The sequence below is a fragment of the Ruegeria sp. BHSA118 genome (assembly GCF_059613405.1).
This window is the reverse complement of sequence record NZ_JBXWSM010000002.1, coordinates 1-56,521: the sequence shown is the minus strand read 5'-3', so window position 1 is coordinate 56,521 and position 56,521 is coordinate 1. Positions and strand designations below refer to the sequence as shown.

The window sequence follows — 56,521 nt, the reverse complement described above, 5'->3', positions numbered from 1 at the left end:
GTCATGGTCAGATAGCGGATCAGGTCAGCGGGGAACAGCCGCGCCACCAACGGATCCGTGGCGAACCTGTCAATCGCACTCGACCAATCCGGCATCAGCTGAGGCAGGTCCGCGATATCATAGGCGTTCCCCGTGATCGGGGCAGGTGGGATCAAGCCGTCCTCGATGCCGACAAGTGCCGCACCCAGAACCGCCGTTAGCATCAGATACGGGTTTATGTCCCCGCCAGCGACGCGGTGTTCGATGCGCCGTGCGGCCGGGGCCCCGCCCGGGATGCGAATGGCTGCAGTTCGGTTTTCATAAGCCCAGCAGGCGCCCGTGGGCGCATGTGCACCCGGTATGAGCCGAGTGTAGGAGTTGCCGTGGGGTGCAAATATCAGCGAGCTGCCCGGCATGGCTGCGACACAGCCAGCTACGGCAGACCGCAATTTCTCGGTGCCTTCCGGCCCGTTATTGTCGAACACATTGTGCCCGTTCTGGTCCAACACCGAGAAATGCACATGCATTCCGTTGCCTGCGTCATCGGCATAAGGTTTGGACATGAAGGTGGCCGCAAATCCGTGCCTGCGCGCCAATCCACGCGTCAATGCCTTGAAAAACCACGTATCATCGGCACAGCGCATGGCGTCCTGATGGTTCAGGTTGATCTCGAACTGGCCGATGCCGCTTTCTGAAATGGCCGTCTGCGCCGGGATGCCCATTGCGGCGCAGCCATCGTACAGGTCGGTAAAGAACGCCTCGAACGCGTCCATTTCGGCAACCGACAGAACGGCCTCATCCGCAAGGCGCCGCCCTGTGATCGGATTCACCGGTGGTTGCGGTTGCGCGCCAGAAGCGTCAACAAGTGTGAACTCCAACTCTGTCGCGGCAACAACGGACCAGCCGCGTTGCGCATAGCGGTCGAGTATGGCGGACAGGGCATGCCGGGGGTCGCCCGGGAACGGTGCGCCGTCATCATCATACAGACACATTGGCACCAGCGCTGTTTCCGTATCCAGCCAGGGCACGGGTACCGGGCCACGTTCGGTCGGGCGCAGCACCCCATCTGCGTCGCCGGTTTCAAAGACCAGCGGGCTTCCTTCGATGTCAGCGCCCCACAGGTCTACGTTCAGTGCCGAAAACGGCATTCGCACGGCACCTTTTCCCAGTTTGTCAGCATAGCCAGGGGGCACGCGTTTGCCACGCATCTGACCGTTCAGGTCACATGCGGCAACGCGAAAATTGTGCAGGGCTCTCAGATCCATTGGGGGCTCCGTCAGTGAAACTCCCCAGTGATTTACTTCAATGGATGTGCTTTGTCACCAAATTTGATCAAATTCTGGCTTGGGTGTTCAAGGAACGCCCCGCGCCGGTCAGACCGGCGCGGAGAGCTGTCTTCAGGCAAAGCTTACGCCATGTTCTTCCATGGGCAATTGCGCCACATGCAAACCTGACAGGGCCTTGATCGCATTGGCCAAAGCCGGTGCTGACGGTGGCGTGCCGGGTTCTCCGACGCCGGTTGGCGCTTCGGCCGATGGCACGATATGCACGTCGATTGCGGCAATATCCCCGATACGCAGCGGTTCGTAATCCGGGAAGTTGTATTGATCCACAGCCCCGCTTGTCAGGGTGATCTGGTCACGCATCACATGGCCAATGCCATAGCCGATGCCGCCTTCCATCTGGGCCCGCACGATATCGGGGTTCACGGCGATACCGCAATCCACGGCACAGGTGACCTTTTCAATCCTGATGCCACTTTCCGGATCGCCCGAGATTTCGACCACTTCAGCCGCGAAAGACCCAAAGGACTTGTGAACGGCAATTCCTTGCGACCGACCTTCTGGCGCGTTGCCCCAATTTGCCTTTTCGGCCGCCAGCTTCAAAACAGCTGCCTTGCGCTGCTGGTCCGCGTTGCTGCTGTCGGTCAGATGGGCCAGACGGAATTCCACCGGATCGCGACCGGCGGCCTCTGCCACCAGATCCATCATGGTCTCCATCGTATAGGCGGTGTGGGTGTGCCCGACCGAGCGCCACCACAGAACCGTCGTCGCCTTCGGTGTGTCGGTCAGGCCCACCGCCATGCCGGGGATGCTGTAGGGGCTGTCCGAAACGCCTTCGACCGAGCTGTGGTCGATGCCGTCATGAACCAGAACAGCCTCGAACGGGGTGCCCTTGATCACGGATTGACCGGCAATCTGGTGCTGCCACCCGACGATGTTGCCTTCGGCGTCCAGGCCCACGCGGACCTTGTGGCCAAAGGCGGGGCGGTAATACCCGCTGCGAATGTCGTCTTCGCGCGTCCAGACAAGTTTGACCGGGCGCGAGCGGTCGGTGACGGCAAAGGCCAGCGCAGCCTCGACCTGATAATCCGCATCCGGGGTGGCGCGGCGACCGAAAGACCCGCCTGCCAGCATGGTTTTGATGTGGATCTTCTCGGGCGGCAGTTGGAAGATCTGCTGATAGGCCATATGCGGCCCGGTCGGCATCTGCGCGCCGTCATGCAGGACGATGTCACCCTCTGCCGTCTGCTCGATGGTGCAGTTCAGCGGCTCCATCGGGGCATGAGCGAGAAGGGGGAAGTAGAAGGTTTTTTCAACGACCTTATCCGCGCCGTCGATGGCGGTTGCCACAGCGGCAACGTCAGCCTTGTTCACGTTATACGTGGGTGCTGCGTCCAGCGCCGCCATGATCTCAGCCTTGATCTGGTCCGAGTCGCGGGTTTCAGCGCCTGACATATCCCACTCGACCTCAAGTGCATCGCGCGCCTGAATCGCGGACCAGGTGTTCTCGGCGTACACCGCGACGCCTGCCTGATTGGGCAGAACCCCGGCGCTGATATAGCCTTTGATCCCTTTCGATGCGCTGTCATCAAAGCCCAGCGCGATACCGCCCTTCGCTTCGGGGCGTTTGATCATGGCGATCATCTGGTTGGGCAGGTGAACGTCCATGGCAAACATCGCCTGGCCGTTGCTTTTGATTGCTGTATCCTTGCGGCGCACCGTTTCATTTCCGATCAGACGAAATTCGGACGGGTCCTTCAGGCGCGGCTCTGCCGGAGCGTCCAATTGCGACGCAGCGGACACAAATTCAGCGATCGGAGCCGACTTGTCGCCTGCCTTCACGATGCCGTCTTCGATGGTGATGCCGGATGCATCCACGCCCCAGCTCTGCGCGGCGGCGTTGATCAGCATTTCGCGCGCGGCAGCGCCGGCCTGACGGTATTGCAGCCACGAATTCGCCATCGCGGTCGAGCCGCCGGTGCCCTGGAATGGCCCGAACAGCAGGTTGTTGTAGACATTCGGATCCGAGGGGGCGAACTCGTATTCGATCTGGTCCATGGTCAGGCCGATTTCTTCGGCAATCAGCGTCGGCAGTCCGGTTGCAGGGCCCTGACCTTTTTCAAAGTGTTTGACGATGGCGGTCACGGTGCCATCGGCATCAATCTTCACAAACGGATTGAACTGCGCGGTCTCGGACGAGGCCGCGGCCAGCACACCATCAGGGCGGGCGCCGACCAGCAGGACGGCACCGGCAGCGGCGGCGCTTTTCAGAAACCCACGGCGAGAGGTGTTGATGGTCATGGATCAGGCCTCCAGAATTTCAGATGCGCGCTGGATGCCGGCGCGGATGCGTTGATAGGTGGCGCAGCGGCAGGCATTGCCGGACATGTATTCGTCAATCTCCTGGACCGACGGCTTCGGGTTCTCGGACAACAGCCCGACAGCCGACATCACCTGACCCGACTGGCAATAGCCGCACTGGACGACATCCAGTTCGACCCAGGCCTGCTGTACGGCAGCACCGATCTTGTCGTCACCGACTGCTTCGATGGTCGTGACTTCGGCGTCTTCGACGTCTTCAATGAATGTCTGACAGGAACGGACGGGCTCACCGTTCAGGTGCACGGTACAGGCCCCGCAGGATGCCACGCCGCAGCCGAATTTCGTGCCGGTCAGTTTCAGTTCGTCTCGGATCACCCAGAGAAGAGGCGTTCCAGGTTCGGCATCAACCTCGTGGGTCTTGCCGTTCAGGTTCAATTTCAGAGCCATGATGAGGGGGTCTCCTGTTGGTGCTGGTTTCCGTAATTGGTAAACTCGCGGGTTTACTTATGGCATATAATTTCGCCCTTGTAAACTCCAGCGTTTACCTAGTGTTTGACCAGTGCACGTCAATAGGTCTATAGCTCTGACATGAACGAATGCAGCGCACAGAATGCGTCCAAGCGCGCACAGATCATCGAAGCTGCCGTGGCCGAGTTCCAGGAAAAGGGCTTTGCTGCGGCCAGTATGGATCGCATTTCAGCACGGGCCGAAGTGTCCAAGCGTACGTTGTACAAGTACTTTGAAAGTAAAGAAAACCTGTTCCGCTCCATCGTGGTCGAATTGTCCAACCGCTTTGCTGAAGTGCTGGAAATCCGGTATGAAAAAGGTCGTGGCATTCGAACGCAACTGACCGAACTGGCCTGGGCTGAGGGACGTATTCTGATGCGGTCCGATGTTATCGCGATGGCCCGGATGGTGATCAGCGAAACCTTGCGCAACCCGACGCTTGCGGCGGAAGCGCAGGGCAAGCTGGACAAGACGGCGACATTCATTGCCATGCTCAAGGATGCGGCCGAGGATGGGCAGCTTCGGATCGATGATCCGGAACGGGCCGGGCGCGAATTCATTGGCCTGATCAAGGCACGTGCCTTCTGGCCGCTGCTGTTTACGGGTGGTGCGCTCAGCGAAACCGAGATGACGGACACGATCGAAAGCAGTGTCCAGATGGTGATGAGCCGATATGGCGTCTGATCGGAAGCAGCTGAATTCTGACGGTCGCCGTCGGGACGTCGTCAGAGGAATGTGTTAGGACTTTTTCACTTGATTCGGGTGGGCAAGGCCACTGACAGGCCATCGGATTTCGAAGCATAGCAGGACGGAGGCGTTGCTGTGACAGGCAAGGCAACACAGGCTGCGCGTTTAAGCGTGGCACCCATGATGGATTGGACAGATCGCCACTGCCGCTATTTTCATCGGCTGCTCAGCGCGGAAACGTTGCTGTACACCGAGATGGTGACTGCGCCGGCGCTCGTGCGGGGCGGGGCGTTGCATCTGTTGGACCACTCTCCCGAGGAGCATCCGGTTGCCTTGCAACTCGGCGGCTCTGACCCGGAAGAACTGGCGCAGGCCGCGCGTTTGGGGGCTGAGGCCGGGTATGATGAGATCAATCTGAACTGCGGCTGCCCGTCGGATCGGGTGCAATCCGGCACTTTCGGCGCGGTTTTGATGAAAGACCCGGCCCGCGTTGCCGACTGCATGACAGCCATGCGCGAAGCGGTGAACGTGGATGTCACCGTGAAATGCCGCATCGGGGTCGATGATCAGGAGCCCGAAGATGTATTGCCCGCGTTTCTTGAGCACATCAGCGCGGCAGGTTGCCAAAGGGTGACAATCCATGCCCGCAAGGCGTGGCTGCAAGGGCTGAGCCCCAAGGAAAACCGGGATATCCCGCCTTTGGACTATGACCTTGTGCATCGGATGAAGGATGAGTTTTCGGATCTTCACATATCGATCAATGGCGGCATCAACACGCTGGACGAGGCAGCCGCGCATCTAGAAGCCGGCCTGGATGGGGTGATGATCGGCCGGGCCGCGTATCATCAGCCGGGCGATATCCTGTCGGATGCTGACCGACGCATCTTTGGAACCGGAACGACGCGTGATCCGTTCGCGATCGTTCAACATATGGTGCCTTATGTGCAGCGGCATCTTGCCAATGGCGGGCGTTTGCACCAGATCACGCGTCATATGTTGGGCCTTTTCGCAGGTCGTCCCGGGGCCCGCGCATGGCGGCGCGCCTTGTCAGAAGGGGCTGTGCAGGATGGGGCCGGACCCGAGGTGATGCTGCGGGCGCTGGATCAAGTGGCGCCCATGGCAGAAGTTTAAGCGGCAGGGGGAACGATGCCCGAGACGATGTTACTGGCCCAGATGCTGGGCCTTTTGCTTGCGATCGGAGCGCTGGCCGGCGTACTAGCCGGATTGCTGGGGGTCGGCGGTGGAATCGTCTTGGTGCCCGCCTTTTTCTATGCATTTCAAACTCTTGGTTATGGCGGCCCGCAGTTGATGCAACTGTGTCTGGCCACGTCGCTGGCCACGATCATCGTGACATCTGTCCGATCCGTCCTTGCGCACAATAAAAAGGGTGCGGTGGATTGGGATATCCTGCGCGGCTGGGGGCCGGGAATTGTCGTCGGTGCGATCATCGGAGTTCTGGTTGCCTCGGCCCTGCGGACCGAAGCCTTGCAGGCGCTGTTCGGCATATTGGGAATGGTGATCGGGGCCTATCTGGGGCTGGGTCGTTCGGAATGGCGGCTGGGTGATGTCATGCCCGGTGGAATAAAGCGGGCCATCCTGTCCCCTGCGGTCGGGTTTCTTTCGGTTCTGATGGGAATAGGTGGCGGCAGTTTTGGTGTGCCGCTGATGAGCCTCTACAACACGCCGATCCACCGTGCCGTCGCAACCGCCGCCGGGTTTGGCGTGATCATCGCCGTGCCCTCGGTCATCGGGTTTTTGTTTCTGGATATCGCGCCGGAACACCGGCCTCCGCTGACCATTGGGGCGGTCAATCTGGTGGCCTTCGGAATCGTCGTGGCAATGACGATGATCACCGCGCCCTGGGGGGTGAAGCTGGCCCATGCGATGGATCCGAAACCCTTGAAGCGCGTATTCGCCGTGTTCCTTACGCTGGTGGCGCTCAATATGCTGCGCAAGGCGGTGGGTTTGTGAAGGATTTTGACGTCAGGGGTTGGGTGAAATTCCCGAATGACCCAATGCTTGCGGCCTGGGTGGGCCATGCGCTGCCTGCCGCACGGGCCGCGGTAACGGACCCGGCCCATGCTGACTGGCTGGATTGTGACGGGACGTGGTTCATCGGTGTTGACGCATTGCCCAATGACGCGCAGGGCAGGGTTGGCCAATCAGGGCCTTTGGCCGGAACCGCCATGTCATTCATTGCAGGGCGTTACGGGCAGTTGCCGCTTCACAAAGGCCAAGTCTCGGTCATTCATCCGGGATATCCACGCCCGCGTCGGGGGGAAAACGAGGCCGCCGCGCGGTATCGCAGAAATCGGGACGCGGCCCATGTGGACGGTTTGCGCCCGATGGGGCCGGATCGTCGCCGCCGAGTGGATGAACCGCACGCCTGGATTTTGGGCATACCGCTGACCGAGGCCAGCCCGGATGCGTCGCCCATGGTGTTGTGGGAAGGCAGCCATCATATTCTGGGTGCGGCGTTCAAGCGCGCCCTTGCGGGGACACCACACGAGCACCTGCATGAAGTCGATATTACGGATATCTACCAATCCGCCCGTCGCGAAGTTTTCGAAACCTGCCCGCGAATCGAACTGCCTGCAAAACCGGGTGAGGCTTACGTTCTGCACCGCCACTGCCTGCACGGGGTTGCCCCCTGGGCGGAAACGGCAAGCGCAGGGCCGGATGGACGGATGATCGCCTATTTCCGCCCGGAATGTGCCGGGGGTGTGGCGGAATGGGTCGAATCCACTTAACCTCCTGTCATTGTTTGGCTTTGGAGGTTTTGACCGATGATTACGGTCCATACGAATTCTGATGGTGCGTTGATAGAAGTCGAGTTGTCGGGGCAAGTCACCAGCGCCGACTATGCGAATATTCTGGTTCCCGCGATCGAAGCAGCGCTGACCGAACATGATTCCGTTCGGCTTTTGGCCATCGTGCAGCCAGAGTTCAAGGGGTATGATTTGGGTGCGGCCTGGTCTGACACCAAACTGGGGCTCAGCCACTGGCGGGGGTTTGACCGGATCGCGGTTGTTGCCGATCAGGGTTGGGTGCAAACCAGCATCCGATTGGCCGCTCCGATCCTGCCATGCCCCGTTCAGGTCTTTGAACTGGCCGATCTTGAGGCCGCCCGGCGCTGGATGCGCGAGTCGCTGGGATCCATTCACGTGACCGATCTTGAGGGCCCATGTGTGCAGATCAGCCTTTTGGGAAAACTGGATCCCGAGGAGTACAAGCAAGCCGAACGCGACCTGGACGCTTTGTTGCATGACCGGTCCGGGTTTCGGTTGCTGATCGACCTGCGGGATTTTGACGGCTGGCAGGGATTGTCCGCTCTTGCAGCACATTTTCGTCTGGCCAGCCGCCACATCGGACAACTGGATCGCGCGGCCATCGTCGGGGACAAAAGCTGGCAGCATATGGCACAACGTGTCGCCAGTCATGTATTGGGCACACGGACTCAGTTCTTTCCGTCCGAGGAAATCGAAAACGCCAAAACCTGGCTGGCTGCGGGATAAGGACCTGCTCGGCGCCCCTGCCTGCATCTTGTGATCTTGCTGCCAACAGGCGGCTGGCGTGCTTTGTTCTTTGGTCAGGACAAAGCACGTTTGGGCGCGAATTGACCAAATCTGATTGGCGTATTCCACGGCCCGACACGCACCAGATGTCTTGAAACCGGTCTTGATACCGTGCCGGTCAAGAATTGTGACGTAAGGGAACTGGTGGGTTTTTCCGTGGAATTTCTGACCTTAAGGTCAACACGGACCAAAAACCGCGTGTTTTCCCCCTAAATCTGACCGGAAATGCACTTACCTACGCCGTGTCGCTGCGGGCCTCCACTCACGTTGAACTGATGCGTTCATGAGCCGGCCCCTTGGCAGAGCTCGAATTCGGCCCGTGGCGGCACGGTTATTGGAAGCGGGAAGTTTGCGATGACACTCAGGTTGTTGATGGAAAGATTAGCGGCACGCAAGACGCCAGCATTCAAGGCGGACAAGACCGGCACGAAGCATGTCCAACATGCAGCCGAAAAATGCGGGACTGCCAAAACAAGCAGATCCGAAATCGCAGCTCTGTTCGAGTCAGAACTGCGCGGGCACGAGCCGAACGAACAGGTCCGCGACAAATCTTAAAACCACAGGGATTTGTTCCCGATGCAGACCAGTTGATTTCAGGAACCGTTTATGCGCGCTGCACGCCCACCACGGCGTTTGCCGAGGCGCGGCTTTCTGGTTGGCAGATCTTCCATGATTTCGGCGCGTTCGCTGCTGTCCATCTTGGACCAGCGGGTGATTTCATCAATCGTGCGATAGCAGCCGGTGCAGATACGTTCAGTTGGGTGAACGACGCAGATCTGGACACAAGGGCTTTCGACCTCATTCCTTTTCCAAACCATATTCGTCATCACTGGTCTCCGACCCGTTACAAAAAGCGCAGCCTGTCCAGCGCACCTTGCAAGATATAGCTGGCTGCAACGTGATCAATAACCTGTCCGCGACGTTTTCGTGTCGTATCCGCCTCAAGTAGTGCTTTTTCTGCCGCAACTGTGCTGAGCCGTTCGTCCCAAAATCCGATGGGCAGATCGGTCAGGCGGGACAAATTGCGCGCAAATGCCCGTGTTGACTGGCATCGTGGCCCTTCGCTGCCATCCATGTTCTTGGGCAAACCCAACAGGATGCCCCCGATCTCGCGATCGGTGACAATTTCGATCAGGCGCGCGGAATCGAGCGTGAATTTCTTGCGTCGCACGGTTTCCAGCGGGCTGGCGACTCCGCGCATGCGGTCGGACACCGCGACTCCGATTGTCTTTTCCCCAAGGTCCAGACCCATCAAGGCACTCATCGGTTGCAGCGCTGCTGCAAATTCTTCGATAGCGTCATGAATCATTGGGCGATCCCGGCTTGAAGGGCCGCTGCATCGATGATCTGCAACGCCTCTGAATTGCCAGCAAAGACTTCCATGGCCTCATCGCGAATATCGATGGCACGCTGGCCCTGGCCAAGAACGCCCAAGGCGGCGATCAGGCGGGCCCATTCCTCGGGGGATCCGCCCTCTGTCGCCAGCCGATCAGACAGCTGTTCCACCATGCCCTGAATCATCTGCTGCCGCTCTTCGGGGCTCAGCTCCGCGGCGGCGGCCATGTCTTCCTGACTGGGGCCGGGTGCTGTGCTCAGATCCGGTGCATTGAAAACGCCGGCACGAAAGGCCAGTTCGTCGATCTGAGCCCGAATTGCTTCAGCCCATGGCGCACCTGCGGGGGAATCCTGCAACGTTTCGACCCACATGCGATAGGCTAGGTCCGGCCGCCCGATCTGGGCCAGCATCTGCCCCCAATAATAGCGCGCCGGGCCGTGACGAGGGTCACGGTTCAGCGCTTCGATCAGCGCCTGTTCCGCTTCGGGTGAGACATATCCACCTGCGGCCAGAATCATCATTTCTGCCAGGTCCGCATAGGTATCAGCCGTGGCGCTGTCGCCTGACAGCTCGATCACCTTTTGCTGCGCGGTGTACCCATCCTTGAAGTTGCCCGCATTCGTCTCGTGCTGCGCCAGCAACATCTGACCCTGCAAATCATCCGGCCGGCTTGCAACGGTTTCCCGCAACTGCTTCAGCAGGTTGGCATAGCTTTCTTCCAGCTGCGCAGGTTGAGGCGGGGTCGCCAGTTCTTCCGCGGCGCTTTGGGATGGCCGGTTGGCGCGCACTTCCTTGGCCAGTTCAAGCCGTGCGGTCAGCGGCATGTCAGGCAAACCCACGGCCCCTTTGCGATGATACATCGCCAATGCACCACCGATCAGAAGCAACGAGATTGCCAGGATCGACAACACCGAAACCGCACGAGATGGCCCGGCGCCGGCGCCCTCTTTCTTCATCTGGTCATCTGCGGCCAGAATGCGACGGGAAATTTCCGTGCGCACCCTTTCAGCGTCGGCCTCGCCAATGACCCCGCGCGCCAGATCCCGGTCCACACCGGCCAACTGTTCGCGATAAACCCGCAGATCGTATGCCGCCGCGGGTTCATCCCCACGGCGTTTGCGCAGCAGGGTAAAGCTGAGAAAAGCTGCGATCAGCAGCGCGACAAGAAAAATCAGAACCCAGAACGTCATGGTCCCTCCGAGGATGCTGCCCTGACTTAGACCTGTGAGACGCCCGACAAAAGGGACAAATGGCCGCGAATGAGCGACATGTCGCAATAGTGCGATATTGCGGCGTTGCACGGCAGGGTTAAAATGCCGTCACACGGCATATCTGCGCCCAATCACCGAACCGGATGGATTCGCACATGAAACACTATTCAGCCTTTGCTGTGGCGCGGGAAGCTCTGCGCTATCACACCGGATGGGAGCGCGCCTGGCGCTCACCCGAACCCAAGAAGCGCTATGACGTCATCATCGTTGGCGCTGGCGGTCATGGTCTGGCGACCGCGTATTACCTTGGCAAGAACTATGGCATCCAGAATGTCGCGGTTATCGAAAAAGGCTGGCTGGGCGGCGGCAATACCGGTCGAAACACAACGATCATCCGTTCGAACTATCTGCAAGACCCGTCTGCGGCGATCTACGAGAAAGCACGCGGCCTTTATGAGGACCTGAGCCAGGATCTGAACTACAACATCATGTTCAGCCCGCGCGGTGTCATCATGCTGGCGCAGACCCAGCACGAGATCCGCGGCTATCAGCGCACGGCCCATGCCAACGCGCTGCAAGGTGTGAAGACGGAATGGATCGGCCCCGAGCGCGTCAAGCAACTGGTGCCTATCATCAATCTGGACGGCCCCCGATATCCGGTTCTGGGCGGCCTTTGGCAGGAACGCGGGGGCACTGCGCGCCATGATGCTGTGGCGTGGGGCTATGCGCGAGCTTGTTCGGCGATGGGGATGGATATCATCCAGCAATGCGAGGTCACGGGTGTCCGATCTCAGGATGGCCGTGTCGTCGGCGTAGACACCACCAAGGGTGCCATCGATTGTGACAAGCTGGGCATCGTCGTCGCGGGCCATTCGGGTCAGTTGGCGCAGATGGCGGGCTTCCGCCTGCCGCTGGAAGCCGTCGCGTTGCAGGCGCTGGTGTCCGAGCCCATCAAACCCTGCATGGATGTGGTCGTGATGGCGAACACCGTGCACGGCTACATGTCGCAATCCGACAAGGGCGAAATGGTGATCGGCGGGGGAACCGACGGGTTCAACAACTTCACGCAGCGCGGGTCTTTCCACCATATCGCGGAAACGGTGCGGGCGCTGGTCGAAACCTTCCCGATGATTTCGCGCCTCAAGATGCTGCGCCAGTGGGGCGGGATCGTGGACATGACCGGTGACCGCTCGCCCATCCTGTCGAAAACACCGTTGCAGGGCTGCTTTATCAATGGCGGCTGGGGCACCGGTGGTTTCAAGGCGATTCCGGGCTCGGGCTGGGGGATGGCGCAGCTGATGGCGACGGGCCATTCACCGCTGACCGAAGCCTTCTCGATGGACCGTTTCAAAGAAGGCCGCTTCATCGACGAAAGCGTGGCTGCCGGGGTGGCGCATTAGGGAGATTCCCGAAGGTGCCAGAAAACAGAATTCAGGTCGGCTCCCGCGCCGACCGACCGCCAAAAGGATGACAACATGCTAATCCTGAATTGCCCCTATTGCGGCGTAGACGCCGAAGAATCCGAACTGGCCGCCGGCGGCGAAGCGCATCTGAAGCGTTTCGGCCCGGGCTCGTCCGATGACGAATTCCACGACTATCTGTTCATGCGTGAAAACCCAAAAGGTGTTCATTTCGAACGCTGGCGGCATGCCAATGGCTGCGGCAAGTGGTTTCATGCCGCGCGCTGCACAAGCACGCTTGAAGTGTTTGGCACCTACACGGCTCAGACCTCCGAACCGCCGCAAGACATCAAGGATGCCATCACTGCCAAACGGCCCGGCTGGACGTGGAGAGAGTTTTCCTGATGCTTCATCTTTTCAAAAATACTCCCGCCGGAGGCTTTGACACCTCCACATGCGAAAGGTCCGCGACATGAGCACCCGTCTCGCAAAACAAGGCCGGCTGATTGACCGGTCGAAAAAGGTCACATTCACCTTCAACGGCACGTCGATGCAGGGCTATGAGGGGGATACGCTTGCCTCGGCCCTGCTGGCCAATGACCAGATGATGGTTGGTCGGTCGTTCAAGTACCACCGCCCTCGCGGTATCGTCGCAAGCGGCGCGGAAGAGCCGAACGCTCTGGTCGGGCTGGGGCAGGGCAACCGGTTTGAACCGAACCAGCGCGCGACAACGACCGAGGTGTTCAACGGCCTGACCGCGATTTCACAGAACCATTGGCCAAGCCTTGAATATGATATCGGTGCGGTGAACACGGCCTTTGCCCGGTTTCTGCCGGCCGGCTTCTACTACAAGACCTTCATCCACCCCAAACCCTTTTGGAAACACGTCTACGAACCGTTCATCCGGCAGTCGGCGGGTTTGGGCAAGGCGCCCGATAAAGACAACCGGGATGCCGACACATATGAACATTTCTACGCCTTTACCGATGTTCTGGTGATCGGTGGCGGTGTGGCTGGTTTGCAGGCGGCCAAGGCGGCGGCACAATCCGGCGCCAAGGTCTTGCTGATCGAGCAGACCGCGCATTGGGGCGGTCGCGCTCCGGTTGACGGCGGCACGGTCAATGATGAGCCTGTGGATAAGTTCGTGGAACAATTGGTTTCCGAACTCGAAACAATGGACAACGTCATCATGCGCACGCGCTGCATGGGCGCGGGTGTTTACGACCACGGTTATGTGTTGGGATACGAACGCCTGACAGACCACACGCCGGGCGTGCAGGGCCCGCGCCATCGCCTCTGGCGTATTCGCGCCAAGCAAATTGTAACTGCAACCGGCGCAATTGAACGACCATTGTCCTTTGCTGGCAACGATGTTCCGGGTGTGATGCTGGCTTCGGCCATGCGCGATTATGTCGTGAACTGGGGTGTCACCCCGGGCGAACGTGTCATCGTCGCCACCAACAATGATGACGCCTACCGCACCGCGATTATCCTGAAACAGGCAGGTGTGGATGTTTTGCGCATTGTTGACGCACGCGCAACGGCCGGACCTTTGGCAGAGGAAGCCCGCCAGTTGGGTATTCGCGTTGATCCGGGCAGGGCCATTGCCAAGGTCAAGGGCGGCAAGCGCGTCAAGAAAGTCGCCATCTGCAATCAGGAAGGCGTTGGCGGCGCGCGTGAAGAAGTTGAGTCAGACGCGGTCGCCATGTCTGGCGGCTGGTCTCCGGTCGTGCACATGTGGTCCCATTGCGGGGGCAAGCTGATCTGGGATGAGGCGAACGCGCATTTCCGGCCGGATCCCGAGCGTCCGCCGCTGGGAGCCGACGGCAAAGGGTTTGTTGTTGCCGCTGGCGCGTCCAACGGTCCTCTGGCGTTGCAAGATGTTCTGACAGACGCCCATGCCGCTGGTAAGGCGGCTGCCAAGGCGGCTGGCTTCAAGCCCAAGAACACCAAGGCGCCCGCAGGGGAAACAACCGTCGAAGCGCCGATGGAAGCAGTCTGGCTCATGCCGGCAAATGCAGAAGTTCAATTGCGCATGAAATCCTGGCTGGACTTCCAGAACGATGTCAAAGTGTCTGACGTTCAGCTGGCAGCACGCGAAGGGTATGAAAGCGTCGAACACACCAAGCGTTACACCACGCTGGGCATGGCGACAGATCAGGGTAAATTGAGCAACATCAACGGCTTGGCTATCCTTGCTGATGCGCTTGAGTCAGAGATTCCCAAGGTCGGCACCACGACCTTCCGTCCGCCCTATACGCCCATTTCGATGGGTGCGATCGGGGGCGAGGCGCGCGGTGACGTGTTCCAGCCGATCCGTCGGACACCGATGCACAACTGGCACGACAGGAACGGCGCCGACTGGGAGCCGGTCGGTCACTGGCGCCGGACCTATGCCTATGTCCGCCCCGGTGAATCCGTGCATGACGCCGTGAACCGTGAGGTGAAAAACACCCGCGACAACCTCGGCCTGCTGGATGCCTCGACGCTGGGCAAACTGATCGTCAAAGGCCCCGACGCAGGCAAGTTTCTGGACATGTTGTACACCAACATGATGTCCACGCTGAAGGTCGGCAAATGCCGCTATGGCCTGATGTGTTCGGAAAACGGCTTTCTGATCGACGACGGCGTTGTCGCCCGCATCGACGAGGACACGTGGCTGTGCCACACCACCACCGGCGGGGCCGAGCGTATTCATGGTCACATGGAAGAATGGCTTCAGACCGAATGGTGGGACTGGAAAGTCTATGTCGCCAACGTGACCGAGCAATACGCGCAGGTCGCCGTGGTCGGCCCCAACGCCCGCAAGGTGCTTGAGAAACTGGGCGGCATGGATGTCAGCAAAGAGGCGCTGCCCTTCATGGAATGGCGCGATGGCAAGATCGGGGACTTCGATTGCCGGGCCTACCGCATTTCGTTCTCGGGCGAGCTGTCTTATGAAATCGCTGTTCCCGCATCTCAGGGTCAGGCATTCTGGGATGCCTTGATGGAGGCAGGAAAAGAGTTCGGAGTGATGCCTTACGGCACCGAATGTCTGCACATCCTGCGGGCCGAGAAGGGCTTTATCATGATCGGGGACGAGACCGACGGCACCGTGATCCCGCAGGATCTGGGGCTGCACTGGGCGCTGTCCAAGAAGAAAGAGGACTATCTGGGCAAACGCGCCCATTCCCGCAGCCACATGGCGGATCCCGAACGTTGGAAACTGGTCGGTCTTGAGACTGTGGATGGTTCTGTCATTCCCGACGGTGCTTATGCGGTGGGCGAAGGTGTCAACGCCAACGGTCAGCGCAACATGATCGGCCGTGTGACGTCGACATATTACTCGGCCAATCTGGGCAAGGGCATCGCCATGGGGCTGATCAAACACGGCCCCGATCGGATGGGTGAGATCGTCGAGTTCCCAGGCACCGACGGCAAAACCTACAAAGCCAAGATCGTGGACCCGATCTTCTTCGATAAGGACGGGGAGAAGCAGAATGTCTGAACCCATCAGCGCACTGAACCACGCCAGCTATGACGGCATCGCCAAGGTCCAGGAATGCGGCCTGCAAGGCATGATCACCCTGCGTGGTGATCTGTCCGACAAGGTGCTGGCCAAGGCCGTCAAGGATGCAACCGGTCAGAAAGTGCCGGGTCAGCGCGAGGCGCTTGTGACCGGCGATACCGGCGTGGCTTGGATGTCGACCGACGAGTTGCTGGTTCTGGTGCCTTACGCGGAGGTCGAAGCCAGACTGGCCGACATGGTCGGTGCCCTGAGCGGCACCCATGCTTTGGCGGTCAATGTCTCGGATGCCCGCGCCGTCTTCAGCGTCTCTGGTGCCAGCGCAAGAGAGGTGCTGGGCAAGGTCGCGCCTGTCGATCTGTCGGCGGATGCTTTCCAGCCCGGCCAGATCCGCCGCACGCGTCTGGCGCAGGTGGCTGGTGCTTTCTGGATGGATGATGAACAGACCTTCCGCGTGGTCTGCTTCCGTTCCGCTGCGGATTACGTGTTCAAGCTGCTCAAGGTGGCGGCGCAACCGGGCAGTGACGTTGGGGTTTACTGAACAAAACTATTGCGCGTTAGAATTGAACCGTTCGCGAGCTGCGGGCGGTTCTTTCACGCTTACAGCCTACTATACAAAATCTGTAAGTTAGTGCTTTCTGTTGGTTCAGTGTTGGATATGTGAGTGTCACACTCATAATCAGAGAAAATTAACTGAAATTCGCGTATTGCATGTGGACAGCCTGAACTCTAAGTATTTTAAAGTTAATCAAAAACAGTTTTCAGGAGCTTGATCGTTTAATGAATTTTATCAAGGCAGTCGCATTTTGCGCCTCGACCGTTTTTGCATTCCCCGCGGTTGTTATTTCCGAAACGTACAGAGAAAGCTTTGAATGTAGTTTTGGCAAAGGTATTGCTAATCGCCCGACGCCTGAGCGCGTTGTCTTCTCAATAGATGGGCTTGGCCGTTCAGCGTTATTGCAGGAAGTAGACATCCCCAAGATTGACACCAAGTTCAGCACTGGTGAAGTGAAACGCGACTCCCCAAAAGTACTTTTGATTGGATGGGGCGCACAGAATTATGTTTATACAGCTAGCGGGCGAACATACGCGACGAATGAATCGCGTTACGATGCGATTGACCTGCTAAATTTGACATTTACGCTGAATCTGAATCGGAACACAATGAAAGCCATTGTTAAATCAACCTCCACTTCCAGCTACCTGCCACGTGACGGCTTTGCGAAAGGAAAATGCAAAGCAATCGTGGTACCGGCCTCTTGAAACGTGGGATTGGTATGATGAAGCTTTCAGTTTTTGTTCTGATCGCCGGGATGTTTGCGGCGACTGCGCAGGCTGATGTCAAGACCTACGCATGTGATCTTCATAGCATTGAAGGAAGGGGATGGATTCCTCCCAAGGTTTATCTGAGTGTGGATAGCGAAAACAAACGCGCCCGAGCTTTCGATGGTGTAATACGCGCTTCGAATGAACAAGCAGGCATTTCCCCAGAAACCCCGGCTGACACGAAATTCAAAGTAACGCGAAAAGGTGAATATCGTTTGTCGTGGCACTTGACACTACAGGCTAAAGTGTCGGGTAGCTACAGGGTTGCTTACACGGCAACATTCGATCCCAATACCAGCAATTTAAAGCTCCGCGCCAGTTTCCCGCAAGCGAACGCGACAAACCGACCAAGCGGCAGCGGGGCGTGTAAGCCCGTCTCGTCGCTGAATTTGTATTGAGAGGCGGATCGGTTGAATCCCTGTTCGAGGGTTTCAGCCGGTCAGCAAAAAAGTTTTGAACCCGGAGAGTGCCGAGGCGTCGGTAAAGCACTGTAATCCGGTTCCGGTCGCGTCGCTGGTTCGGCAGGTTGGGTAAAATGCAAGAAGCTCAGCCAATTTCTCCATACGATCCAACCGCGTCTTCGAATCTAACAGTCCCGCATGTGTTGAAAGATAAAGGGCAGGGCGCTGTTGCTTCAGCCACGGCACCAGTGTCGGCAGCACCGAAAATTCGGCGCCTTCGATATCCATCTTTACCAAGGACACGGCGGACAGATCGTTCACTGCGGCGAATTGGTCCCAGGCGATCGTCAGCGCATCAGACCCATGCGCGCCGTCGTGCAGAAGGGAGCTGGTAGAATCTCCGGGCTCTCCACGAACCGAGGCCATGCGGGCGACACCGAACTTATCCGACAGCGCGACACCCAAAGCCGAAACGTTATGAATTTCATTCAGGTCGAGGTTCCAGGCCAGATGGCGGAACGCCGTGGGGTCGGGCTCAAAGCACCAGACATGGCGTGCCTTGCGCGCACCATAAAGAACTGTGGGCCCGATCCATGCGCCTATATCCAGGTAATCGCTTTCAGGCGAAAGATACCGGTCCATCACGGCAAATGTTTCAGGCTCCCAAGCGCCCGCAGTGGCCTTGCGCCAGAATTTCGAATGGTACGGGTCTAGACGAAAGGGCTCGCCGTTCAGATTGCCCGCATAATATCCGCGGGCGCGGTAGAACATCTTGCGCGCCTGTGTCAGCATCGCCTGCCTCCGGGTTTTCTTGTCTCGGCCCTTGACCTGCGGCGGCTGCCAAAGCATTTAACCTTGGGAACCGCAACTCAAATTTATACAGGGGGCCGACATGGCTTTTGAACTTCCTGATCTTCCTTATGCACATGACGCGCTGGCAGCCAAGGGTATGTCTGCGGAAACACTGGAATATCACCACGATCTGCACCACAAAGCCTATGTCGACAATGGCAACAAGCTGATCGCCGGAACTGAATGGGACGGCAAGTCGCTGGAAGAGATCATCGTTGGAACCTATGACGCAAACGCTGTGGCGCAGAACGGTATCTTCAACAACATCAGCCAGCTGTGGAACCACAACCAGTTCTGGGAAATGATGGGCCCGGGCGCAAGCGCCATGCCTGGCGAGCTGGAAAAAGCTCTGACCGAAAGCTTTGGCTCAGTTGACGAATTCAAATCGCAGTTCAGCGCCGCTGGCGCCGGTCAGTTCGGCTCGGGCTGGGCGTGGCTGGTCAAGAACGCTGACGGCTCGCTGGCCGTCACCAAGACCGAGAATGGCGTGAACCCACTGTGCTTCGGTCAGACCGCTCTGCTGGGTTGTGACGTTTGGGAACACTCTTACTACATCGACTTCCGCAACAAGCGCCCGGCCTACCTGTCGAACTTCCTCGACAATCTGGTGAACTGGGAAAACGTCGCATCGCGGATGTAACGTATTGAACCGACGTCGGTTCATAAAGGGCCTGCTGGCGGTGACGCTGGCAGGCCTTGTCACGGCCGCCTACGGGTTCATCATTGAACCCGCGGTTCGGTTGCGCGTGCGCAAATGGCGCATTCAGCGGGACGACTGGACAGCGCCGCCGCTCAGAATCGCCGTACTGTCCGATATGCATGTCGGCGAACCCTATGTCGGCCTGAACCGCGTAAAGCAGGTGGTCCGCCGAACCAATGCGCTGGCTCCGGACGTGATCCTGCTGTTGGGTGATTTCTTTGCAAGCCACAAAGGTGTCTCGGACACGGTCAAGATGCAGGACCTGGCCCCTGCGCTTGCCGGTCTTGAGGCGAAGAATGGTGTCTTTGCCGTTCTGGGCAATCACGACTGGTGGGATGACAGGCCGGCACAGCGGCGCGGATCCGGGCCCAATCGCTATGTCGAAATTCTGGAACAGAACGGCATTTCGGTGTTGTCCAACGCCGCGATCAAGCTCGAAGCTCAGGGCATCTGGCTGGCCGGGCTCGAGGATCAGCTGGCGATTTGGCGCAACGGCAAGCCGCAGGGATTGGACGATCTGGCAGGTACTCTGGCGCAGATCACCGATGACGCTCCGGTTGTGATGATGGCGCATGAGCCCGATGTGTTTCCCACTGTGCCCGGGCGGGTGGCCTTGACGCTTTCAGGCCACACACATGGTGGCCAGGTACGCCTATTCGGCTGGTCGCCCGTCGTGCCATCGAAATTCGGCAATCGCTATGCCTATGGCCATGTACGTGAAGGCGGGCGTGATTTGGTCGTGTCGGGCGGTATCGGGTGCTCGATCCTGCCGGTTCGTCTGGGCGTGACGCCCGAAATCACCGTTGTCGAGATGTCCGCCTAAAGGGTTGATGACCGGACGGTGAAAACCCTCCGATACGTGCCCTTTCCTCATAACGGTACCTTGTTTGCTGCTTTCCAGTACACATCTCTGTAGGGCAGAGGGAGAGAACTGCATATCACTTCAAACAATGATCGGGCTGCGCACTGTTCGTGCGTGAACGAACCCGCATGTCCGGCAGGTCGAGGGATACCCAGAACACAACCTAATCAGGAGATCGCAATGGTTGCACTTACACAGGGAACTTGGGTTATTGTTGCAGATGGAGAGAAAGCGTTGGTGATGGAGAATATCACTGATGCCGACGATCCCAACCTTGTCGTCGTCGCTGTCGAAGAACAAGACGGCCCGACCGGAAAACCGACTGACCGCGCAGGTCGTCGCAACGACGGCGGACCAAATCAGAAATCAGCAATTGAAGAACCCACGTGGAAGGCGCACGCAAAATCTCTGTTCGTGCAGGATCTGGCGAATCTGTTGAATCGCAAGGGGCTGAAAGGCGCCTATGACCGGCTGGTTCTGGTGGCCAGCCCTCATGTTCTGGGCCTGTTGCGGCGTCGGCTGCACAGCGAGGTGCTGGGAAAGGTCGTGGCCGAGGTCAACAAGACCCTGACCAATCATCCTTTGCACAAGGTCGAGCAGGTGGTGCGCCACAGTCTGCAATCCAAGGCCAGACTGGCCTGATCAATGCGGCGGGCGGTTCAACCGCCCGCACGGTTTGCCATCCTCAGGTCAGTTTGTCCCGCAAGGCCATCATGGCTGTATCGGCGTCTTCGACCCAGGTGATGAAATCCGCCAAAGACGTGTCGGCAAAGCCTTGCCCGATCACCTGGTCCAATAATGTGTGCAACGCGTCCCAATAGCCATTCACATTGACCACGACGATTGGCTTGTCATGCAGGCCAAGCTGGCGCCATGTCAGCGCCTCGAACAGTTCGTCCAGTGACCCCGGCCCACCGGGCAGAACCACGACGGCGTCGGCGTTCATGATCATGACCTTCTTGCGCTCGTGCATTGTCTCGGTGATCACGAAATGGGTCAGATCCGTCTTTCCGACCTCGCGCTTGACCAGATGTACCGGAATGACGCCAAAAGTTTCACCACCGGCATTCTGCGCGGCGCGGGCCACTTCACCCATCAAACCGACATCTCCGGCTCCGTAGACCAGCCGCCAGCCTTCCTGCGCCAGCAGGCTGCCAAACTGCCGTGCAGTTTCAGAATAAGCTTTCTCGGCTCCATTGCGTGACCCGCAGTACACACAGACTGATTTCTGAGACATCAAAGGGGGGCTCCGGGGTTGTGTCAGGGGTTTTGACCCGTGATAGCGGGATTGATAGATTGGCTCAACTGTCCGTCGGAAAGCTTTTCAACGCAAAGCTTTTGCCCGGCGGAGTGAAAGGAAAATAATGGACGCCAAATCGGGAAACGGAAGCTCGGGCAATTTCATCTGGGGGGTGATTGCGGGTCTTGTTGCGATATTGGGCGCGGGTGGATTGTATCTGTCCGGCGTCTTCACCAAAGCGCCCGAGCCGAGCGCCCCGCAGGAAACCGCCTCTGCCGTAACCCCGGAACCTGTAGGGCAGGATGCGCAGGTTTCGGAACCGGAAGTGGCTGAACAGGCGGCTCCTGCGGATGAAGGGCCCACGACCGAGCCTGCCGGGAACACAAGTGAAGCGACCGACGCCTCTGACGCGGATACCGCCGTTGCCAAGACGGATGATACCGCGCCCGAGCCAGCGGCCCCTCCGGCGCTGGATCAGATTTTTGTTGAACCGGATGGCACGGCGCTGTTGTCCGGCGATGCCGAGCCCGGCAGCCGGATCGAGGTGCTGCTGAACGGAGAACCCCTGCACAGCTTTACCGTGGACGGCAGCGGCCAGTTCGCCGAATTCGTTTCGATCCCCTTCAGCGACGCGGCTCAGGGGTTGGTCCTGCAAAGCAAGGATGGCGATCGGATCACACAGTCCGACGACTATCTGATCGCGGCTTTGCCAAAGCCGGTCGAAGAAGCGCCTGTAACTGAAGAATCGCCAGCATCCGATCCGGACACGCCGGCCGATGCCGAAGACGCCACGATCGCGAAAGCCGATGCAGACGTTGAGCCCGAAACGGCGACAGAAGTTCAAGCGCCAGAAACCGACGTGACCGGAACCGAAACCACGGTGCCGGAAGCCGAGGAAACGCAAACCGCCGACTTGCCGACACAGACACCCGAACCGGATCAGCAGATTGCGGTGCTGCGGTCCGGCGAAGAAGGGGTTGAGCTGGTGCAGCCGCCTGTGGTGCGGGACACGCCCCCCGATCAGATCGCACTGGATACAATCGGTTATTCTGACACCGGCAACGTTCAGTTGACAGGACGTGTGCAGGACGGTGCAGCCGTTCGACTGTACCTGAACAATCGTCTGATCGCCGATCTCGACCCGAAAGAGGACGGATCCTGGCGCAGCGATCTGGAGGGGATTGATCCGGGTGTCTACACGCTGCGCGTGGATGCGGTGAATACGGACGGGACGGTGCTCAGCCGGGTCGAAACGCCGTTCAAGCGAGAGCCGGTTGAAGTGCTGGATGCCGCCGTGGCGGCCAGCCAGGCCAACGCGCAGGGGGAAGCACCTGTAATTCGTTCGGTTACGGTTCAACGGGGCGACACGCTGTGGGCCATCTCGCGTGACCGGTTTGGCGACGGAGTCCTGTATGTACGGCTGTTCGAGGCCAATCGCGACCTGATCCGCGATCCGGATCTGATCTATCCGGGGCAGGTCTTCACCATACCTGAATAAGCATCGCCTTTGGCCCAAGCGGGGCCGGGGTCAATCTCTGACCGCAGTTAAGGTACGTGATGAGACGAACACCTACTACGACCCCGGAGGATACGGCGCCGCGCGACGAGCGAAGCTCGGGCTGGCGCACGATCCGCAAAGTGGCACCCTATCTTTGGCCACAGGATGAGCCGTGGGTAAAGCGCCGCGTGGTGATTGCCATGGTCATGCTGGTTCTGGCCAAGCTGATCGCGGTTTATACGCCGATTCTTTACAAAGGTGCGGTTGACGCCCTGGCAGATGAGGGCGTGCCGCCGGTGGCGCTGGGCGCGGTCGGGCTGACGGTTGCCTATGGCGTGGCGCGGATGCTGACCGTGGGTTTCCAACAACTGCGGGACGCGGCCTTTGCGCCCGTGGGGCAACGGGCCCTGCGGGCGTTGGCGCTTGAGACCTTTCGGCATATTCACAACCTTTCGATGCGCTACCACGTGTCCCGCCGTACCGGAGGGCTGAGCCGCATCATCGAACGGGGTGTCAAAGGCGTCGAGTTCCTGTTGCGCTTTCTGCTGTTCTCGATCGGGCCACTGATCCTGGAACTGCTGCTGGTGGCGATCATCCTGATGTGGCTGTTCGATGTCTGGTATCTGGTGGTCGTCGCCGTCACGATCGGTCTGTATATCTGGTTCACATTTGCCGTGACCGAATGGCGGGTGAAGCTTCGGCGCGAGATGAACGATCAGGACACCGAAGCCAATCAGCGCGCCATCGACAGCTTGTTGAATTTCGAAACCGTCAAGTATTTCAATGCCGAATCGCGCGAAGCTGAACGATATGATGTATCGATGAAAGCCTATGCCGGGGCTGCGTTGAAGACGGCTTATTCGCTGGCATTTCTGAATTTTGGCCAGTCATTCCTGATAACCTGTGGTTTGATCGGTGTGATGGTTCTGGCGGCCATCGGGGTTCAGGGCGGGAACCTGACAGTGGGCGATTTCGTCATGGTCAATGCCTACATGATCCAGATCACCGTGCCGCTGAACTTTCTGGGGACGGTCTATCGGGAAATCCGGCAGTCATTGGTCGATATGGGCCAGATGTTCGACCTGCTTGAACAGCCCGCCGAAGTCACCGACAAACCCTGTGCGCCGAACCTCAAGGTGAATGGCGGCGAAGTCACGCTGGACGATGTGCATTTCGGCTATGACCCTGAAAGGGAGATCCTCAAAGGTGTTTCGTTGATCGTTCCTGCCGGGCAGACCGTGGCCATCGTGGGGGCAACCGGGTCTGGCAAATCAACCATAGGGCGGCTGCTGTTCCGGTTCTACGATGTGACCAAAGGAGCCTTGAAGATCGACGGACAGGATGTGCGGGATGTGACGCAGACCAGCCTGCACGCGGCCATCGGCGTTGTGCCGCAGGACACGGTATTGTTCAACGACAGCATCCGGTACAACATTGCCTATGGCCGTGACGACGCCACCCCGGAAGAGGTCGAGGCCGCGGCGCGAGCTGCGCAAATTCACGATTTCATCACCTCGCTGCCCGAAGGCTATGACACTATGGTCGGTGAAAGGGGGCTCAAACTGTCAGGCGGTGAAAAACAAAGGGTCGGCATCGCGAGGACTTTGCTCAAGAACCCGCCGATCCTGTTGCTGGACGAGGCGACCTCGGCCCTGGACACCGATACCGAGCAGGACATCAAGGATGCGCTGGCGCGCGCAGGAGAGGGTCGTACGGTTATCACCATTGCCCATCGCCTCAGCACCATTGCCGAAGCTGACCGGATCGTGGTTCTGGAAGCGGGCGAGGTGATCGAACAGGGCACGCATGATCAGTTGCTGGCGCGGTCGGGGCGGTATGCCCAATTGTGGAATCGGCAGCAATCGGACGGGGAAGCGGCCTGAAAACCCAATCATGGGGCGAAACATGGTAGGATACAACAAATCAGGAGGGTGCTTGTGATGATGAAGCGACTGAAATCACGACTATCGTCTATAGTGCTCGCGATTTGTCTGCCCGTCATTGTGGCGGCCGATCCCATCGTGGGTGTCTGGAAGACTGAACCTGACCGCAAGAACCTGATTTCGCACATCAAAATCACGGCTTGTGGGGATAAGTTCTGCGGTCAGATCCTTTCGGCCTATGACGCTTCAGGCAAGGAAGTCCAAACACCGAATATCGGTAAGAAACTGTTTTGGGACGTGGCCGGTGAAGGTGGTGGAAAATACGGCGGCGGCGAATTCTGGGTCCCGTTGATCAACGTGGATGCGGTGCCACAGATGACGTTGCAGGGGGACAAGCTGCTGGTCAAAGGATGTGAACACGCCATTTGCGCACATCAGACGTGGTCCCGGTTGTGATGATGGCCAAATGAAAAAGGACCGGGAATACCGGTCCTTTTCGTTTATTCAGCAGCTTTCAGCGGCGGGCCAGAGGGGCGACCAGACTGATCTGATCGACTGTCCTGTTCTGGTTCTTCGGAACGCGTGTCGTCCTCCCACACGATTTCGGTGGCCTGCACCTGACGGGCAGAGCGCCCAATCGCCATGTCCTGCGCGATCTGGCTGGACCGGCCTGCGGTTACACGGGCCAGAACTCGGCTGAGCCATATCGCATAGGTTGTCACCCAGACCCGCAAGGCCAGAAGCGATGGGGTGACGATCAGCGTCAGAACAGTTGCAATGCCCAGGCCAAAGACCACCGCCGTGGCCAGCTGTTTCCACCACAATGCGGTGGGGCTGTCGATGGAATAGCCGCCATTGATGAAGTCCAGCGACAGGCCGAACATCATCGGTGTAAGACCGGCCATCGTTGTCAGAGTGGTCAGCAGCACCGGGCGGATACGGGATTCCGCGGTGCGGATGATCGCCTCGATCCTCGGCATATAGGCGCTGTATTCCTGATAGGTGTCGATCAGAACGATATTGTTGTTCACCACGATACCGGCCAGGGCCACGATGCCGGTCCCGGTCATGATGATCGAGAAGGGCTGTTCCATCACGATCATGCCGATCAGAACCCCGGTGGTGGACAGAACCACCGCCAGCAGCACCAGGACCGAATTGTAGAACGAGTTGAACTGCGCCAGCAGGATCACGAACATCAGCCCCAGGGCGCCCATGAACGCGTTCACCAGGAAGGCACCGGATTCTTCCTGCTCTTCCTGATCACCGGTCCATTCCCAGCTGATCGCGTTGGCGAACGGGCCGGTTTCCAGCCATTCCGTCAGCACCGCAATTCGCTCGTTCGGGTTGATCAGCGCAAACTGTGCGTCCCCGTCTTCGATTGCGCTGCGCAGCTGGTCGACGCTTTCTGCGCCGGTCAGTTGAACCAGTTCATATGACTTTCCACCCGTATCATTCAGAACGGTGCCGGTCGGTGTGTAGCCTTCCGTCACTTCACGCATGACCGCCAGCCGCACCTGTTTTCCATCGGGGCCTTCGGTCACGACCTTGCTCAACCCCGGTTCGACATCCGCTTTGACGTCGTAGTATCGCTGCTGGTCGACGCGGTTGATCTCGGCCAGCTTGGCCACGGGTTTGCGCGTTACGAAGTTCGACAAGGGCACCAATCCGTCTGGGGTACGGACCTTGAGCGTATCCAGTGTTGACAAAACGCGGTCTTCTTCGGGCAGACGAACGCGAATTTCGATCTCTTCGTCATTGCTGTCCGGGCGCATCTCGCCCAGCAATATGCCGCGCGTGACCAACTGGACCATGGCGCCGACGGTTGCCACGTCGGCCCCGAACCGGCCGGCCTTGGCGACATCCACGTCAATCTGCCAGTCGATGCCGGGCAGGGGCAGGGTGTCTTCGGTCTTGATCAGGCCCGGCGTGGTGTCGAAAACCTCGCGGGCGGTGATCGCTGCCGTGGTCAGGTCCTCCCACCCGTCACCCTTGATGCGCAGATGCACAGGCTTGGCCGAAGCAGGGCCTTGCTCCAATGGCAAAATCTCGACGATGATGCCAGGGATCGTTGCAAGTTGGGCATTCAGCTCATCAATCACGAAGTCGCCATCATATTCGGGCGCCACGAAGTGCCGTTCGAACAGGCCCCACAGGGCCGATTCCGAAACGTTGGGGCGGTCTTCCCAGGGGATGATCTCGAACTGAACCCGGCCCACTGTATCGGCCGGCGCCTGAGCACCACCGTTATTCTGGTTCAGGCCACCTTCGCCCGCAAAGGCAAAGACGTTGATGACCGCAGGGTGAGTTCCGATGATCTCTTCGGCGGCTAGAACCATCGCGTCTTTTTCCGCCAGCGACAGGTTCCCGCGGGCACGCACATATGCGGTGGCCTGTTCAGGTTCGCTTTCCACGAAGAATTCAACCCCGCGGGATTCCTGAGGGAACCAGACGAAGGCCACGAAATACACCGCCGTGAAAACCGTCAGCAGGGAAACGATCGGCATGATCGGATTGCCGACAAGGAACCGAACGACGTGGCCAAAAAACGTGTGTTCGTCCGCCGTATGAACGTGGTCCTCTTCGGCGCGTTCAATTTTGGCCGCGCTCAGGGTAACGGACCCGGCAAACGCCCCGAACAGGAACAGCAGGGCGCCGGCGATCGAGCCACCGGGCAGCAGGTAGTTTGGGTTCAGAACCTGCATCGCACCCAGAAAGATCATGTACAGCGATGGCGGCACCATCAGCACCCGTACCCACCATGGCGTGCGGGCCCGCAACCAGACCGAGGATCGATCGAAGAGGCGGCTCAGCCTACCGGACACACCACCCATGACCGGCAGATAGATCAGCGCCACGATCAGCGACGCCGACAGAACGAAGATCAGCGTGACCGGCAGCATTCCCATGAACTCACCGGGAATACCGGGCCAGAACAACATGGGCAGGAACGCGCAGAGTGTCGTTGCGGTCGAGGACACGATGGGCCAGAACATGCGCTGGGCGGCCTCGACATAGGCGTGCATCGGGCCCACGCCTTCCTTGATGCGTTTGTCGGCATATTCCACCACCACGATGGCACCATCCACCAGCATCCCCACCGCCAGGATGAGGCCGAACATCACGATGTTCGAGATGCTGACACCCATGACCGCCAGAAACGCAAAACACAGCAGGAACGAGGTCGGGATCGCAAAACCGACCAACAGGGCGGCCCGCGTACCCAGCGAGGCAAGAACCACGATCATCACCAGCGCAATCGCGGTCAGAACCGAGCCTTCAAGCTGGCTGACCATCGAGCCGACGATGCGGCTCTGGTCGTTCGATGTGCCCAGGTCAACCGCCGCCTGAAGCTCGGGCGGCCACTTGGTCTTTGCATGTGCAATGGTTTCCTTCACCTGCGCGACGGTGTCGATCAGGTTGTATCCTTTGCGCTTGACCACCTGCAACGCGACGGTCGGTTCACCGTTGAAACGGGCTGTCCCTTCGCGGTCCTCAAAGGTGTAGTTGATCTGCGCCAGTTCCCCCAAGGTGACGACCCGATCCCCGTTGACCTTGATGGGCAGGCCGTAAACATCCTGTGCGGTTTTGAACGACGACGGTATCTTGACCGAGAAGGTGCCCTGCGCGGTTTCAACTTCACCGGCCGCGATCAACTGGTTGTTGTTCCGAACTACGTTGATCAGCTCGTCCGCAGTCACGTTGTAGGCTTCAAGCCGCAGTGGGTCGATCACGACCTCGAGCATCTCGTCGCGATTGCCTGCGATACCGGCTTCGAGAACGGAATCCAGAGCCTCAAGATCGTCCTGTAGATCCTTGGCGACACGGGCCATTGTGCGTTCGGGTACGGCTCCGGTCAGGTTCACAATGACGATGGGAAACTCGGAAAAGTTGATCTCGGTCAGAGAGTACTGCTCGGCACCTTCGGGAAAGTCCGCCTGAGCTGTGTTCATCGCGTCACGCACATCGGCCATGATCGCGGTCTTGTCCCAACCGAAGTCAAACTCCAGCGCGACCCCCGCATAGTTTTCGGCAGCGGTCGATGTCATTTCCTTGAGCCCGTCGAGATCCGCCAATTCGGTCTCCATCGGCTTGATCAGCAGGTTTTCGGAATCCTCTGCGGAAATCCCGGGAAACTGCACTGATACAAACAGGGCAGGGATTTCGATATCCGGCTCGCCTTCTTTCGGAAGCGAGACATAGGCAAATCCGCCGATAACCAGCGAGATGGCGATAAATGCCAGAACCATTCGGGCCCGATTAGCGGCCCATGCGACAACACCGGTCATTGTGATGCTTCCCGATAGGTCGGCGCAACGGTCACACCGCGTGTCACGAACTCTTGTCCGACAATGATTATGTCGGCTGTTTCGGGCAGTCCGTCGACCCAGACACCCTCTGCCGTGTCACGCAGAATGCGGACAGGCACGAAATCCACCACATTGCCGGAGCCGACCGTACGCACACCCAATTGACCCTCGTTGCTCAGGGTCAGGGCGGATTGCGGCAGCAGATGCGCCTTTGTGCCTTCGGCTGCGATACGGATGGTTGCGGTCTGACCGTCGCGAATGGTCAGATCCGGGTTCGGAACCGTGATTTCAACTTCGAACGTGCGCGTTGTTTCATCTGCGGATCGGCTGAGGAACGTGACGCGGCCGCCAAGCTGCCGACCGGTGACCAGCGTTGCCGATGCCTCGGACCCCACCTGAACTCGGTTAACTTCGGTTTCCGGCACGAACCCGACCAGTTTGATCGGATCAAGCTGAATAACGGTTGCGCACAGCGATCCGGGCTGCATCAGGCTGCCCAGCTCTGCGGTGTCACTTTCCAACAGGCCCTTGAACGGGGCCTTTATGGTCAGGCGTCCAACCTCTCGCTGCGCGGCTTCGACGGCGGCTGCGGCTGCTTCGATTCCGGCTCGGGTCGCCTCCAGCTCGGCTTCGGCGGATTTTACACCTGCTTTGGCCGTGCTCATCGTAGCCTCGCTGGAAATCCGGCGGGTTTCCGAAGCAAACCCGGTTTCCGCCAGCTTGCGCGAAGCCGTCAGGTTGATTTCGGCCTCGGCCACACGGGCATGCGCCTCTTGCAAGCGGGCTTCAGCCTCGGGAATGCGGCTTTCGGCTTCGAGTTTGCCGGCCAAAGCCTCGGCCAGTTGCGCCGGACGCGTGCCGGGGTCGAGTTCACACAGAACATCCCCGGCCTCGACAAACGCACCTTTGCGCTTGGGTTCCGAAATGACCGTGGATGTGGTTTCAGACAGAACTTCGACCTGCCGGTTCGCCTTGGTTTGTCCACGCAGCAGAACCGCACTGTCAATTTCGCGCGCCTGCGAGCGCAGGGCGACTACGCCAACGGCATCAATATCGGTCTCGTCGGATTCGACGGCTTCGGTCTGCACCGCTTCTTCTGCTTCCCCGCGCCCGGCGAAAGCAAACAAAGAGTCGCGCTCAAAAACAAGAAAATACAACGCAACAATAACCAGAAGGGCGTTGATGAAAGAAATCAAACGCATTCAGTGTTTCTCCTAGAATTCGGTGCCAGCAAAAGTCGGCCGTCTCGCTATGAAATGGGGCGTCGGCTGTGTAATTTCTACACTAAACTGAATAGTTCGGTTTAGTTTTTTTCGCAAGAGAGAAGCCAAGCGGTGAAAATGCGCAAAATCGGACCCTTGGCTTGGCGTTGGTGCCGGGGTATGACATGGCGCACTTATGCAAGACACACAGCCCAGGGGGCAGGAATGAGCGACACCGACAGTTTCATTGATGAGGTCACGGAAGAGGTACGCCGTGACCGGATGTATCTGCTGCTGCGCCGCTGGGGCTGGGTTGGCGTGGCGGCGGTCGTGCTGATTGTCGGCGGGGCGGCGTTCAATGAATACCGCAAATCCCGCGATACGGCGCAGGCGCAGGATCTGGGTGACTCGATTCTGGCGGCTCTGTCGGAAAACGATTCTGATGCACGGGCAGCCGGTTTGCGGGATACCGAGGCGCAGTCGCCGGGCGGGAATGCTGTTGTGAACATGCTGCTGTCTGCGTCTCAGCTTGAAGCAGGATCGCGCGAAGAGGCGGTCAACAGTCTGAACGCGGTTGCCGTGCAGGGGGATTTGCCCGAAATCTATCGTGCGATCGCAAGCTTCAAGGCGCTGTTGTTGCAAAGCGACACCTTGCCCGCCGCCGACCGTCGACAACAGTTCGAAGCGCTGGCTGCACCGGGTGCGCCCCTTCGACTGCTGGCTGAAGAACAACTGGCCCTGATCGACGTGTCCGAGGGCAATATCGATGCAGCGCTGGACCGCTTGCAGGCGCTGCGTCAGGACGCCGACGTCGGCATTGATCTGCAACAGCGTGCGGCCCAGCTGATAGTCGCGTTGGGCGGCGAACCCGAGCCATTGGTGGCGCAACAGGGCTGACCAGGCGGGACAAAAGACTTAATGACAGGCGAGTTCGGAACACCATGGTAACAAGACTAATTTCCCGCGCGGGATTGCCGGTTGCGGCACTGGCTTTGACCGCATTGACTGCCTGTGAACCCCCTGAAGCGATCTTGCCCGGAGAACGTGAAGACATCCGTCCGGCGTCTGATCTGGAAACAGTGGAAAAGAGCGGCTCTCAGCCCATCAGCCTGCCAGCTCAAAAGGCGAATGCCAGCTGGCCACAAAGCCCGGGGACGGCTGCTTACCGAACCACGAACGCGGCACTGCGTGCAACGCCACAGCGGATCTGGTCCGTGTCGATCGGGCAGGGCGACTCGCGCAAGCAACGTATCACCGCCGAACCGGTGGTCGCGGGCGGGTTGATCTTTACGCTGGATGCGGGGGCGACCGTTTCAGCGGTTACGCCGCAGGGCCAGTTGGCCTGGGATACCGATCTGGTTCCGCCAAGCGATGGCGATGCAGACGCCACGGGTGGCGGCATGGCGTATTCAAACGGCGTTCTCTACGTCTCGTCCGGGTTCGGGCGACTGACCGCATTGGATGCAAAAACGGGTGCCGTGCGGTGGCAGAAGCGATTGGATGCAACCGGAAGCGGCTCTCCGATGGTCAATGACGGGTTGTTGTACCTGGTTGCGGGGGACGAAACCGGGTGGACCATCAACACCAAGGATGGGCGTATCGCCTGGCAAATCGAAGGCACGCCCAGCGTCGGTAACGTTCTGGGTGCACCGGCACCGGTGATTGCCTCGGACCTGGCTGTGTTTGCATTCGGGTCCGGCGATGTTGCGGCCACCTTCCGCCGTGGGGGCATCCGTCGCTGGAATGCCTCGGTCGCTGGCGGGCGGCGGGGACGGGCCGCCGCGCAGATCGTTGACGTGACCGGCAGTCCGATGGTTGTCGGAAACACAATCTATATCGGCAACCATTCTGGCCGGACCGTCGCCTTTGACGCCGCCACCGGTGAACGTCGCTGGACCGCCGATGAAGGTGCGGTCGACACTGTCTGGCCCGCAGGCAACAGTATCTTCCTGATCAGTGACCGCAGTCAGCTGGTGCGCTTGAATGCGGCCGATGGCTCGGTCATCTGGGCGCAGGATCTGCCAAGCTTTGTCAAGGACAAGCGAGGCCGCCGCGGACCGATCTTTGCGCATTACGGTCCGATCCTGGCCGGGGGCCGTCTTGTGATTGCGTCCAATGACGGGTATCTGCGCTTCTTCAATCCGGTTAACGGAGCACTGGTTCACCAGATCGAAGTTCCCGGAGGTGCTACTACGGCACCGGTTGTTGCCGGGCAAACGCTGTATGTCGTTTCCTCCAAGGGGGATCTACACGCTTTCCGTTGACGGCAAGATGCGCTAAAGGGCGCTTCTTGAGTCTTGAAAGTTGAGTATCATGTCGCTGACCCTCGCCATCGTGGGGCGCCCGAATGTGGGCAAATCCACCCTGTTCAACCGCCTTGTGGGCAAACGTCTGGCCCTGGTCGACGACCAGCCCGGCGTGACGCGTGACCTGCGCGAAGGCGAAGGGCGTCTGGGCGATCTGCGCTTTACAGTGATTGATACGGCGGGTCTTGAGGATGCGACGGATGACAGCCTTCAGGGGCGGATGCGCCGTCTGACGGAACGTGCCGTGGACATGGCTGATGTCTGCCTGTTCATGATCGACGCACGCGTGGGTGTGACACCTACGGATGAAATGTTCGCAGAGATCCTGCGCAAACGGTCCAAGCACGTGATCCTTGCGGCCAACAAGGCCGAAGGCAATGCCGCGGATGCGGGTGTTCTGGAAGCTTACAATCTTGGTCTGGGTGAACCGGTCCGCTTGTCGGGCGAACACGGTGAAGGGATGACGGACCTGTATGCGCAGCTGATGCCTCTGGCGGATGCGGCAGAGGAAAAACAGGTCGAGGAGGCCCCGCAAACGGACATTGAACTGGACGAAGACGGTGAGGGCGAGACGCCACTGATTACCTCGGCCAAGCCCTTGCAGGTTGCGGTGGTGGGGCGTCCGAATGCTGGAAAATCCACCTTGATCAACAAGATCATTGGCGAAGACCGTCTGTTGACGGGGCCAGAGGCTGGGATCACGCGTGACGCAATCAGCTTGCGAATCGACTGGGCTGACCCGGACGGCCAAACCACGCCGATGCGGATTTTTGACACCGCAGGGATGCGCAAGAAGGCAAAAGTACAGGAAAAGCTGGAAAAGCTTTCCGTGTCGGACGGTCTGCGCGCAGTAAAATTTGCCGAGGTCGTCGTTGTGTTGCTGGACGCCGCGATCCCGTTTGAACAGCAAGACCTGCGGATTGCCGATTTGGCCGAGCGCGAAGGCCGGGCCGTTGTCGTCGCCGTCAACAAATGGGACATCGAAGACAACAAACAGGAAAAGCTGCGCGAGTTGAAAGAGTCGTTTGACCGGCTGCTGCCGCAACTTCGCGGCGCGCCGCTGATCACGGTTTCCGCCAAGACGGGCCGGGGTTTGGAGCGTTTGCGCGACGCGATCCTGCGCGCCCATGACGTCTGGAACCGCCGGGTGCCGACTGCCGCTCTGAACCGCTGGTTGACGGCCATGCTGGAGCAACACCCGCCGCCAGCCCCACAGGGACGCCGGATCAAACTGCGCTACATGACGCAGGCCAAGACCCGACCCCCGGGGTTCGTGGTGATGTGTTCGCATCCCGACAAAATGCCTGAAAGCTATACCCGTTACTTGGTGAACGGTTTACGGCAGGATTTCGACATGCCCGGAACACCGATCCGCCTGACACTGCGCGGGCAGGGGGACAAGAACCCCTACAAGGGTCGGCGCAAGAAAAACGCGGGCGCATTGGCCAAGCATCTGAAGGGGCGCGGGTAAGCTGCGCACCAGACTCAGGGCTTTGATGGCACAGGCAGGTTGACTTAATCGTGCCCAAGGACGAATGCGCGGTTCGCTTCTGCGGCATTGGCGATACCCTCTGACGTCCCATTGCCCTGTTCAATGGCCGTTGCCAGTTCGGTCGCGGCTGAGCCGGTCGTAAAGATCGATGCAATTCGCGTCCGACCTCCGAAAAGACCTTTGGAAGCGTCGGCATTGTCATAGGTCAGGTCAAATGTCGAAACCAAACTGACCGCCTCATCATTGGGTCGTTTGTTTTGATTGCGCGATATGGGCGGAACCAGCGTTGTCACGCGGCGCTGTACACCTGCATTGACTTCGACCGGCGGCGCCTTGGCAGGATCAGAGCGCAAGGCGATGGTCACGCCGCTGCGTTCCCCATAGACCAAACTGCGGTCCTGAATCGAGGTGCAGCCGGCGACCGCACAGCTCGTGCACGACTGCATTGCCAGTCACGATGGCGACAGAGGACGAGGTGCCGAAACCGTTATATATGCATCCCGCAAGCGAGACGCAGATCGATGGCGCAAACGGCATTATTATTCTTGAAAAAATCAATCAATGGACCTGAAAATTAGGGTTGTTATTCTGATCGGGAGCTTCCGCGCGTCAACTCAAGGGGAGGTTTTTGAATACTGCTGAAGCGTTCCGCGACATTGTGGGGCTGTTTTCCCGGGCGCTTCCCACTTGCCATGGCGCGTTATTCGGCGCTGGTGATCGTCACGCAAGCGCGTAACTGCGTCAATATTCAGCGTTTTCGCTCTGGGGGCGTGACAGCCCTTGTTCAGCGCGCTAGCATTCACGTGTGTGCATCTGTCAGCGCATGCATTGTTTTCACGCGGTCAATCCGCGCCTGGATTTTGAACAGATTATAACAGGGCCATCGTGGGGAGCGGACTGGATGGATCTGAGGGAATACACAAGATACTATGCAGTTCAGGACAACAGATTGGCTGCACTGAGCTATTTCGGCACGTTTGCGGTGTATTTTGCATCGCTGTCTCTGGCGATCGTATTCGTGGATCGCTGGTACATCATGATCCCGGCCGGGATCGTCTTCGCCTTTTCGGCAGTGCGCCTTTATGTGCTGCAACATGATTGCGGGCACCATTCGCTGTTTGAAACGCGAACGCAGAACGAATGGGCCGGGCATGGTCTTTCGCCATTCACCTTTGCACCGTTCGAGGTGATGAAACAGAACCACAATCTGCACCACGCGGGGATCGGAAACCTCGAACATCGTGAGACCGGCGAAATTCACACGATGACATTGCGGGAATGGCAGGACGCGGACTGGAAAACCCGTTTGTTTTACAGGTTGTATCGAAACCCTTTCATCCTTGTGCCGGTCGGTGCGCTGTTCACATATTTCATTCGCTATCGCTGGCCCAAGAACACTGTTCGTTTCGGTGTCACAGGCGTCTTGCTGCACAATGCATCGATCATCGTATTTTTGGGCCTGTTGTACCTGGTGGCGGGCATGACCGGTATTCTGGTCTGGCTGGTGTTTTCTTTTCTGGGTGGAATGCTGGGTGTGTTTCTCGTGTATCTGCAACACAATTTTGAAGATACCTATTGGGATCGCCGCCCTGACCTGAACCCGCAGACCGCAGCGTTGCATGGATCTTCCGCACTGGATTTCGGATGGTGGTTCGATACCGCCGTCGCCTGTATCACGTTACATGACATCCACCATTACAACGCGCGTATCCCATCGTACCGGTTGCGGGCCTGCCACTATAATCTGCCGCCTGAATTCACGCCTCGTCGGATCAAATTCCCCGAGGCTGTAGCGGCTTTGAACCTCAAGCTTTGGGATGAGGATGCCAAACGCCTCGTGCCGTTCCCGAAAAATGACCGAACCGCTGGGCTGGCGCATAGCTGATCCGTTGGTTCCGAGAAGGCAAGTGCTGAACTTGCGGATATGCATATCCAGTGTATATGCGATGAGGCAGGGCGATGGAGAAAGGACCTTTGAATGACTGTAGTGACCGACGTTAAAGGTGTGGGAGAGGCGCTGAAAAAAGCCCTTGCTGCCAACGGCTTTAAGACCGCGGAAGCGATAGCGAAGGCGTCACCCGCAGATCTGGTCAAGGTTCCTCGGGTCGGTGAGAGCCGCGCCGCCCTATTGATCGAAGCCGCAAAAGCGGCAATAGCCGCAACACCCGCCGCCGGGAAGCCTGGGGCACGCAAGGCGCCGGCCCGAAAGCCAGCGGCCCGGAAACCGGCAGCCGCAAAACCAGTCGCCCGAAAGCCGGCGACACGAAAAGCCGCCCCGCGTAAGACCGTGGCCGCTGTAGCGGCAGAAAAACGGGCGGAAGAAGCCGCACGCAAGGCGGCAGAAGAACAAGCGGCAGCTGAAAAAGCCGAAGCCGCAGCCAAGAAAAAGGCCAAGGCCAAGGCGAAAGCTGAAAAAGCCGCCAAGAAACGCCAAGAAATGGAAGCCGCGTTTTCCAAGGCCAAGGATAAGGTGAAGGCAAAGTCCAAGAAGGACAAAAAACCGAAGACGGACGACAAGAAAAAAGACGCCAAGAAGGGCAAAAAAGACGCCAAGAAGGCCGAGAAAAAAAGTGACAAGAAGAAAGATCGCAAGAAGGACAAGAAAAAGGCGAAGAAATAGATTCCTTCGCCCCGTCTTTCACTGTGAACCGGCGCCTTGTGGTGCCGGTTTCGTTTTTCAGGCCAGTGTGCCGTCCAGTTGCAGGGTCAGTTTGCCGCCCAGATAGGGGCTCAGGACTTCGGGCAGGGTCACGGTGCCGTCCGCGTTCTGGCCATTTTCCAACACGGCAATCAGGCAACGCCCGACAGCCAAACCCGACCCGTTCAGCGTATGGACGTATTCCGGCTTGCCGCCACCTTCGGGGCGGAACCTTGCGTTCATGCGGCGGGCCTGGAAATCACCGCATGTCGAGACCGAGCTGATTTCTCGATAGGTGTCCTGACCAGGCAGCCATGCTTCGATATCATAGGTACGGCGCGCGCCAAATCCCATGTCACCGGTACACAGGATGACAGTGCGGTAAGGAATGCCCAGCTTTTCCAGAATGCCCTCGGCGCAGCGCAGCATGCGCTTTTGTTCGTCATCCGATTTGTCCGGATGCGTGACCGAGACCATCTCGACCTTTTCGAACTGGTGCTGACGCAGCATCCCGCGCGTGTCCTTGCCCGCGCTGCCAGCTTCCGAACGGAAGCATAGCGAGTGTGCGGTATAGCGGCGGGGCAGATAGCTTTCCTCGATCATCGTGTCGTTGACGATGTTGGTCAGCGACACCTCGGACGTCGGGATCAACCACCAGCCTTCGCGGGTCTGATAGCTGTCTTCGCCGAATTTCGGCAATTGGCCCGTGCCTTGCATCATCTCGGACAGAACCAGAACCGGGCCGTTCACCTCGGTCAGCCCGTTTTCGGTGATATGCGTATCCAGCATGAACTGCGCCAAAGCGCGATGAATACGGGCGACGCCCCCGGACAGCAGCACGAAACGCGAACCCGAGAGTTTGGCCGCGGTTTCGAAATCCATGCCTTGCTGAACGGCTTCGATTTCGAAATGCTCTTTCGGCGCAAAATCCAACGCACGTGGAGTGCCCCAGCGGCTGACCTCAACGTTGTCGTCTTCGTCAGCACCTTCGGGCACGTCTTCGGCCGGCAGGTTCGCGATGCGGATCAACTGATCGGTCAGCAGCGCATCCAGATCCTTGGCCTCGGTCTGCATCCGGGCGATTTCGGCCTTTTTCTCGGCGACCAGCGCGCGCAGGCGTTCGAATTCAGCCTCGTCGCCTCGACCTTTTGCCGCACCGACTTCCTTGGACGCTTTGTTCTGTTCGGCTTGCGCCGTTTCGGCCGCCAGAATCTTGGCGCGGCGGCTTTCGTCCAGCCTGAGCAAATCTGACGACACCGGCGCGTCCCCACGGCGCGCTAAAGCGGCGTCGAAAGCGGCAGGGTTTTCGCGAATGGCGCGGATGTCGTGCATGTCTCAGATCCTTGAATGCGTGAATCACTGAAACCGCTTATGCACCATCTGTCGGGCGGGGTGTAGCACCGGTTACGACTTATCGGCCTCGGCGTGGATTTCATGCGCCAGATGCCCATCCCATTCCTCTGCCGGGATTTTTGGTTCTGGCGGATCAGCCATGTAAGAGGGCGTCATGATCTGCACTTTGTTCTCGTTGAAAACGGCGACAATGTTGCGATGCAGGTCCGAGCGGATTTTCGGGATGATGCTGCCGCGGGTCGTATAGCCGTTGATCTGATAATTGATGGCGTAATCGGCCAGCGCCGTCCACAGCACGAAAGGTTCAGGTTTGGCCTTGATCCCCTTGGTGCGTTTGGCCGCCTCGATCAACATTGCTTCGACCTTTTCGGGCGGTTCTTCATATCCGATGCCAACCGTCGTGTGCAGGAGCAAACCGCTGCCATCGGTTTTCTTCGAAAAATTCACGACGTCCGAATTCATCAATTGGGCGTTCGGGATCGAAATCAGCTCGTTCTTGATGGATTTCAGATGCGTCTCCATCAGTTTGATCTGAACCACGTCGCCGATATGATCGCCGATCTGAATGCGGTCGCCGATTGACGTGGAACGGCGATAGATCACGAACAGCCCCGCCAGCATGTTGGACACGACCGAGTTGGCCCCCAGCGACAGCATGGCGCCGACCAGAATGGTCAGACCCTGGAAGGCGGCTGAATCCGAACCGGGAATATAGGGAACGGCAAAGACGAGCGCGATCAGAATCACGACAACCCGAGCGATGTTGAATGTCGGATTGACCCAGTGTTTTTCAAAATCGCCCATTTCGAACGAACCGGCTTCGACCGCGTCGAAGAACACGCGCATGCCCTTGATTATGTACAACGTGACCCATGCGATCAGGCTGAGCATAATCAGGTTTGGGATATAGCTGAGTATTCCCTTGAATATCAGCAGTACCGGTTCTGTCAGATAGGTCAGCAGCAACTGCGCGAAATAGCGTGTTTCCGCAAAGGCCAGCAGAACGAAGGACAGGTAGTAGTAGAAGCCGAGAAAGAAGATGACCAACAGGGCAAAATTCAGCCCGTATCGGATCAGGGCGGCGATTGCTTCGGCCTGAACGCTTTTGGCCGTCGCCGTTTCGACATCCTTCAAATAACGCTTTACCAGTTTCAGAGTGCGCCGCCTGATCCGCCGGTGCAGCCAAAGGATAACCAGCACGAAGACGACAAAGCCAAAGGTCCATCCGGCGGCCTCAATCGCTCCGGATACCCGTGCCTGCTCTGAGCGGTTGGAGCGGTAGGCCAGTATGGCCTCTTCGATGGCCTGACCATGCAGAAAACCGAGAACGTCCAGCTCCATCTGGTCCAGTTCGGCGTCTGCAAGCGTCACGATCGATATGATTTCACCGTCGGCGCGAATGCGTATGCCCAGGTCGGTCTCTTCAAAGGTGATGTCGACCGTGGGGCTTTCCGAGGCTTCGGCCACTTCAATGATCTTGTTCTGCACGCTTTCGGCACGTTCCGGCGCGGGCAGGGCGCTGGAGCCGCGCAGGAAGAACAACATGTCGCCGTCCACGATCACGGGTGCCTTGAAACTTTCGGTTTCTTCCGCGTCGGGTTCGGTGGCGTCAGCAGGCAATTCCTGGGCCTTCACCGGTGCGGCCAGACACAGGAGCAAACTCAGCAGGGACAGCAAAAGCGTCAACGATTGGAATGGTTTGTATTGAGTTCTCATTGCGCCCCCTGACGTTCGACTATAGCCAAATTGAGATTTCTGCATAGGACATATCTGCAACGATTGACGGGTTCGTGTGGCACCTTTGTCAGGTTGCGGCCGATCACATGACCACCTTTGCTTGCAAACGCGCATTTCAAAGCATAGGTTCCGGCAAAATCTGCGGAACGGTGCCGCAAGATCTGAATAAAGGAATATCCCATGGAAGGTGGCGCAATCGCCCAGTTTCTCCCGCTGATCCTGATCTTCGCGATCATGTATTTCCTGCTGATCCGTCCGCAGCAGAAGAAAATGAAGGAACATCAGGCCATGGTCGAGGCCGTGCGTCGGGGGGATCAGGTTGTCACCCAGGGCGGGCTGATCGGCAAAGTGTCGAAGGTCAAGGAAGGCGACAACGAGATCGAAGTCGAGATCGCCGAAGGTGTCAAAGTGCGTGTGGTCAAATCAACCATCGCCCAGGTTCTGAACAAAACCGAACCCGCGAAATAAAATCACCTTACAAATCCTTGAAAAGGCAGGGTAATGCTGCACATTGATACCTGGAAGCGGGTTCTGATCTGGCTGGTCTGCGTGACTGGCCTGATCATGGCCCTGCCAAATGCGTTTTATACACGGGTTGAGCAATCAAACGACGCCAAAGCCGCGATCGAGCTGGGCGTGGACACGCCCGAGTTGCAGGCCGAGGCGGGGCAATGGCCGAACTGGCTGCCCTCGTCACTGGTCAATCTGGGCCTGGACCTGCGCGGCGGTGCACATCTGCTGGCCGAAGTTCAGGTGCAGGACGTCTACGAATCCCGGATGGAGGCGATGTGGCCGGAAATCCGTGACGCCCTGCGGGATGAGCGTTCGACCGTCGGGACAATCCGCCGTCAGGAATCGGCCCCCGATGAGATTCGCCTGCGCATCAGCCAGCCTGAGGGCATGGCGCGGGCACTGGAGGTCGTGCGCGGTCTTGCCCGTCAGGTGCAGACCCTGACCGGTGTCGGGGCCACGGATATCGAGGCACGTGCCGAAGGTGACACGATTGTTGTTCAGTTGTCCGAGGCAGAAAAACTGGCCTCAGACGACCGCACAGTGCGTCAATCGTTGGAAATCGTCCGCCGCCGGATCGACGAAGTGGGCACCCGAGAGCCGACAATTCAGCGTCAGGGTGCCGATCGTATTCTGATTCAGGTGCCTGGCATCGGCAGCGCGGGCGAGTTGAAAGAGATCATCGGGACGACGGCGCAACTGACCTTTAACCCGGTTGCCGGACGCGGCACCGATCCGGATGCCGTTGCAGGCATCGGCGAAGAAATCGTGCCGTCAATTGACGAAAGCGGTGTTTACTACACCATTGAGTCCGCTCCTGTCGTTACCGGAGAGGAACTGGTCGATGCGCAGCCCGCATTCGACCAAAACGGTCGCCCCGCGGTCAACTTCCGGTTCAACACGTCTGGTGCGCGCAAATTCGGGGATTACACCCGCGACAATATCGGAGCCCCCTTTGCCATCGTTCTGGACGACGAAGTAATTTCGGCCCCCGTGATCCAAAGTCATATTCCGGGCGGCTCGGGCATCATCACCGGCAACTTTACGGTTGAGGAAAGCACCAATCTGGCCGTCCTGCTGCGAGCGGGCGCACTGCCTGCCGGTTTGGAATTCCTCGAAGAACGTACCATCGGACCCGAGTTAGGGCAGGACAGTATCGACGCGGGCAAAGTCGCCACCATCGTGGCCTTTGTCGCGGTGCTGGTTTTCATGGCGCTCAGCTATGGTCTGTTCGGGATCTTCGCCAACATCGCGCTGATCATCAATGTGGGCCTGTTGTTCGGTCTGCTGTCCATGATCGGGGCAACCCTGACCCTGCCGGGTATCGCGGGGATCGTGTTGACAGTTGGTATGGCGGTGGACGCCAACGTGCTGATCTTTGAACGTATCCGCGAGGAATTGAAATCCGCCAAAGGTCCGGCCCGGGCTATCGAGCTGGGCTATGAAAAGGCGCTGTCGGCCATTCTGGATGCGAACGTGACCACCTTCATCACCGCCGTGATCCTGTTTGCCATGGGCAGTGGACCAGTGCGCGGCTTTGCAATCACTCTGGGCCTCGGCATTCTGACCTCGGTCTTCACCGCGATCTTCGTGACGCGCCTGATGGTCGTGATGTGGTTCGAACGCCGCCGTCCGAAAACGATCGAGGTTTGACATGAGACTGAAACTCGTACCCCAGAACACCTCGTTCGATTTCTTCAAACTCTGGAAGGTCTGGCTGGGCATCTCCGGCCTGATGATGGTGGTTGCCTTCACCTCGTTCATGCTGCAAGGGCTGAATTTCGGCATCGACTTCCGGGGCGGCACCACGATCCGGACGCAAAGCGCGGTCGAGATCGATGTGGGCACATACCGGGATGCCATCGCCCCTCTGGAACTGGGCGACGTGACCATCACCGAGATTTTCGATCCAACCTTTGGACCTGACGAAAACGTTGCGATGATCCGCATTCAGGCGCAAGAAGATGCCGAGGCTGTGGAAGCTGCGACAATCACAGCCGTAGAGGACGCGTTGCAGCAAGTTGTTCCGGATATGCAGTTCGTGTCCGTGGAATCCGTTGGCCCCAAGGTCTCGGGCGAGCTGATCCAGACCGCCGTCATCGCGGTGGCTTTGGCGATTGGCGCGGTGCTTGTCTATATCTGGCTTCGGTTTGAATGGCAGTTTGCGCTGGGCGCTGTGGCGGCACTGGTTCACGATGTGATCCTGACCATCGGCATCTTCTCGGAACTGCAAATCCGTTTTGATCTGGCCATTATCGCGGCCCTTCTGACCATCGTCGGCTATTCGCTGAACGATACCGTGGTCGTCTTCGACCGGGTGCGTGAAAATCTGCGGAAATACAAAAAGAAAGACCTCAAAGAGGTGCTGAACATTTCGATCAACGAGACGCTCAGCCGGACGGTGATGACCTCGGTCACCACGTTGCTGGCGTTGATCTCACTTTATGTTCTGGGTGGCGATGTGATCCGCGGCTTCGTGTTTGCGATGATCTGGGGCGTGATCGTGGGCACCTATTCATCGGTCTTCGTGGCCTCGACCATCCTGTTGTGGCTGGGGGTCAAGCGCGACTGGTCCAAGCCGTCGAACACGGCGGGCAACCAGTTTGCAAATATCGATGCCTGAGGCGTTGCAACAGGCCTTGTCCCTGCCGGGGCTGGGTTGGTTGGTTCTTACCATCGGAGCCGCGGGACTTGTCCGCGGCTTCACTGGTTTTGGCACGGCGATGATCTTTGTTCCGGTGGCCACTCAATTCCTGCCGATTGCCGATGTCGTCTTTCTGATGGCGGCCACCGGGATCGTATCGACCTTTGCGCTGGCGCCGCAGGCATGGCGCGAATGCGACAGGACCGAAATCAGCACTTTGGGCATCGCAGCCGCTTTAACCGTGCCGCTTGGCCTTTGGGTTATGGCACAGGCCGACACGGTCGTTCTGCGCTGGATTGCCTGCGGTATCACCGGCGTGACCCTGTTGGCGATCGTCACTGGCTGGCGCTGGCAGGGGCGGCTGGGTGTGCCCGGACGGCTTGCAATCGGAGGCAGCGCAGGCGTGATCGGCGGCATGACCGGGCTGACCGGCCCGGTCGTTATCGTATTCTATCTGGCCAGCTCTTCAGATGTGCGCAAGATTCGCGCCAACACGATCATCTTCCTGGCTTTGCTGGATGTGGCCATAGTCTTCAGCATCCTGATCGGAGGCGCCGCGGATCTGTCGATCCTTTGGATTGTTCTGCTGCTGGGTGTGCCCTATCTGACCACCACACTGATCGGCAAGGCTCTGTTCGATCCAAAGCTCGAACGGATCTATCGCGCTGCGGCTTATTCGGTCATTCTGATTGCAGTCGTGTCCGGTTTGCCGATCCTGGATTGAAGGAGGGAAGAAATGCGCCTGAACCAGGTTACGTTTTCAGATGCCAAACCGGTTGATGGCTACGGCCCCGGTTTTTTTCGCATTGGCGGTGATGTGTTCGAAGGCGCCGTTCTGACCGGTCCCGCAGGCCCTGCCACCTGGGGCGGCTATGAAGACGCGCAGCCACTTCTGGAACTGGCTGATGAAATTGACGTTCTGCTTGTCGGCACAGGCAAAGACATGGCCCACATTCCCCAATCCTTGCGCACCCGGCTGGAAAGTGCCGGTGTCGGCGTCGAAATCATGAATTCTCCGGCTGCGTGCCGCACCTACAATGTCTTGCTCTCTGAAGGTCGCCGAATAGCGCTTGCCTTGATCCCGGTCTGACGGGATCCCTTCATCTGGCTAAAAATATCCCGGGGTGCATGAGGGGCTGGCCCCTCACTCGGACCTCTCTGCACAGAGCTCCCACAACCGAACTGCGGCAAATCCCACCTTTTGCCTCTGATGACATTCCGATAAGCGGGTCTCATGACTCTGATAGTAACCGACCTTTCGATCACCCGTGGTGGCATTCCCGTCCTGGAGCATCTCAGCTTTCAGCTGCCTCCGGGCAAGGCGCTGATTCTGCGTGGGCCGAACGGGATCGGCAAAACGACCCTTCTGCGCACATTGGCTGGGTTGCAGCCGCCGCTGAAGGGTCAGATCCAGGGCGCGGAAGACCAGATTGCATATGCGTCCCATTCGGACGGGCTGAAACCGACGCTGACTGTATCCGAGAACCTGACGTTCTGGGCTTCTGTCTTTGGCACCAACGGCATCCAGGCTGCGCTGGACGCGTTCCAGCTGAACGAGCTGGCGGAACGTCATGCAGGGAATCTGTCGGCAGGCCAGAAACGGCGGTTGGGGCTGGCGCGAATGCTGGTCACAGGGCGGCCGATCTGGATGCTGGATGAACCGACCGTCTCGCTGGACAGAAATGCGGTGCAAATGTTTGCTGATGCAGTCCGCGCGCATCTGGGGCAGGGCGGGTCAGCCCTGATCGCGACTCATATCGACCTTGGCCTGGATGGTGAGGTTCTGGACGTCGGCCCGAACAAGGCCAAACCCAAACCGATTGACGATTTCGACGGAGGCTTCCTGTGATCGCCCTTCTGCTGCGCGACCTGAAACTGGCCTTCCGTGCCGGCGGCGGGTTTGGTTTGGGATTGGCCTTTTTCCTGATCGTGACCGTGATGGTGCCGTTTGCAGTGGGGCCACAATCGTCACTGCTGTCCACCATCGCGCCCGGTGTGCTCTGGCTGGGGGCGTTGCTGGCCTGCCTGCTGTCTCTTGACCGGCTTCTGGCGCTGGACTGGGAAGACGGATCGCTGGACCTGCTGGCCACGGCGCCGCTGCCGCTGGAATCAGTCGTGACCATCAAGGCGTTGGCCCACTGGCTGACCACAGGCCTGCCGTTGGTTCTGGCCGCACCTTTTCTGGGGGTCTTGCTGAACCTGCCTGCGCAGGGGTTCTTCTGGCTTGTCATCTCGCTACTGATCGGCACCCCGGCCATGAGCGTGATTGGAACGTTCGGCGCTGCCCTGACCGTCGGCCTCAAGCGCGGCGGGTTGCTGTTGTCGCTCTTGGTGCTGCCGCTTTACGTCCCCACCCTGATTTTCGGGGCGGAGGTCGCCCGACGTGGGGCAACGGGGATGGACGTGCAGACGCCTTTGTTGATGCTGGCGGGGATCACGGCGGCCACCATCGCATTGTTGCCCTTTGCCAGCGCGGCTGTGTTACGTATCAATCTGCGGTGAACCGTCCCAACTTTGACTGATGTCAATTGAGAATACCCCCAACTCGGACTAGATAGGGCCCATGTCGATAGCAGCCAAAGCCAATGCCCTCTGGGAATACGCCAACCCGCGCAAGTTTCTTGCGACCAGTGAACGTGTCCTGCCGTTTTTCTGGGTCGTCTCGATCTTCTGCATCGTCGTCGGGCTGGTCTGGGGGTTCTTCTTCACGCCGGACGACTACAAACAAGGGTCGACGGTCAAGATCATCTATCTGCACGTCCCGGCGGCGCTGATGGCGATCAATTGCTGGCTGATGATGTTGGCAACTTCTCTGGTCTGGCTGGTGCGGCGTCATCATGTCAGCGCGCTGGCGGCACGGGCGGCTGCGCCGATCGGGATCGTGATGACCCTTATTGCGTTGCTGACCGGGGCCATCTGGGGGCAGCCCATGTGGGGCACCTGGTGGGCGTGGGATCCGCGTCTGACGTCGTTTCTGATCCTGTTCCTGTTCTATCTTGGCTATGTCGCGTTGTGGGAAGCCATCGAGGATCCGGACACTGCGGCGGACCTGACCTCGGTTCTGTGTCTGGTCGGATCCGTGTTTGCGCTGCTCAGCCGATATGCGGTCAACTTCTGGAACCAGGGCCTGCATCAGGGCGCATCGGTCATGCGCGCGGCAGCCGTGACCGGGGCCGATACGGAAGAGAAAGTCAGCAATATCTACTTCTATCCGCTGTTGCTGTGCATCATCGGATTTGTTCTGCTGTTCATCGCTTTGGTGCTGTACCGCACCGGGACTGAAATCCGCGCGCGGCGCATCAAAGCGTTGCAGGCGCGGGAAAGGGTGGGCGGATGATCCCCGATCTTGGAAAATATGCTGACGCGGTTTTGTCGTCTTATGCCGTGTCCATCATGCTGCTGGTGGGATTGATCGTGTTCAGCGTGATGCGAGGACGTAAGGTGCGCACTGAGATGGAAAAAATCGAACAAAGGATTTCGCGAAATGGCTAAGATATCGCCCTTGATGATCGCGCCGCCTTTGATTTTTGGCGCTTTCGCCGTGTTGGCCGGGATCGGTATGTTCCGTGAAGACCCCAACGCGTTGCCCTCGGCCCGCGAAGGCCAACCGGCTCCGCCCGTGGTTCTGAGCGAGTTCCCGGAAAAGAAGCTGTTTGATGATGCCACGCTGCGGGATGGAGAGGTCAAGCTGGTCAACTACTGGGCCAGCTGGTGCGCACCGTGCCGTGCCGAGCATCCCAATCTGGAAGCCCTGGCCGCCGAAGGTATCCCGGTCTATGGCATCAACTACAAAGACCAGTTGGACAACGCCCAAGCGTTTTTGACCGAGCTTGGCGATCCCTATGCCGCGATTGGACGTGATGAGAAGGGTCGCATGGCATTGGATTGGGGTCTATACGGCGTACCCGAAACCTATGTGGTTGATGGCGACGGCACGATCATTCTGCGCTTTGCCGGCCCGATTACGCAGCGTGTGATTGAAAACACTCTGCGTCCGGCGTTGGAAAAGGCCGCGGGCGGTTGAGCAATTTGGAAAACGAGGCTTAAACCACCTTACAAGCGATAGCCTCCGGTCACGCCCAGAACCTCTCCGGTTACGAATCCCGCCGCGTCCGAAGCCAGAAACCGAACGACCCTGGCGATGTCTTCCGGAGTTCCGATCCGGCCCAGCGCCGTTTCCTTGACGAAAAGCGATGTCAGATCGTCAGGGCGGGGGGCTTCGGGGATGTTGATTGCACCCGGCGCAACAGCGTTGACGCGAATTCCGTCCGGGCCAAGCTCTTTCGCCATGGCGCGCGTCCAGAGGTTCAGCGCGGCCTTGCTTGCCCCATAGGTCGCGGCGTCGCGCGGTGGCAATGTCGCGTTCATCGATGAGATGCTGACGATCGAAGCCCCGCGTTTCAGATGCGGCAATGCCGCGGCAAGCAACGCGGCGGGGGTCAGCACGTTAAGGTCAAAAATGGCGCGATGGTCTTCGGCCTGAAACTCTTGTTTCGGAGTGGAGCGAACAAGACCGGCGTTGTTCACGATCACGTCCAGTCGCCCGAAGTGATCGATGACCTTTTCGATTACCCGGGTGGGTTGGTTATCTTGTGTAAGGTCCGACTGAATCGCCAGAACGTCGCCTTTCAGCAATTCTGAATCGGGGTGGCTGGCCAACCAGGTGAAGGCGACATTGTGATCACCGCGCAGGTCTTCGACGATTGCCCGTCCAATTCCACGGGCGCCACCGGTTATCAGTGCAATTTTTTTCATGAACTCAGATGACCGGCAAAGCGCCCAGGATTCAACGTTGATTTTTGCGCTGCCGGAATGCTGTCACCTGCGCAGCAATATCCAAAGCATTGCCGCGATGAACGCGAAAGTGACAAGGTTCATCAATGTGTCCGTGGGATCACCGATCAGCATTGCGTTGCCCCTCCTCTCTGAGCCCGCGGAACAAGCACACCATCAGCAGGACCGAAATGAAGACAAAGGGCAATGCACCAAGCGAGATGAGGATCTTCACCGAGTCCACGGATCCCGAAAGGATCATTGCAACGCTCAGCAGCCCAAGCAATCCCCCCCAGATCAGACGCACACGCGGCGGGGGGTTCTCGTCCCCGCCCGTCGAGAAAGTGCCCAGAACAAAGGCCGCGCTTACGACGCTGGTCACGATGAACAGAAAGGCGGCCAGTACCGTTGCAAGCGTGGTAATCACCGACGGTGGAAGTCGGTCGAGCAGGGCGAAGGTCACGCGTTCGATGTTTGTCTGCGTATAGGCCAGCAGTTCGCCCGCACCATTGAGCGCTTCGAACAGGCCAATGCCACCAAAGGCACCGAACCAGAGGATTGAAAACAGCGTGGGGGCAAACAATACTCCGATCACGAATTCCCGTATCGTGCGACCGCGAGAGATGCGGGCGACAAAGACGCCCACGAACGGGCCCCAGGCAATCCACCAGACCATGTAGGTCAGGGTCCAGTCGCTGAACCATCTGGTGACGTCATCGCCGAAGAACGTAAAGGTCTGAAATCCCCTGGGAATGACATTGGTGACATAGTCGCCGAACCCCTGAACGATGGTATTCAGAAGGTATTCGGTGGGGCCAAGGACAACCGTATAGGCCACAAGGCCGATTGCGATCAGCATGGCGGCATTGGACAGGCGCGCCATGCCCTGACCCAGATCGATCAAGAGCGCCGGAACATAAGCCGCGACCATTGCCAGAAACACGACACCAATCAAAAGGGCGCCGACCGTTTCCCGGCCGCCCAGCACTGCGATGCCATCTGCCACCTGAAACACGCCCATGGCCATGGAGCCACCGACACCAATGGATATGGCGATGATCGCCATGAAGTCCGAAAGCCACCCGACACGTTCAGCCCAGCGTTCGCCGGGAAACAGGTTCTTGATCGGCGCGCTGACCATCATGCCCGTACCACGCCGGAAACTGAAATAGGCAATTGTCAGCGCGGTGGAGCCATAAATCGCCCAGGCATGCAGCCCCCAATGGAAATTTGTCGCCAGCATGGCCTGCTGCGCCGCGATGAAATCCGGTGCCATGCCGGAGATGAAGTTGAAATGGGTCAGCGGCTCTGCCACCGCCCAAAACAGCAGGCCGACGCCCATACCGGCTGAAAACAACATTGAAATCCATGTGGCGGTGGAAAACTCCGGCTTCTCGTCATCCCGGCCAAGGCGAATGTTTCCATAGGGTGAAAACGCCAGAAACAGGCATCCGATCAACATGCCCGAAGCGGCAAGCATCACGAACCAGCCGCGGCTGTGGAAGGTCTGCTGGACGATGCCGCTTGCCCAGGTCACCAGGCTTTGAATGTCCACGACACCCCATATCCCGATCACGGCAATTACGCTGAGCGAACACACCAGCAGGGCGTTGGGTTTCTTCATGGCGAATGGTTTTCCGTTGACGACCTTGCCCAACAGTTTCAGGTTTTCGAATAAATGACCAGAATACAAAAAACCCCCGGCGGGTGGCCGGGGGTTGAATTGCACGCTTTGCTATCGGTTATGATGCCTTCGCAAGATTGCGCAGGACGTAATGCAACACGCCACCGTTTTCGATGTATTCAATCTCGGGCGCGGTATCGATGCGGCATTTCAGGGTGATGGTCTTTTCGGTTCCATCGCCATAAACGATGGTGCATGGGACTTCCTGTAGCGGCTCGATAGTATCCAGCCCGTGAATCGAAACGGTTTCATCCCCTTTCAGCCCCAGGGTTTTGCGGTTGTCGCCACCTGTGAACTCGAACGGAATGACACCCATGCCAACAAGGTTCGAACGGTGGATACGCTCAAAGCTCTCGGCGATTACGGCCTTGACGCCCAGCAGCGCCGTGCCCTTGGCCGCCCAATCGCGGCTTGAGCCCGCGCCATATTGCTCGCCACCGAATACCACCAGCGAGGTGCCGTTCGCCTGATAGGCCATCGAGGCGTCATAAATTGACGTCTGTTCACCGTCCGGGCCTTTGGTGTAACCGCCTTCGACGCCGTCCAGCATCTCGTTCTTGATGCGGATGTTGGCGAATGTGCCGCGCATCATCACCTCGTGGTTGCCGCGGCGTGAACCATATGAATTGAATTCACGCGGCTGAACCTGACGTTCGATCAGGTACTGGCCTGCGGGCGAGGTCGTCGCAAAAGACCCCGCAGGTGAGATGTGGTCGGTCGTAACCATGTCACCCAGAATGGCCAGAACCTTGGCGCCTTCGATGTTGGAAATAGTGCCCGGTTCGGGGCCCATGCCCTGGAAATAGGGTGGGTTCTGGATATAGGTGGATGTCGGCGGCCAGTCATAGGTTTCCGCATCGGTGGTTTCGACCGACTGCCATTTCTCGTCCCCTTTGAAGACGTCGGCGTATTTCGACTGGAACGCTTCGCGCGTGACGGTCTGTTCGACCAGTTCCGCGACCTCCTGCTGCGTTGGCCAGAGGTCTTTCATATAGACGTCGTTGCCGTCCTTGTCCTGACCGATCGGTTCGGACGTCAGGTCGATGTCCATGGTGCCTGCCAGGGCGTACACGACGACCAGTGGCGGCGAAGCCAGATAGTTTGCGCGCACGTCGGGCGAGATGCGGCCTTCGAAGTTGCGGTTGCCGGACAAGACCGAAGTGGCGACCAGATCGCCTTCCGCAATGGCCTCCGAGATTTCTTTCTGGATCGGCCCCGAGTTGCCGATACATGTGGTGCAGCCGTATCCGACGAGGTTGAAGCCGATCTTGTCCAGATCTTCCTGAAGGCCTGCGGCCTCAAGGTAAGCGGATACAACCTGCGACCCCGGTGCCAGTGAGGTTTTGACCCAAGGCTTGCGATTCAGCCCCAGCGCGGCTGCCTTGCGCGCCACGAGGCCCGCTCCGATCATCACGTAAGGGTTCGACGTGTTGGTGCAGGACGTGATCGAGGCGATCACGACCTTGCCGGATTCCATGCCATAGTTTTCGCCTTTGACCTCGACCTGTTTGCCCATCGGGCGCTTGAAGGTCTCGGCCATTTCCTTGGCGAAAGCGGCCTTGGCGTCAGTCAGCGCAACATAATCCTGCGGGCGTTTGGGCCCCGAGATTGCCGGAACAATCGTGCCCATATCCAGGGACAGGGTGTCGGTGTAGACCGGCGCATAGTGTTCGTCGCGCCAGAAACCGTTTTCCTTGGCGTAAGCTTCAACCAGCGCGATGCGATCCTCGTCTCGGCCGGTGTTGCGCATGTAGCGCAGCGTTTCGCCGTCAATCGGGAAAAAGCCGCATGTCGCGCCGTATTCCGGGGCCATGTTGGCGATGGTCGCACGGTCGGCCAGCGGCAGACGATCCAGGCCCTCGCCGTAGAATTCGACGAACTTGCCGACAACGCCTTTTTCGCGCAGCATTTCCACGACCTTCAGAACCAGGTCTGTGCCGGTGGTGCCTTCGACCAGATCACCGGTCAGTTCAAAGCCCACGACCTCGGGGATCAGCATCGAGATCGGTTGACCCAGCATTGCGGCCTCGGCCTCGATCCCGCCGACACCCCAGCCCAGTACGGCCATGCCGTTGACCATGGTGGTGTGGCTGTCGGTGCCGACCAGCGTGTCGGGATAGGCGACTTCTTCACCGTTCTGGTCGGTGTCGGTCCAGACGGTCTGGGCCAGATATTCAAGGTTCACCTGGTGGCAGATGCCCGTGCCGGGGGGGACAACGCGGAAGTTGTTGAATGCACCCTGACCCCATTTCAGGAACTGGTACCGTTCCATGTTGCGCTCATATTCACGGTCCACATTCATCTGGAACGCACGCGGGTTGCCGAACTCGTCGATCATGACCGAATGGTCGATGACCAGATCGACCGGGTTCAGCGGGTTGATCTTTTGCGCGTCGCCACCCAGCGCCTTGATGCCGTCCCGCATCGCGGCCAGATCCACAACGGCGGGAACGCCGGTGAAGTCCTGCATCAGTACGCGAGCAGGGCGATAGGCGATTTCACGAGGGTTTTTGCCACCGTTGGCGCCCCATTCGGCAAAAGCCTTGATGTCATCTACCGAGACCGAGAACCCGTCATCCTCGAACCGCAACATGTTTTCCAGCACCACCTTGAGTGCGGCAGGCAGTTTCGAGAAATCGCCCAGACCGGCCTCTTGCGCGGCGGGGATCGAATAATAGGAAATGGATTTACCATTCACGCTCAGACTGCGGCGCGTTTTGGCGGTATCCTGTCCGACTTTGATGGGCATCTGTGGCCTCCCTCTCAAATGACTTGGATATTGGGATTTGCTGAGTGTTATCTGCATCACCAAGGCCCCGTGTTCAAGGTTGAACACGCGCCGGGAGGGAAATTTGTATACTATTGTACACTTTTTCGCGGAAGGAATGCGCCAAAGCCTCAAGAAACCTTGATTGGCCGTTGAGTGACAAAGCAGTTATCCCTGACATCCAACCGCCCAACCCGAGAGTTCTCATGTTCAGATCCATTGCCTTGACCACCGTGTTTTCCTGCCTTGTGGCGGCACAGGCTGCGGCCGAGGAAGACCCGGTTGTGGTCGAGCTGTTCACGTCTCAGGGGTGTTCATCCTGCCCGCCGGCAGATCGGATCATGCATGATCTGGCCAAGCGCGACGATGTCATAGGGCTGGCTTTGCATGTCGATTACTGGGATTATATCGGGTGGAAGGACGAATACGCAGACCCCGATCATACGCTCCGGCAGCGAGCTTATGCCCGCGAGGGGGGGCGTTCCATGATCTACACCCCGCAGATGGTGATCAACGGGCAGCACGACATCGTCGGGGCGCAAGCCCGGGAGCTTGATCGATTGATCGAAGCACATCTGAAGGCAGCACCCGAAGCGCTTGTGACGGCCGTGCGCTCAGCCGATGAGGTGACAGTGGATGTGACGCCCGTCGAGTTGCCGAAAGGCGACACCTATGACGTGCATGTGGTTCAGTATTCGCCCATGCGGCACGCTTCGATCCGTCGTGGAGAGCTGGCCGGGCACGAGCTGGACTATGCCAATGTTGTTGAGGCCTGGCAGATTGCAGGGCAGTGGGATGGAACTGCGCCGCAAACTTTCGCGGTTCAGCTTGGTTTGGACCTGCCGGCTGTCGTTCTGGTTCAAAGGGTCGGGGAAGGGCCGATTGTTGCCGCCACCCGGGTCAGGTGATCAGGGCATCTCTTCCGGTTTGATACCCAACCCGTTCCAGTGTTTCCAGCGGCGGTGAATCCAGAACCATTGCCCCATATGCTGCCGCACCATCTTTTCCAGATCGTCATTGGTGAACTGGGTCATGGTTTTTGGGTCGGTGTGCGGAACCGGTTCGTGCAGAACGATTTCAAAATCAATTCCGTTGGGCTGACGCACAGCGTAACACGGAATCAGCTCGGCTTTGTATTTGATGGCCAACTCGGCGTTCAGCACGGATGTCACTGCGGGTTTGCCGAAAAACATCAGTTCCTCACCGCCCATTGCGTGAAGATCGGAAACGATGGCAATGATCCCGCCCTTTTTCAACGAGCGTACCATCTCGACCATACCGCGCCGCCCCTGTTCGAACATCGGGGCGCCTGTCTTGTAGAAGGCTTCGACATAAGCGTCGTTGAAATACGGGTTGGCCATCCGCCGATACAGGCAGCCGATAGGCTGACCGCTGTAGGTTTGCAAGGCGACGCGCGCTGCCAGGTAGTGGCCGAAATGCGCCGTAATCATCATAACCGGACGCCCTGCGGCAACAGCCGCGTCAAACGCAGCGATGCCTGGGCCTGAAATCTTGGCCTTGCTCTGGCGTTTGATGAAATCTTCGGGGGAAAAATGCTCCATGATCGCACGACCGGCATTGTCCGGCACATCGCGGCAGATCTGCCTGACTTCGGTTTCAGGCAAGTCCGGGCAAGTCAGCTTCAGATTCCGACGGACACGATTGCGAAACCCGACAACAGGTGCCAGAAACCGCACGATGGCCCCCATCGTTGCAATACGCCGCTCGTAGGGGAGCATGCGCATAACGCAGATGACCCCCTGAAGAAACAGGTTGGCGACATAGTATTTCCCAAGCTCAAACCGGCTGAGCTCCGACTTTTCAACGGGCATGGAGGTGTCTCACCGCGTGTTGCGAATTGCTGAGAAAGACATACAGCCCGATGCCTGCAAGCTCAAGCGCTCAGACGGGCGGAAAACCTGAACCCGCAGCAGGTGACCGGACCGCGTAGTACCCGCGGGTTCGCTGGATCAGGCTGCATCTTCCTCGTCATCGTTTTCGATCAGAGCAATGGAACCGGCATCGACCAGAACGCGAATGGCGGCCACGACCTGTGTCATGGCGTCTTCTGCTTCCGATTGTTTGACACGCCCACGTTCAGTCATTTCCTCGCGCAGATTGTCGGCCATGCGGGACGAAATGTTTGACAGAATGAATTCAACGGATGCCTTGTCATCATCTGCGGCGGCACCTGCCAGTGCGGTGACAAGAACCGGCTGTTCCACTTCGCGCAGGATGGCAGGAACATCGCGGGCCGCGATACGGCTTGGGATATGGGCAAAGGTGAAGATCGACTGGCGTACCAGATCCGCAAATTCGGCGTCGTCTTCGTCCAATGCGTTCAACAAGTCGTCGCGTGTTGCGGCCGCCGACTGGTTCAGGATCGCGCCGACTCGTGCGCCCGGACCATTGTCGAAAGCCTGAGCGGGCCGCTGATCCAGTTGCGCGGCCAGCGACCAGCCAATTCGTTCAACCGCTTCGGGGGTGACATTCGTTGTTTTCGAGATGGCATAGGTAATGCGCCGCGCAACCGGGCCCGGCATATGGGCCAGCATCTGCGCCGCCTGTGCGGTATCCATCTTTGAAAGCATGACGGCCGCCACCTCGGTGCTTTCCGCCTGAGCCATTTTGGCAAGATCCTCAACGGGTACATCACGCAGGCGTTGCCATGGGTCGCCGATCTGGCGCACACCGGCTAGCTTGCGCAGGCGCGCGGCCGTCGATGGTGCGATCTTTCCATTCACCGCGTCCAATGCACCTGCAAGCCCGTGTGGAAAAGCCAGCCCGACATTGTCCAGAGCGTCGCTGAATTCCTGGGCCACCGCGCCCAGGGTGACGCGATCCACAAGGCCCATTTGCCCAAGCTGATGGGTCAATGTCTCTTGCAGGTCGTCAGGCAATTCCTCAAGTGGAATATCGGCGCCCTCGTTCAACAGAAGGCGCACCACAACGGCCGCTTTTTGCCGACCAGTCAATGTTCGCGGAACAACTTGCGGCGCGTGTTCATCCCCCGCGGCAAGTGGGGCAGAGCCCCCATTTGCCATTTGTATCAAAGCGTTTGTGTCCTGCATCTGCCCGTAGTGTCAAATTTTCCGAACCACGGGCAGATTAACGAGAGTCGGGTTAAATAACCCTGAAGCTCAGTAGCTGTAGGTCAACCCTGTCCGGATGGCCTCGCGCAGAGACGTCTCGGCCCAGGTCCCTTCGCCGCCGCGAGCTTTGATCTCGCGCCACTGCTCGATTGCCAGATCGGTTTTGCCTTCGGTTACAAAGCCTTGCGCCATATAGCTGCGCGCCAAAAGGTTGTCGGGATTGGCATTGATGGCATTCTGGTAAAAGACGTTCGCCAGCTCCAACTCGCCCATCTTGCGGTAGGTAAAGCCCCAATAGGTCTGCACACGGTCATCGTCCTGATCCATGATCCGCAGGATATCCTGCGCGTGCCCGTATTGCCCGTCGTAGGCCAGTTCGCGGACGGCGTCGTATAGCTGATCATCAGACAGGTTGGTTTTGTTGGGTTTGACGCACCGGCCTCTGGCTTCGTCATAGACCCGACCGAACAAACATTTCTTGGTCGTATTTGTTGGTTTCGGCGGGCTGCTGCTGTCGCCGCCTGCGGCGTGGACCACCGGGGCAAAGGCGAAGGCCTGCAAAGCGAGGGCTGAAGCTAACAAAAGGCGCATATTCTTACTCCGTTCTCGGGGCTGCTCTCAAAATCATAGTGCGATCTACAAAAAAGCTAACAGTGGAACGGTTGCTTTTATTCACAAGTCGGACAGAAATTCGTCAGCTGTTGACCGATTTCGTGCAGCTTTGCGTTTCAGTGTCCCAGGTTGTGCCCTGTGCGCAGGATTGCGTCTGTTTGGATTGCGCGTTGCATGCAAGGCCGGCAGACGCCGCGCAAACAAGTGCAAGTGAGCAAAGAACGGTACGGATCATGGTGCCTCTCCCCAATAGATCGTCCACAGAATAGCCGATTTCGGGCGGTCTGGCAAAAAACAAGGCCCGGCCTGCGCATTGCAGACCGGGCCGTGTGAAGGCGGCGTCGAGACGTACCTTATTCGCCGAATACCCGGGCGAAGATCGTATCAACGTGTTTGGTGTGATAGCCGAGGTCAAATTTCTCTTCGATTTCTTCGGGGCTGAGCGCGGCAGTCACATCGGCGTCCGCCAGCAGTTCCTGTTTGAAATCGGTGCGGTGTTCCCAAACCTTCAGCGCGTTGCGCTGGACCATGGCATAGGCGTCCTCACGGCTGACACCTGCCTGGGTCAAGGCCAGAAGAACACGCTGGCTCATGACAAGACCGGGGAATTTGTTCATGTTTTCCAGCATGTTTTCGGGGAAGATCAGCATCTTGTCGATCACGCCGGTCAGACGGGCCAGCGCAAAATCCAGTGTAATCGTGGCATCTGGTCCGATCATGCGCTCGACCGAGGAATGCGAGATGTCGCGTTCATGCCAGAGCGCGACATTCTCCATTGCCGGGATCACTGCCGCGCGTACCATGCGGGCCAGCCCGGTCAGGTTCTCGGTAAGT

At 58.7% G+C, this 56,521-nt stretch carries 52 protein-coding genes and 1 pseudogene (1 of these 53 cut by a window edge); 33 read left to right on the top strand and 20 right to left on the bottom strand.

The window, feature by feature from the left end:
• From AC2FNN_RS01055 to AC2FNN_RS01045, 3 genes are all read right to left on the bottom strand, one after another.
• On the bottom strand, nucleotides 1–1,244 hold the 5' portion of the coding sequence (locus tag AC2FNN_RS01055; protein WP_496755993.1) for a glutamine synthetase family protein. It extends 76 nt beyond the left edge of the window; only the first 1,244 of its 1,320 coding nucleotides appear in the window; its start codon is at nucleotides 1,242–1,244; its stop codon lies off the left edge, out of view.
• A 132-nt stretch (nucleotides 1,245–1,376) separates the two neighbouring features.
• Nucleotides 1,377–3,563, bottom strand: coding sequence for a xanthine dehydrogenase family protein molybdopterin-binding subunit (locus AC2FNN_RS01050; RefSeq protein WP_496755991.1), 2,187 nt, complete (start codon nucleotides 3,561–3,563; stop codon nucleotides 1,377–1,379).
• Nucleotides 3,564–3,566: 3 nt separating this feature from the next.
• Complete coding sequence (locus AC2FNN_RS01045) at nucleotides 3,567–4,031, bottom strand: (2Fe-2S)-binding protein (protein WP_496755989.1); 465 nt, start codon at nucleotides 4,029–4,031, stop codon at nucleotides 3,567–3,569.
• Nucleotides 4,032–4,172: 141 nt separating this feature from the next.
• Here AC2FNN_RS01045 and AC2FNN_RS01040 point away from each other — a divergent pair, with 141 nt between their 5' ends.
• The 5 genes from AC2FNN_RS01040 to AC2FNN_RS01020 all read left to right on the top strand — a co-directional run bounded on the left by AC2FNN_RS01040 (nucleotide 4,173) and on the right by AC2FNN_RS01020 (nucleotide 8,293).
• Entirely contained in the window at nucleotides 4,173–4,775 is a 603-nt protein-coding gene (locus AC2FNN_RS01040) for a TetR/AcrR family transcriptional regulator (RefSeq protein WP_496755987.1), read from the top strand.
• 138 nt (nucleotides 4,776–4,913) lie between these two features.
• On the top strand, nucleotides 4,914–5,909 hold the full coding sequence (gene dusA, locus AC2FNN_RS01035) for a tRNA dihydrouridine(20/20a) synthase DusA (protein WP_496755985.1): 996 nt from the start codon (nucleotides 4,914–4,916) through the stop codon (nucleotides 5,907–5,909).
• A gap of 15 nt (nucleotides 5,910–5,924) precedes the next feature.
• Complete coding sequence (locus AC2FNN_RS01030; RefSeq protein WP_171327944.1) at nucleotides 5,925–6,749, top strand: sulfite exporter TauE/SafE family protein; 825 nt, start codon at nucleotides 5,925–5,927, stop codon at nucleotides 6,747–6,749.
• 44 nt (nucleotides 6,750–6,793) lie between these two features.
• Entirely contained in the window at nucleotides 6,794–7,528 is a 735-nt protein-coding gene (locus AC2FNN_RS01025) for a hypothetical protein (protein WP_496756098.1), read from the top strand.
• 36 nt (nucleotides 7,529–7,564) lie between these two features.
• Nucleotides 7,565–8,293, top strand: a complete 729-nt coding sequence (locus tag AC2FNN_RS01020) for a SpoIIAA family protein (RefSeq protein WP_496755984.1) — start codon at nucleotides 7,565–7,567, stop codon at nucleotides 8,291–8,293.
• A gap of 653 nt (nucleotides 8,294–8,946) precedes the next feature.
• On the opposite strand, the gene AC2FNN_RS01015 is transcribed toward AC2FNN_RS01020, so the two are convergent.
• The 3 genes from AC2FNN_RS01015 to ccmI are packed head-to-tail and all read right to left on the bottom strand — an operon-like array spanning nucleotide 8,947 to nucleotide 10,879.
• A complete protein-coding gene (locus AC2FNN_RS01015) occupies nucleotides 8,947–9,180 on the bottom strand; it encodes a DUF1289 domain-containing protein (RefSeq protein WP_496755982.1) in 234 nt (77 codons plus the stop codon).
• Nucleotides 9,181–9,197: 17 nt separating this feature from the next.
• Nucleotides 9,198–9,662 carry a Holliday junction resolvase RuvX gene (ruvX, locus tag AC2FNN_RS01010; RefSeq protein ID WP_171631328.1) on the bottom strand — a complete coding sequence of 155 codons (465 nt, stop codon included), beginning with the start codon at nucleotides 9,660–9,662 and terminating at the stop codon, nucleotides 9,198–9,200.
• A complete protein-coding gene (gene ccmI, locus AC2FNN_RS01005; RefSeq protein WP_496755980.1) occupies nucleotides 9,659–10,879 on the bottom strand; it encodes a c-type cytochrome biogenesis protein CcmI in 1,221 nt (406 codons plus the stop codon). Before ccmI ends, ruvX begins: the two co-directional genes overlap by 4 nt.
• A 176-nt stretch (nucleotides 10,880–11,055) precedes the next feature.
• On the opposite strand from ccmI, the gene AC2FNN_RS01000 reads away from it, so the two are divergent.
• The 6 genes from AC2FNN_RS01000 (at nucleotide 11,056) to AC2FNN_RS00975 (ending at nucleotide 17,529) form a co-directional block, all read left to right on the top strand.
• The gene (locus tag AC2FNN_RS01000) at nucleotides 11,056–12,300 is read left to right on the top strand and encodes a sarcosine oxidase subunit beta family protein (protein ID WP_496755979.1); all 1,245 of its coding nucleotides are present in this window, start codon (nucleotides 11,056–11,058) and stop codon (nucleotides 12,298–12,300) included.
• 75 nt (nucleotides 12,301–12,375) lie between these two features.
• Nucleotides 12,376–12,705, top strand: a complete 330-nt coding sequence (locus tag AC2FNN_RS00995; RefSeq protein WP_496755978.1) for a sarcosine oxidase subunit delta — start codon at nucleotides 12,376–12,378, stop codon at nucleotides 12,703–12,705.
• Between the two features lie 67 nt (nucleotides 12,706–12,772).
• Nucleotides 12,773–15,787 carry a sarcosine oxidase subunit alpha family protein gene (locus AC2FNN_RS00990; RefSeq protein ID WP_496755977.1) on the top strand — a complete coding sequence of 1,005 codons (3,015 nt, stop codon included), beginning with the start codon at nucleotides 12,773–12,775 and terminating at the stop codon, nucleotides 15,785–15,787.
• Nucleotides 15,780–16,346: a sarcosine oxidase subunit gamma gene (locus AC2FNN_RS00985; RefSeq protein WP_496755976.1), complete on the top strand. Its 567-nt coding sequence runs from the start codon at nucleotides 15,780–15,782 to the stop codon at nucleotides 16,344–16,346. Before AC2FNN_RS00990 ends, AC2FNN_RS00985 begins: the two co-directional genes overlap by 8 nt.
• Before the next feature lie 239 nt (nucleotides 16,347–16,585).
• Nucleotides 16,586–17,068 carry a hypothetical protein gene (locus tag AC2FNN_RS00980; protein WP_496755975.1) on the top strand — a complete coding sequence of 161 codons (483 nt, stop codon included), beginning with the start codon at nucleotides 16,586–16,588 and terminating at the stop codon, nucleotides 17,066–17,068.
• 14 nt (nucleotides 17,069–17,082) lie between these two features.
• A complete protein-coding gene (locus AC2FNN_RS00975) occupies nucleotides 17,083–17,529 on the top strand; it encodes a hypothetical protein (protein WP_496755973.1) in 447 nt (148 codons plus the stop codon).
• 33 nt (nucleotides 17,530–17,562) lie between these two features.
• Here the strand turns inward: AC2FNN_RS00975 and AC2FNN_RS00970 are convergent, their stop codons facing one another.
• Entirely contained in the window at nucleotides 17,563–18,324 is a 762-nt protein-coding gene (locus AC2FNN_RS00970; protein WP_496755971.1) for an FkbM family methyltransferase, read from the bottom strand.
• A 100-nt stretch (nucleotides 18,325–18,424) separates the two neighbouring features.
• Between AC2FNN_RS00970 and AC2FNN_RS00965 the strand changes: the two genes are divergently transcribed.
• The 3 genes from AC2FNN_RS00965 to AC2FNN_RS00955 all read left to right on the top strand — a co-directional run bounded on the left by AC2FNN_RS00965 (nucleotide 18,425) and on the right by AC2FNN_RS00955 (nucleotide 20,588).
• Complete coding sequence (locus AC2FNN_RS00965; protein ID WP_496755970.1) at nucleotides 18,425–19,024, top strand: superoxide dismutase; 600 nt, start codon at nucleotides 18,425–18,427, stop codon at nucleotides 19,022–19,024.
• Between the two features lie 4 nt (nucleotides 19,025–19,028).
• Nucleotides 19,029–19,907, top strand: a complete 879-nt coding sequence (locus AC2FNN_RS00960; protein WP_496755969.1) for a metallophosphoesterase — start codon at nucleotides 19,029–19,031, stop codon at nucleotides 19,905–19,907.
• Nucleotides 19,908–20,126: 219 nt separating this feature from the next.
• Complete coding sequence (locus AC2FNN_RS00955; RefSeq protein ID WP_496755968.1) at nucleotides 20,127–20,588, top strand: baeRF12 domain-containing protein; 462 nt, start codon at nucleotides 20,127–20,129, stop codon at nucleotides 20,586–20,588.
• A gap of 43 nt (nucleotides 20,589–20,631) precedes the next feature.
• Here the strand turns inward: AC2FNN_RS00955 and AC2FNN_RS00950 are convergent, their stop codons facing one another.
• Nucleotides 20,632–21,183: an LOG family protein gene (locus AC2FNN_RS00950; RefSeq protein ID WP_496755966.1), complete on the bottom strand. Its 552-nt coding sequence runs from the start codon at nucleotides 21,181–21,183 to the stop codon at nucleotides 20,632–20,634.
• 127 nt (nucleotides 21,184–21,310) lie between these two features.
• Here AC2FNN_RS00950 and AC2FNN_RS00945 point away from each other — a divergent pair, with 127 nt between their 5' ends.
• The 3 genes from AC2FNN_RS00945 to AC2FNN_RS00935 are packed head-to-tail and all read left to right on the top strand — an operon-like array spanning nucleotide 21,311 to nucleotide 25,023.
• Nucleotides 21,311–22,684, top strand: coding sequence for a LysM peptidoglycan-binding domain-containing protein (locus tag AC2FNN_RS00945; RefSeq protein ID WP_496755965.1), 1,374 nt, complete (start codon nucleotides 21,311–21,313; stop codon nucleotides 22,682–22,684).
• 59 nt (nucleotides 22,685–22,743) lie between these two features.
• Nucleotides 22,744–24,567 carry an ABCB family ABC transporter ATP-binding protein/permease gene (locus AC2FNN_RS00940; RefSeq protein ID WP_496755964.1) on the top strand — a complete coding sequence of 608 codons (1,824 nt, stop codon included), beginning with the start codon at nucleotides 22,744–22,746 and terminating at the stop codon, nucleotides 24,565–24,567.
• 57 nt (nucleotides 24,568–24,624) lie between these two features.
• Entirely contained in the window at nucleotides 24,625–25,023 is a 399-nt protein-coding gene (locus tag AC2FNN_RS00935) for a DUF2147 domain-containing protein (protein WP_496755962.1), read from the top strand.
• Between the two features lie 44 nt (nucleotides 25,024–25,067).
• Here AC2FNN_RS00935 and AC2FNN_RS00930 read toward each other — a convergent pair whose 3' ends face one another.
• Entirely contained in the window at nucleotides 25,068–28,856 is a 3,789-nt protein-coding gene (locus AC2FNN_RS00930) for an efflux RND transporter permease subunit (RefSeq protein WP_496755961.1), read from the bottom strand.
• Entirely contained in the window at nucleotides 28,853–30,079 is a 1,227-nt protein-coding gene (locus AC2FNN_RS00925) for an efflux RND transporter periplasmic adaptor subunit (RefSeq protein WP_496755959.1), read from the bottom strand. Before AC2FNN_RS00925 ends, AC2FNN_RS00930 begins: the two co-directional genes overlap by 4 nt.
• A 225-nt stretch (nucleotides 30,080–30,304) precedes the next feature.
• On the opposite strand from AC2FNN_RS00925, the gene AC2FNN_RS00920 reads away from it, so the two are divergent.
• Genes AC2FNN_RS00920 through der form a run of 3 tightly spaced genes read left to right on the top strand, consistent with a single transcriptional unit; the run spans nucleotide 30,305 to nucleotide 33,856 of the window.
• The gene (locus AC2FNN_RS00920; protein ID WP_496755958.1) at nucleotides 30,305–30,976 is read left to right on the top strand and encodes a hypothetical protein; all 672 of its coding nucleotides are present in this window, start codon (nucleotides 30,305–30,307) and stop codon (nucleotides 30,974–30,976) included.
• Between the two features lie 44 nt (nucleotides 30,977–31,020).
• A complete protein-coding gene (locus tag AC2FNN_RS00915) occupies nucleotides 31,021–32,343 on the top strand; it encodes a PQQ-like beta-propeller repeat protein (RefSeq protein ID WP_496755956.1) in 1,323 nt (440 codons plus the stop codon).
• Between the two features lie 49 nt (nucleotides 32,344–32,392).
• The gene (der, locus tag AC2FNN_RS00910) at nucleotides 32,393–33,856 is read left to right on the top strand and encodes a ribosome biogenesis GTPase Der (protein ID WP_496755955.1); all 1,464 of its coding nucleotides are present in this window, start codon (nucleotides 32,393–32,395) and stop codon (nucleotides 33,854–33,856) included.
• Between the two features lie 44 nt (nucleotides 33,857–33,900).
• On the opposite strand, the gene AC2FNN_RS00905 is transcribed toward der, so the two are convergent.
• Nucleotides 33,901–34,323, bottom strand: a complete 423-nt coding sequence (locus tag AC2FNN_RS00905; RefSeq protein ID WP_496755953.1) for a hypothetical protein — start codon at nucleotides 34,321–34,323, stop codon at nucleotides 33,901–33,903.
• A 455-nt stretch (nucleotides 34,324–34,778) separates the two neighbouring features.
• On the opposite strand from AC2FNN_RS00905, the gene AC2FNN_RS00900 reads away from it, so the two are divergent.
• Together AC2FNN_RS00900 and AC2FNN_RS00895 are read left to right on the top strand one after the other, a co-directional pair.
• A complete protein-coding gene (locus tag AC2FNN_RS00900; protein ID WP_496755952.1) occupies nucleotides 34,779–35,762 on the top strand; it encodes a fatty acid desaturase in 984 nt (327 codons plus the stop codon).
• A gap of 93 nt (nucleotides 35,763–35,855) precedes the next feature.
• Nucleotides 35,856–36,497 (top strand): helix-hairpin-helix domain-containing protein, encoded by a 642-nt coding sequence (locus AC2FNN_RS00895; RefSeq protein WP_496755951.1) that lies wholly within the window; start codon nucleotides 35,856–35,858, stop codon nucleotides 36,495–36,497.
• 57 nt (nucleotides 36,498–36,554) lie between these two features.
• On the opposite strand, the gene serS is transcribed toward AC2FNN_RS00895, so the two are convergent.
• Nucleotides 36,555–37,847, bottom strand: a complete 1,293-nt coding sequence (gene serS / locus AC2FNN_RS00890) for a serine--tRNA ligase (protein ID WP_496755949.1) — start codon at nucleotides 37,845–37,847, stop codon at nucleotides 36,555–36,557.
• Nucleotides 37,848–37,919: 72 nt separating this feature from the next.
• Entirely contained in the window at nucleotides 37,920–39,584 is a 1,665-nt protein-coding gene (locus AC2FNN_RS00885) for a mechanosensitive ion channel family protein (protein WP_496755947.1), read from the bottom strand.
• A gap of 201 nt (nucleotides 39,585–39,785) precedes the next feature.
• On the opposite strand from AC2FNN_RS00885, the gene yajC reads away from it, so the two are divergent.
• The 10 genes from yajC (at nucleotide 39,786) to AC2FNN_RS00835 (ending at nucleotide 46,783) form a co-directional block, all read left to right on the top strand.
• Nucleotides 39,786–40,073, top strand: a complete 288-nt coding sequence (gene yajC / locus AC2FNN_RS00880; RefSeq protein ID WP_155151194.1) for a preprotein translocase subunit YajC — start codon at nucleotides 39,786–39,788, stop codon at nucleotides 40,071–40,073.
• Between the two features lie 33 nt (nucleotides 40,074–40,106).
• Nucleotides 40,107–41,768: a protein translocase subunit SecD gene (gene secD / locus AC2FNN_RS00875; protein WP_496755945.1), complete on the top strand. Its 1,662-nt coding sequence runs from the start codon at nucleotides 40,107–40,109 to the stop codon at nucleotides 41,766–41,768.
• Between the two features lies 1 nt (nucleotide 41,769).
• A complete protein-coding gene (secF, locus tag AC2FNN_RS00870) occupies nucleotides 41,770–42,738 on the top strand; it encodes a protein translocase subunit SecF (protein ID WP_496755943.1) in 969 nt (322 codons plus the stop codon).
• The gene (locus AC2FNN_RS00865; RefSeq protein WP_496755941.1) at nucleotides 42,731–43,483 is read left to right on the top strand and encodes a TSUP family transporter; all 753 of its coding nucleotides are present in this window, start codon (nucleotides 42,731–42,733) and stop codon (nucleotides 43,481–43,483) included. The genes secF and AC2FNN_RS00865 overlap by 8 nt, the downstream gene beginning before the upstream one ends.
• A 12-nt stretch (nucleotides 43,484–43,495) precedes the next feature.
• On the top strand, nucleotides 43,496–43,849 hold the full coding sequence (locus AC2FNN_RS00860) for an Mth938-like domain-containing protein (protein ID WP_496755940.1): 354 nt from the start codon (nucleotides 43,496–43,498) through the stop codon (nucleotides 43,847–43,849).
• Nucleotides 43,850–43,993: 144 nt separating this feature from the next.
• Nucleotides 43,994–44,608, top strand: coding sequence for a heme ABC exporter ATP-binding protein CcmA (gene ccmA, locus AC2FNN_RS00855; RefSeq protein ID WP_496755938.1), 615 nt, complete (start codon nucleotides 43,994–43,996; stop codon nucleotides 44,606–44,608).
• The gene (ccmB, locus tag AC2FNN_RS00850) at nucleotides 44,605–45,261 is read left to right on the top strand and encodes a heme exporter protein CcmB (RefSeq protein ID WP_152458362.1); all 657 of its coding nucleotides are present in this window, start codon (nucleotides 44,605–44,607) and stop codon (nucleotides 45,259–45,261) included. The genes ccmA and ccmB overlap by 4 nt, the downstream gene beginning before the upstream one ends.
• A 61-nt stretch (nucleotides 45,262–45,322) precedes the next feature.
• Nucleotides 45,323–46,096, top strand: a complete 774-nt coding sequence (locus tag AC2FNN_RS00845; protein WP_496755936.1) for a heme ABC transporter permease — start codon at nucleotides 45,323–45,325, stop codon at nucleotides 46,094–46,096.
• A complete protein-coding gene (gene ccmD, locus AC2FNN_RS00840; RefSeq protein ID WP_496755934.1) occupies nucleotides 46,093–46,251 on the top strand; it encodes a heme exporter protein CcmD in 159 nt (52 codons plus the stop codon). Before AC2FNN_RS00845 ends, ccmD begins: the two co-directional genes overlap by 4 nt.
• Entirely contained in the window at nucleotides 46,244–46,783 is a 540-nt protein-coding gene (locus AC2FNN_RS00835; RefSeq protein WP_171231406.1) for a DsbE family thiol:disulfide interchange protein, read from the top strand. Before ccmD ends, AC2FNN_RS00835 begins: the two co-directional genes overlap by 8 nt.
• A gap of 29 nt (nucleotides 46,784–46,812) precedes the next feature.
• Here AC2FNN_RS00835 and AC2FNN_RS00830 read toward each other — a convergent pair whose 3' ends face one another.
• The 3 genes from AC2FNN_RS00830 to acnA form a co-directional block, all read right to left on the bottom strand.
• Entirely contained in the window at nucleotides 46,813–47,514 is a 702-nt protein-coding gene (locus AC2FNN_RS00830; RefSeq protein ID WP_496755932.1) for an SDR family NAD(P)-dependent oxidoreductase, read from the bottom strand.
• A gap of 139 nt (nucleotides 47,515–47,653) precedes the next feature.
• Complete coding sequence (locus tag AC2FNN_RS00825; protein WP_496755930.1) at nucleotides 47,654–49,156, bottom strand: BCCT family transporter; 1,503 nt, start codon at nucleotides 49,154–49,156, stop codon at nucleotides 47,654–47,656.
• A 118-nt stretch (nucleotides 49,157–49,274) separates the two neighbouring features.
• Complete coding sequence (gene acnA, locus AC2FNN_RS00820; RefSeq protein ID WP_496755929.1) at nucleotides 49,275–51,965, bottom strand: aconitate hydratase AcnA; 2,691 nt, start codon at nucleotides 51,963–51,965, stop codon at nucleotides 49,275–49,277.
• Between the two features lie 224 nt (nucleotides 51,966–52,189).
• Here acnA and AC2FNN_RS00815 point away from each other — a divergent pair, with 224 nt between their 5' ends.
• Nucleotides 52,190–52,891: a DUF1223 domain-containing protein gene (locus tag AC2FNN_RS00815; protein ID WP_496755927.1), complete on the top strand. Its 702-nt coding sequence runs from the start codon at nucleotides 52,190–52,192 to the stop codon at nucleotides 52,889–52,891.
• On the opposite strand, the gene AC2FNN_RS00810 is transcribed toward AC2FNN_RS00815, so the two are convergent.
• From AC2FNN_RS00810 to AC2FNN_RS00795, 4 genes and pseudogenes are all read right to left on the bottom strand, one after another.
• Complete coding sequence (locus AC2FNN_RS00810; RefSeq protein ID WP_496755926.1) at nucleotides 52,892–53,815, bottom strand: lysophospholipid acyltransferase family protein; 924 nt, start codon at nucleotides 53,813–53,815, stop codon at nucleotides 52,892–52,894.
• A gap of 138 nt (nucleotides 53,816–53,953) precedes the next feature.
• Entirely contained in the window at nucleotides 53,954–55,027 is a 1,074-nt protein-coding gene (locus AC2FNN_RS00805) for a flagellar motor switch protein FliG (protein WP_496756096.1), read from the bottom strand.
• A 96-nt stretch (nucleotides 55,028–55,123) separates the two neighbouring features.
• Complete coding sequence (locus AC2FNN_RS00800) at nucleotides 55,124–55,666, bottom strand: tetratricopeptide repeat protein (RefSeq protein ID WP_496755925.1); 543 nt, start codon at nucleotides 55,664–55,666, stop codon at nucleotides 55,124–55,126.
• Nucleotides 55,667–56,040: 374 nt separating this feature from the next.
• Nucleotides 56,041–56,521: pseudogene (locus AC2FNN_RS00795) on the bottom strand (adenylosuccinate lyase); the annotation flags it as partial.

Excerpts from the sequence above, each read along its gene's own strand:
- AC2FNN_RS01050 (WP_496755991.1), bottom strand. The coding sequence starts at position 3,563 with ATGACCATCAACACCTCTCGCCGTGGGTTTCTGAAAAGCGCCGCCGCT.
- AC2FNN_RS01045 (WP_496755989.1), bottom strand. The coding sequence starts at position 4,031 with ATGGCTCTGAAATTGAACCTGAACGGCAAGACCCACGAGGTTGATGCC.
- AC2FNN_RS01040 (WP_496755987.1), top strand. The coding sequence starts at position 4,173 with ATGAACGAATGCAGCGCACAGAATGCGTCCAAGCGCGCACAGATCATC.
- AC2FNN_RS01030 (WP_171327944.1), top strand. The coding sequence starts at position 5,925 with ATGCCCGAGACGATGTTACTGGCCCAGATGCTGGGCCTTTTGCTTGCG.
- AC2FNN_RS01025 (WP_496756098.1), top strand. The coding sequence starts at position 6,794 with ATGCTTGCGGCCTGGGTGGGCCATGCGCTGCCTGCCGCACGGGCCGCG.
- AC2FNN_RS01020 (WP_496755984.1), top strand. The coding sequence starts at position 7,565 with ATGATTACGGTCCATACGAATTCTGATGGTGCGTTGATAGAAGTCGAG.
- AC2FNN_RS01015 (WP_496755982.1), bottom strand. The coding sequence starts at position 9,180 with ATGACGAATATGGTTTGGAAAAGGAATGAGGTCGAAAGCCCTTGTGTC.
- ruvX (WP_171631328.1), bottom strand. The coding sequence starts at position 9,662 with ATGATTCATGACGCTATCGAAGAATTTGCAGCAGCGCTGCAACCGATG.
- ccmI (WP_496755980.1), bottom strand. The coding sequence starts at position 10,879 with ATGACGTTCTGGGTTCTGATTTTTCTTGTCGCGCTGCTGATCGCAGCT.
- AC2FNN_RS01000 (WP_496755979.1), top strand. The coding sequence starts at position 11,056 with ATGAAACACTATTCAGCCTTTGCTGTGGCGCGGGAAGCTCTGCGCTAT.
- AC2FNN_RS00995 (WP_496755978.1), top strand. The coding sequence starts at position 12,376 with ATGCTAATCCTGAATTGCCCCTATTGCGGCGTAGACGCCGAAGAATCC.
- AC2FNN_RS00990 (WP_496755977.1), top strand. The coding sequence starts at position 12,773 with ATGAGCACCCGTCTCGCAAAACAAGGCCGGCTGATTGACCGGTCGAAA.
- AC2FNN_RS00985 (WP_496755976.1), top strand. The coding sequence starts at position 15,780 with ATGTCTGAACCCATCAGCGCACTGAACCACGCCAGCTATGACGGCATC.
- AC2FNN_RS00980 (WP_496755975.1), top strand. The coding sequence starts at position 16,586 with ATGAATTTTATCAAGGCAGTCGCATTTTGCGCCTCGACCGTTTTTGCA.
- AC2FNN_RS00975 (WP_496755973.1), top strand. The coding sequence starts at position 17,083 with ATGATGAAGCTTTCAGTTTTTGTTCTGATCGCCGGGATGTTTGCGGCG.
- AC2FNN_RS00970 (WP_496755971.1), bottom strand. The coding sequence starts at position 18,324 with ATGCTGACACAGGCGCGCAAGATGTTCTACCGCGCCCGCGGATATTAT.
- AC2FNN_RS00965 (WP_496755970.1), top strand. The coding sequence starts at position 18,425 with ATGGCTTTTGAACTTCCTGATCTTCCTTATGCACATGACGCGCTGGCA.
- AC2FNN_RS00955 (WP_496755968.1), top strand. The coding sequence starts at position 20,127 with ATGGTTGCACTTACACAGGGAACTTGGGTTATTGTTGCAGATGGAGAG.
- AC2FNN_RS00950 (WP_496755966.1), bottom strand. The coding sequence starts at position 21,183 with ATGTCTCAGAAATCAGTCTGTGTGTACTGCGGGTCACGCAATGGAGCC.
- AC2FNN_RS00945 (WP_496755965.1), top strand. The coding sequence starts at position 21,311 with ATGGACGCCAAATCGGGAAACGGAAGCTCGGGCAATTTCATCTGGGGG.
- AC2FNN_RS00940 (WP_496755964.1), top strand. The coding sequence starts at position 22,744 with ATGAGACGAACACCTACTACGACCCCGGAGGATACGGCGCCGCGCGAC.
- AC2FNN_RS00935 (WP_496755962.1), top strand. The coding sequence starts at position 24,625 with ATGATGAAGCGACTGAAATCACGACTATCGTCTATAGTGCTCGCGATT.
- AC2FNN_RS00930 (WP_496755961.1), bottom strand. The coding sequence starts at position 28,856 with ATGACCGGTGTTGTCGCATGGGCCGCTAATCGGGCCCGAATGGTTCTG.
- AC2FNN_RS00925 (WP_496755959.1), bottom strand. The coding sequence starts at position 30,079 with ATGCGTTTGATTTCTTTCATCAACGCCCTTCTGGTTATTGTTGCGTTG.
- AC2FNN_RS00920 (WP_496755958.1), top strand. The coding sequence starts at position 30,305 with ATGAGCGACACCGACAGTTTCATTGATGAGGTCACGGAAGAGGTACGC.
- AC2FNN_RS00915 (WP_496755956.1), top strand. The coding sequence starts at position 31,021 with ATGGTAACAAGACTAATTTCCCGCGCGGGATTGCCGGTTGCGGCACTG.
- der (WP_496755955.1), top strand. The coding sequence starts at position 32,393 with ATGTCGCTGACCCTCGCCATCGTGGGGCGCCCGAATGTGGGCAAATCC.
- AC2FNN_RS00905 (WP_496755953.1), bottom strand. The coding sequence starts at position 34,323 with ATGCAGTCGTGCACGAGCTGTGCGGTCGCCGGCTGCACCTCGATTCAG.
- AC2FNN_RS00900 (WP_496755952.1), top strand. The coding sequence starts at position 34,779 with ATGGATCTGAGGGAATACACAAGATACTATGCAGTTCAGGACAACAGA.
- AC2FNN_RS00895 (WP_496755951.1), top strand. The coding sequence starts at position 35,856 with ATGACTGTAGTGACCGACGTTAAAGGTGTGGGAGAGGCGCTGAAAAAA.
- serS (WP_496755949.1), bottom strand. The coding sequence starts at position 37,847 with ATGCACGACATCCGCGCCATTCGCGAAAACCCTGCCGCTTTCGACGCC.
- AC2FNN_RS00885 (WP_496755947.1), bottom strand. The coding sequence starts at position 39,584 with ATGAGAACTCAATACAAACCATTCCAATCGTTGACGCTTTTGCTGTCC.
- yajC (WP_155151194.1), top strand. The coding sequence starts at position 39,786 with ATGGAAGGTGGCGCAATCGCCCAGTTTCTCCCGCTGATCCTGATCTTC.
- secD (WP_496755945.1), top strand. The coding sequence starts at position 40,107 with ATGCTGCACATTGATACCTGGAAGCGGGTTCTGATCTGGCTGGTCTGC.
- secF (WP_496755943.1), top strand. The coding sequence starts at position 41,770 with ATGAGACTGAAACTCGTACCCCAGAACACCTCGTTCGATTTCTTCAAA.
- AC2FNN_RS00865 (WP_496755941.1), top strand. The coding sequence starts at position 42,731 with ATGCCTGAGGCGTTGCAACAGGCCTTGTCCCTGCCGGGGCTGGGTTGG.
- AC2FNN_RS00860 (WP_496755940.1), top strand. The coding sequence starts at position 43,496 with ATGCGCCTGAACCAGGTTACGTTTTCAGATGCCAAACCGGTTGATGGC.
- ccmA (WP_496755938.1), top strand. The coding sequence starts at position 43,994 with ATGACTCTGATAGTAACCGACCTTTCGATCACCCGTGGTGGCATTCCC.
- AC2FNN_RS00845 (WP_496755936.1), top strand. The coding sequence starts at position 45,323 with ATGTCGATAGCAGCCAAAGCCAATGCCCTCTGGGAATACGCCAACCCG.
- ccmD (WP_496755934.1), top strand. The coding sequence starts at position 46,093 with ATGATCCCCGATCTTGGAAAATATGCTGACGCGGTTTTGTCGTCTTAT.
- AC2FNN_RS00835 (WP_171231406.1), top strand. The coding sequence starts at position 46,244 with ATGGCTAAGATATCGCCCTTGATGATCGCGCCGCCTTTGATTTTTGGC.
- AC2FNN_RS00830 (WP_496755932.1), bottom strand. The coding sequence starts at position 47,514 with ATGAAAAAAATTGCACTGATAACCGGTGGCGCCCGTGGAATTGGACGG.
- AC2FNN_RS00825 (WP_496755930.1), bottom strand. The coding sequence starts at position 49,156 with ATGAAGAAACCCAACGCCCTGCTGGTGTGTTCGCTCAGCGTAATTGCC.
- acnA (WP_496755929.1), bottom strand. The coding sequence starts at position 51,965 with ATGCCCATCAAAGTCGGACAGGATACCGCCAAAACGCGCCGCAGTCTG.
- AC2FNN_RS00815 (WP_496755927.1), top strand. The coding sequence starts at position 52,190 with ATGTTCAGATCCATTGCCTTGACCACCGTGTTTTCCTGCCTTGTGGCG.
- AC2FNN_RS00810 (WP_496755926.1), bottom strand. The coding sequence starts at position 53,815 with ATGCCCGTTGAAAAGTCGGAGCTCAGCCGGTTTGAGCTTGGGAAATAC.
- AC2FNN_RS00805 (WP_496756096.1), bottom strand. The coding sequence starts at position 55,027 with ATGGCAAATGGGGGCTCTGCCCCACTTGCCGCGGGGGATGAACACGCG.
- AC2FNN_RS00800 (WP_496755925.1), bottom strand. The coding sequence starts at position 55,666 with ATGCGCCTTTTGTTAGCTTCAGCCCTCGCTTTGCAGGCCTTCGCCTTT.